Genomic DNA, 57,268 nt, shown 5'->3' with positions numbered 1-57,268 from the left:
CATCTCTTCCCGGCAGGGGCCGGCATCGGGAGTAGCCGGCGCGCTGTCTTCTACCCTGTACCCGCGCGGATACGCGTCTACACCCGGGGTCGATATAGCCAGCTCAGAGGTGTTTTCGGCTGACACGGGGGAACGACAGCCGACCGGGGCTACAAGGCGTGAATTCCGTTGTAGAGCACCATCAAACCGATAACGACCAAGATGACCGCCATCAACGCGGCACTGTTCGTCTCCATCCAGTCTTTGAGCCGGCTCATCGCACTGTCGAGGCGGTGACCGGCGATCGCATAGGCCAAAATCGGGGCGGCGACCGACGAGGCCGCCAGTACCACGAAGAACGCCGCTGCCAACCAGGCGTCCGGGGCGTCCAGCCCGCTCGCGCCGATTGCCAAACCGGCTGGAATGCAGATGAATAGGACATCGGGGCGCACCACCACCAGCGCCGCCGCGGTGATAGCCGCACGCGATGGGGTGATGGTCGTGAATGTCCGCATCCACTTCGGCGACTCGGTGTCGTTATGCCGGGTCAGCCACCGGTAGATACCGAACACGATGAGCGCCGCCCCTAGCGCAACGCGTAACCAGGACGCCCACTCGGGTGGTGATTTGTCCAGTCCGCCGAGCGGTCCAGAGGCCGCGACACACACTGCCGTCAGAACAACCAGGCCCAGCACCCAGCCGGCGAGGAACGCAAGTCCGGTCGGTCGGGGCCGCGGCGCATGGAGAACGAGCACGGCCGGAACCACCGTGATCGGCGAGAGTGCAACAACCAGTCCCAGCGGGATGAGCCCAGTCAGGACCGAACCCCAACTTGTTGTCATGGGGGCAATCTACATTTCGGATTGTCGAGCGGGGAACCAACTTGCGGCCAAATGATGCCCCACTGAATCCAGCGTTGAAGTGGCCGAAAGACCTGCCCGAACAAATCGGGTCTGGAGTCGTCATCTTTCGTTGACCGTCAACGAAAGATGACGACTCCAAATCATAAGTGCCACAACGCAGGACGACCGAGTCGTCGACGGATCACCCTGCAGTTGCCGCGACCGTCGGCTTAGCTGCCGTTGTGCTTGGCTGCCGAGGCTCCCGCGCCGCCGGTGGCCTTGGCGGCCGGCTTACGGAGCTTCGATGCGGCGGCGTTCCCACTCTTGGCGGGCTTCGTCGACGAGCCTGTCGCGGTCGACGTGCCGGCCGGCGCGGCGGCTGCGCTGGTCGACTTTGTCTTGGCTTCCGAGCCCGTCGTGGTTGTGCTTGAGGTTGTGGTTGTGGTGCCAGCTATCGCGCTGGACGTACTCGCGGCAGCCGTCGTGGTGGTGGCCTCCTTCGTGGACGGGTTAGACGGGTTAGCAGCAGTGGCCGGGGCCGGCGTCGTGCCGGCGGTTGTGGTCGTACCGGCGGTTGTGGACGTACCGGCGGTTGTGGAAGTACCGGTAGGACTGGTCGCCGTCGCCGCTGTGCTGGTTTGCGCGGTCGGCGTGAGAGCCAAAGTCAGCGCCTTGGCGGCCACAGACGGCAACGTAGTCGCCGTCTTGGTCGCTGCGGTACTTGTTGCCGAGGGAGCCAACTCCGCGGCGATGGTGTCGCGGATGGACAGCAGTTGTGCGATGGCGCCGGTGGGCCCGAGGATACCGACGTTGCCGTCAGGGGTCCCGTTGAGCAGAGCCCCGGTGATGGTGGCCGGGGCGTTGATGAGTGTGCTCAGCGCCGTGGTCGTATCGCCGGCTTTGACCGCGTCCACGAATGTCTGGCCGGTAGTGCCCATGACTGTCACCACGGTGTACAGCGGCGAAAGGACACTCAGGCCGGCCAGCAGTACGTCAGTGGGCAGACCTTTGACGACGTTGGCGACATTCTGTGCCATCTGGCCGGGGATGGTCAGGACCGATTGCAATGGCGTAACCGCGACGAACGCGGTGAACAGGAACGCCTGCCACAAGCTCTGAGTGCCGTCGTTGATCTGTCCGGCGGCGAATTGGCTTGCGGCCTGCTGCAGCAAGGCGGGTGTGCCGAACGGGTTGGTTGGGTCGAACTGGCTGGCGATCCCCTGTCCCAGCTCCTGCAGAGCGCCGACAGTGGTTGTTGCGTAGCCGGCCTGGTTGGCGACGATCTGCGTCAAGATGGGTGCCGGATCGGCCAGCACCTGCTGACCAAGTTCACCCAAGTTGGTGAATGCCGCGGTGGCGACGTCGACCCAGGCCTGGATCGGATTGGCGAAGGCCGTCAGGTTCGTCGCCACCGACGAACTACGGATGGATGGAACCGGGACATCGTGTAGCGCAGGTGTGATCGGAGTGAGCGCAATAGCTCCCGCTCCCGCCAACGCAACCCCGGTAGTGAGATAAGACCGAACAGCGATGTACAAGGCAACCCCTTAGCTAGATTTACCAACGCTTCGGAAGTTACCTGGCAGTAAGTTGGAGTATCATAGGAATGAAAATATATTTATATTGTTGAAAATATATTCATGGAGCAATCCCGCCGGCGTTGCGCGACATACGGATTGAGCACGGCGGGATTCAGTCCTGCGTATTTTTCTTCCGATCGGTGTCTCGGCTCGGTTGCACCCGCTTGGGTTCGCCCGGCATCTTCGGATAGTTCGGTGGGTAGGGCAGGTCACCCAATCCCCGGTCCTCGTCGGTCTGCACCATCGTCAGCAGCGGCTCCAGGGAATGCGCCACCGAGTCGATCTCTGCCCACGAATCACCTCGCTGCGCAAGCAAATCCGGCACGGTGGCCATGGTGTAGTCGTCGGGATCGGCGTCCGCGAGTTCGTCCCAGGTCAGCGGAGTCGACACGGTGGCGATCGGCGTTTTGCGTACCGAATACGCCGATGCGAAGGTGCGGTCCCGGGCGTTCTGGTTGTAGTCGATGAACATCCGTGCGCCCCGCTCCTCCTTCCACCACGACGTGGTGACGGCATCCGGTGCCCTGCGTTCCACTTCACGCGCCAGCGCGATACCTGCGCGCCGCACTGCGATGAAATCCCACTCCGGCTTGATACGGATGAACACGTGTACACCGCGGCCGCCTGAGGTCTTGGGGAAACCCGTGATGCCGAGTTCGTCGAGTACCGGTTTGAGCACCTGCGTAGCGATCTCGCGAGCCTCTTTGAATCCGGTTCCCGGCTGCGGGTCCAGGTCGATACGCAGTTCGTCGGGGTGCTCAGTGTCGGGGCAGCGCACCTGCCACGGGTGCAGCGTAATGGTGCCCATCTGCGCGGCCCAGATGATCGAGGACGGATGCGTCACCTTGAGCGCGTCGGCCGTGCGGCCCGACGGGAATGTCACCAAGCAGGTCTGCAAATAGTCGGGATGCTTTGCCGGAATTCGCTTTTGGTAGATCTCCTCGCCGTCGATGCCATCCGGAAAGCGCTGCAGATGGGTGGGACGGTCCCGCAGCAGCCGAACCATCGGATCGGCCACTGCCCGGTAGTAGTTCACCAATGTGCGTTTCGTTCCGCCGCTGCCGAGCGCCGGAAAATAGATCTTGTCCGGATTGGTCAGCCGGACCATTACACCATCAACATCGAGTTCCTCTGCGGCACTTGCCATCAACTGTCCTCCTTGGGCGTCTCCAATACGTCAGACAGGTCATAGTTCAACGGCACGTCCAGCTGATCGAAGGTACAGCTGGCCGGGTCCCGGTCGGGCCGCCAACGGCGGAACTTCACAGTGTGTCGGAACCGCTTGCCGTGAACAGTATTCCCTTCCATCTGGTCGTAGGCCACCTCGCACACCATCTCGGGGCGGATCGGCACCCAGGTCTTGTCGGCGGCCGAGTTCCATCTACTCGGCTCACCGTCGCGGGCATCGCCCTCGCGAAGGGGCTCCAGCTCGGCGAGCAGCGCAATCCGGTCTTTGACGCTGAAAGATGCTGCGCCACCGACCATCTGTAGATTGCCATCGCGGTACAGCCCCAGCAGAATCGAGCCGATACCCTCACCACTCTTATGGATGCGGTAGCCGATGGCCACGCAATCGGCATCGCGGGCGTGTTTGACCTTCACCATCTCGCGTTTACCCGGCAGGTACATGCCGTCCAGCCGTTTGGCGACCACGCCGTCCAGCCCGGCGCCCTCGAAAGTAGTCAGCCAGTGCGCGCCCTGCACCGGGTCGTCTGTGGCCCGGGTGACGTGGCACCACTGCTTCTCACGCACCAAGTCCTGCAGTGCGGCGCGCCGCACGCTGAAGGGCTCGTCCATCACGGAGCGGTCGCCGGTGGCCAATGCATCGAATCCGATGAAATGCGCCGGGGTCTGCTCGGCCAGCATCTTGACGCGGGATTCCGCCGGGTGAATGCGCTGGCTCAGTGATTCCCAGTCCAGCCGGATGCGCGCCGGCTCATTGCTCCTCGCGTCCGCGGCGATCTCGCGCGGCACCACCACCTCACCGTCCAAGACGCAGCGCGGGGCGATCTCGTCGCGCAGCGCGGCGAGCAACTCCGGGAAGTAGCGCCCCAACTCCTTGCCGTTGCGGGACTGCAGCACCACCTCGTCGCCGTCCCGGAACACCAGCGCCCGGAAGCCGTCCCATTTCGGCTCGTACGACCACCGCCCCGGTTCATCGGGCACTTTGGTCGCTGCCTTGGCCAGCATCGGATCGATCGGAGGCTGCACGGGTAGGTCCACGCTCCCCATTGTCCAGTCGGTTCAACATTGTTGGTCAGAAACTCTCAGTCCCTTCAAGATCCGCCGACCGCGGCCTAGGCTCATATGCATGACCAGCAATGAAACCGAGCAAGCCACCGGATGCACCAACCCCAACTGCACGTGCGAAGACTGTCAATGCGGCCCGGAGTGCACCTGCGGAACCGACGCCGACTAGCCCACTCCTCTTTTCGCCCAAACGGACATACGGGCCGAAAAGTACCAATAAACCCAGCCAAAACGTCGAACTCGGTACCGGCCGCGCTACATTGCCGTCGTGGCACTGACCCCTGCCGGCCGCTTCGCGCCGAGCCCTTCGGCCGATCTGCACATCGGCAATGTGCGCACCGCGGTACTGGCCTGGCTGTTCGCCCGCTCGACTGACCGGCGGTTTCTGCTACGGGTTGAGGACCTGGACGACCGGACTTTCTCCGATGTGGCCGAGCGCCAATTGGCAGACCTTGCCGCGGTCGGCCTGACCTGGGACGAACCGCCGGAGTACCAGACCGCGCACGAAAGCCGCTATCTCCTGGTGGTCGACGAACTGACCGCTCGCGGCCTCACCTTCGAATGTTATTGCAGCCGAAAGGACATCCTGCAGGCACCGCGGGCACCCCACGCACCTGAGGGGGCCTACCCCGGCACCTGCCGCAACCTCACCGACCACGAGCGCGGAGAGCGACGCGCGAGCAAGCCACCCGCAATCCGGTTGCGGTCGGATACAACTGAGTTCACCGTCACCGACCTGTTGCACGGCCAATACACCGGCGTGGTAGATGATTTCGTGTTGTGCCGCGGCGACGGTGTGCCCGCGTACAACCTGGCCGTGGTGGTAGACGACGCCGCGCAGGGCATCGATCAGGTTGTGCGTGGCGACGACCTGCTCTCGTCGTCGCCCCGTCAGGCGTATCTTGCTGCGCTGCTCGGATATTCGCAACCCATCTATGCGCACGTCCCGCTGGTGCTCAACGCCGACGGCAAGCGACTGGCCAAACGTGATGGTGCGGTGACGGTTTCGGAGATCGGCGCGGAGCGTGCGATGGCGCAGATCGCCGGGTCACTGGGGATGATGGCCGACACACTCGATGAGATGGTGGCTCAGTTCGATCCGACCCGACTTCCACGCGAGCCGTGGATCTTTCGCCCTTAGCCGACCCAGCGGAATGGTCAGACCCGGCGCGGCACGCCGAAGGCCTTGGCCAACAAACCATCTCGCAGCGATGCCGGCAGAATTCCCATCAGAGCGACCTGCGCCTTGGGACCGATCCCGACGATGTACCGAGCCCTGGGCCGACGCGCAGTGAGCGCTTCTTCCACCACCGCAACGACTTTCGCCGGCGCCACCGCGATCTTCTGCGACAGCGGAATCATTTTCTTCATCCCGGCGATGTGTTTGTCATACAGCGCATGGTGGTCCGGTGAGGTTGCGTCCTCCAACTCGGCGACCATGTCGTCGGCCTTACGCCACATGTCGGTGTCGGTCTGCGCAGGCTCGATGACCACCACCGGAATACGCCAGGGCCGCAACTCCATTCGCAGCGCCTCGGCACCGGCCTCCAGGGCAAACTTCGACGCCGAATAAGCACCCAGCATCGGCGTGGACAATTGGCCGTTCACACTCGAAATGAACACCACCCGACCGCAAGACTCCCGCAACTTGGGTAACACCGCAGCCGTGACAGCGAACTGCCCGACCACATTGACGTCGAACTGTTTGCGCCAGTCCGCGGAAGTCAGCGTCTCGACCGGGCCGGCCACCACAATGCCGGCATTGTTCACCACCGCGTCCAACCGCGCCGGCAAGTTCGCGGCCAGCGCCTCGACTTGGCCGGTATCGGTGACGTCAAGGATCACCGCAGAGATGTGCTGCGGATTGAGTGCCACCACATCAGCAGCATCGGCTTCCGTCCGCACCCCGGCGATGACATCCCACCCGGTCAAAGCCAGATGTTCGGCGATTGCACGGCCGATGCCGCGGCCGGCACCGGTGACCAGAACTGAAGGCATACCGCCGAGCGTACTGAACCTCGCGCGACCGTAGCGCCCTAAATCGCCACCGACAACGACGCAAGCCCCCGCAAGGTCAGATTCGGTTTGTAGACCGCCTCACCTGTCAATCGGGCATTCGGGAACCGCTTGGCCAGTGCAGATAGCGCCACCGAAGCCTCCAGTCGGGCCAACGGTGCGCCCAGGCAGAAGTGCGGCCCCTTACCGAATGACAGGTGCTTGATCACCCCACGACCCGGGTCGAACTCGTCGGGCCGTTCGTAGACACTCGGATCACGTTGTGCTGCAGCAAGTAACAACATCATGATGTCGCCCTTGGGCACGTCGACATCACCAACCCGCATGTCCTCCGTGGCCACCCGGCTGGTCAATTGCACCGGCGGATCAAAGCGAAGGGTCTCCTCGACGATGGCCGCTGCGCTGCCCTCATCCTGGCTCAGCGCGGCCCAGAGCCGCGGATTGCGCAGCATGGCCAGCACGGCATTGGAGATCAGGTTGACCGTGGTCTCGTGTCCGGCGATCAGCAGCAGATTGCAGGTCGCCACGATCTCCTCAGAGGTCAGCTGGTCACCGTCCTCTTCAGCCGCGATCAGCGCCGAGATCAGATCTTCGCCCGGGTCGCTGCGCCGTTCCTCGATCAACTTGCGCAGGTAGCCGCGCAGCCAGAGGCCCGATTCCAGCATTGCCTGGGTGTCCCGCATCTCACCGGCGAACGAGATGAACGGGTCCAGACTCTGCGCCAACAGTGCCGACGCCCGACTGAACTGCGGCTCGTCCTCCATCGGCACCCCGAGCAGCCGACAGATCACCCCGACCGGCAGCGGGTAGGCGAGATCAGCCACCACGTCCATGTTGCCCGCGGACTCGATCCCGTCCAACAGTCCGTCGACCATGGCCTCGATGTCGGGCTCGAGAGCCTTGATCACCTTGGGCGCGAAGGCTTTTTGCGCCAACATCCGCAGCCGGGTGTGATCAGGCGGATCGAGAAACAAAAAGCCCGGCTCACCCAGCGGCCGCGGTTGCCGCTGTCCTTCGGCCAGCTGTCGTTGCGCCACAGTGGATTTCAACCGGTCATTGGCCGACAGCGGGCTTCGCAACACCTCATCGCACTCGGTGTAGCCGGAGAACACCACCAGATTGGAGTCCGACAGCACCACCGGTCCGGCTTCCCGGAACTTCGAGTACAGCGGGTATGGATCGATGCGGAACTCAGGATCCATCAGTCCGTGAAGCAATGCCTGCGTGTCCACCACGCCGGATGCGGCAACCATGCGACCCATTGTGCACGCGCACGTAACGTCGCAGGTGGCTACCTATTTGGCCCCGTAATACCGCCCGAGCACGTGCTCTCGCAACTCGTCGAACTCCCCCGCCAAAATGGCGGCACGAATCTGGTCGACCAGCCGAATGATGAACCGCTCGTTATGGATGGTGCCCAGCGTGGACGCCAGAATCTCCTTGGCTTTGAACAGGTGGTGCAGGTAAGCCCGGGTGTAGTTGGCGCAGGTGTAGCAATCGCACTCGGCGTCAATGGGATTGAAGTCGCGCTTGAACCGGGCGTTGGTGACGTTGAACCGCCCGGTAGCCGAATACATGGCAGCATTGCGGGCGACACGCGACGGCGACACGCAGTCGAAAGTGTCAGCGCCGGCCTCGATAGCGGCGAACAGATCGTCAGGTTCGCTGATCCCGAGCAGATGCCGCGGCTTGTTGTCGGGCAATTCATCGGTGACCCAGCCGATGATGGTGGCCAGATTCTGTTTCTCCAGCGCACCGCCTATGCCGTACCCGTCGAAGCCCGCGCCGTCGTCGTCCACCAGGCTCACAAGTCCACGGGTGGCCTCCCGACGCAGATCCTCGTACTGGGCCCCCTGCACCACGCCGAACAACGCCTGGGCGGGCTTGCCGGCGCGCTCGATGGACAGGCGCCGGTGTTCGGCCAGGCACCGCGCGGCCCACCGATGCGTGCGCTCGACCGATCGCTCCTGATAGCCGCGGGTATTGACCAGCGTGGTCAGCTCATCGAACGCGAAGATGATGTCGGCACCCAGCTGGTGCTGAATGCCGATGGATACCTCTGGGGTGAAGCGGTGCTTAGAGCCGTCCAGGTGCGACCGGAAAGTAACGCCGTCCTCGTCGACGTGTGCCAGCCGCTCCTTGCCCTCGGCGATGATGTCGTCGGCCTGCAACCGGGCGGTATCCATCGCCAGTACCTTCTTGAACCCGACACCCAGCGACATCACCTGGAAACCACCGCTGTCGGTGAAGGTCGGACCGGGCCAGTTCATGAACGCGCCCAGCCCGCCCGCCTCGTCCACAACATCGGGCCCGGGCTGCAGATACAGGTGGTACGCATTGGCCAGAACAGCTTGCGCACCAAGTTCTTTCATGGTCTCCGGCAATACGCCCTTGACATTCGCCGCGGTACCGACGGCGATGAATGCCGGGGTCTCGATAGCGCCGTGCGGGGTCTTGATGACCCCCGCCCGGCCCTTCTGCCCCGACAACTGGGCCGTGACCTCATAAAAGTCCGAGGTTGACTCACTCATCGGTGTATTCAATCAACCAACCTGACGACTTCCGCGCGGGCACACAAATGGACGTCGCCCCCGTGTACAGCGGGCAAACTTCCCAATTCACCCGACCACTCTTCCGAAAATATATTCGCAAAACGCAGCAAACGCCCATACTTCACCTGACGGACCCGTCAACATCGATGGTTCGCATGCACAAAGGAGCACACTTATGAAGCGTGGTTTGGCTATCGCCGCGGGTGGTGCGGCAATTCTGATCGCCGGTCTGACCGGCTGTTCACACGAGAAGTCGTCGTCCGGTTCTTCGGGCGCGACGGGCGGCGCCACGGCCACGGCATCGGTGGCGACCAGCCTGCCGAATGGCGGCAATGCGGCAGCCGGCTCCGGGACCGCAAAGGTCACCGTGGACGGTCAGCCACAGGATGTCGCTGGCTCAATCGGGTGCACCACATCGGGCGGGAACGTCGTCATTGGCATTGGTAATGCCTCGGGCGGCCTGGGCGCCACGTTGACCGACGCAGATCCGCCAGTGGTCAAAGCCGTCGGATTGGGCAATGTCGGCGGGACGGCCCTGGCTTACGCCGAAGGCGTACCCGGCAACGAGGCGACGGCAACCAGGGACGGCAAGACCTACAAGATCACCGGAACCATCTCGGCGGTGGACATGTCCAACCCTACGGCGGGGCCGGCCAAGAAGTCCTTCGAAATGGAGGTCACGTGTCCTTAGTGGGCTGACTTTCCCGATGACGGGCGGCACTCCTGACAGGGTGCCGCCCGTCGCATTTTGCCGACGATGCGCAGCAAACCTTGCAGATTCCTGACCAAGGCCCTAGGACGGGAGTAATCTGCGGTGCGCAGCTACCGACAAGCTACGCCCAGGGGACCCAATGTCGCACCGGCATGTTTCAACTCTCCGCGCAGTTTCGCAATTGTTTTTACTTGTCATCACGTGTTGCGTCCTAATTGTCGGGCACGCTGCCGGCATCAGTGCAGCCAATTTCATGGTCGGATTGGTAAACACCGTCATCGGTATCGGCGGACGCGGCGATGCGCTGTCAGCGAACGTCCCCAGCAAGCTAGGTGGCACGGTCGTCCCGCCAGGGTATGACTACTACCCGATCTACTACCCGGCGACCATCCAATTGACGGCCAGTACCAACGTCTCAGCGCCGCTGGTCACCAGCGCCATCACCAGTCGGCCCGGTCAGCAGTTGATCGTCGCCGGCTATTCGGAGGGCACCCTGGGCGCCGAAGCCGCCAAACGTCAGCTGGTCAGCAACAATTCAGGGCCCGCCCCGTCACAGCTGTCGTTCCTGATGATCGCCTCACCGTTCGCCGGTAACGGTGGCATCTTCGCCCGCTTCCCCGGCATCAGCGTGCCGTTCATCGTCGACAACATGGGGGCGGCCCAGGCGTCACCGTACAACAGCGAGTACGTGGTCAACGAGTACGACCCGTACGGCGATTTCCCTGCCTACTTCAACCCGCTCTCGCTGGCGAACACCCTGCTGGCCGTGGAGTATGCGCACCCCGATCAGTACTACAACTCGATCGTGCCCGGCACCACCCCGGCCATCACCACGACGGTGACCAACAGCGCCGGCGGCAAGGACAGCTACGTGCTCGTCTACAACAACGACCTGCCACTGCTGGCGCCGATCCGCCAGGCCTCAGCAGCCCTCGGACTGACGGCGTTGACCAAGCCGGTCCTCGATGCCATCGAGCCGACGCTTCGGGTACTGATCGACATGGGCTACACCGACCGCCAGAACCTGAATCCGGCCACACCCACGCCCTTTTCGTTGTTCACCCCGGCGGCCAAAGTCAACGAGGCCATCAACGAACTACCCGGCGCCATCAATCAGGGTGTCGCCAACTTCACCCACGACATTCAGTCACTGTCCAGCATCACGCCCGCTCCAGCCACGAATCCCGAGTCCACAGCCGCCAAGAAGCCTGCCCTGACCGTTGCACCAAAACAGGGGCTGACGCAGAAACCAACACCGAAAGCTGTTGCGCTACAGCCAATAAAGACCGATGATCCGAAGCAGAAGCCTCTCGGCCGTCACCTCATCACAAACAAGCCCGCTATCAGCAAGGCCAAGCCTGCAGCCTGAGCCGAGAAGTCATGCGCCACCGAGGTAGCTGACGATGGCGTTGGTCAGCCCGCGCCGAGCTTCATCCAGATCCGAATAGCTGCCCAACTGCCGTTCGGAGGTGATGCCGCGCATGGCGCCGGGGATGAATGACGCGACCTCTCGCACCCGGTGCGGATCCACCTTCAAGTCCGCGAAGGCCTTCTGGCAGGTCTCCTGCCAACTCTGCCCCCAGGAATAGAACTCCGCGGCGGTGCGCGGGTAAAGCCGTTCCAGCTCAACGTAATCGCGCGGCAACGCAGCTCGCAGGCTCTCGATCGCCCGCGAATCGGTGGCGGTCAGTCCGTCATACAGAGTGTCGATGATGCCGGCCACGCGGTCGCGTAGCGACAGGCCGGTGTCGGTCTCGCGGAACAGGTTGGCGCGGCGCTCGGCGGTGAAATGCAAGACCGCGGCCCAGAATCCGTCGGTGTCGCCGAACTGGTACTGGACCGTCCCCCAGGTCACCCCTATCTGTTTGGCAATCCGATTGGCCGACACCGCGCCCGGGTCACCTGAGGCCAGCGCTTTCACCGCGGCCGCCAACAGTGTCTCCCGAGTGGCCAGGCCTCGGCGGTTGGCCCGCCGCCCCGCGCTATCCGGTTCCACCATTTCTGCATCGTAACCCAGCAAGCCAACTTTTCATTGACAGGACTATGAATCTTTTCTAGAGTCCGAATCATGGCCAAACCGCCACTGTCGATGAAGCCCACCGGGTGGTTCCAGGTCGCCTGGTCTGATGAGATCGGCGTCGGCAACGTGCACCGGATGAAGTACTTCGACCGCGAAATGATTGCCTGGAGAACGCAATCCGGCGTGCTGACGGTCATGGACGCTTACTGCGAGCATCTCGGCGCGCACCTGGGCCACGGCGGCCATGTCGAGGGCGAAGTGATCCAGTGCGCCTTCCACGGCTGGCAGTGGAACACCGACGGCCGCAATGTCTGCATCCCTTATCAGGACCGCCCCAACCGCGGCCGACGCATCCGCACCTACCCCGTCGTCGAGCGCAACGCCTCGGTCTACATCTGGCATGACACCGAAGGCCGTGAACCTTACTTTGAAGCCCCGGACATCTTCGCCAACTTCAATGGTGAGACGCCCCCAAAAACCTCAGCCGACTACTACCCGCAGCAGCGGCTGTACCGCACCGCCCTGGAGATACACCCGCAGTACGTGCTCGAAAACGGCGTGGATTTCGCACATTTCAAGTACGTGCACCAGACCCCGATCGTGCCGAAGTTCACCCGGCATGACTTCGACGAGCCTTGGTCGTACGTCGATTTCACCATCACCTTCGAGGGTGACGACGGGCAGAGCATCGAGGACGTCAACAGCGGCGTCGAGGCCATCAACGGCGGTCTGGGCATTGCCGTGACCAAGAGCTGGGGCATGATCGACAACCGCACCATCTCGGCGGTCACCCCAGTGGACGAGTCCACCTCGGACGTGCGGTTCATGGTGTACATCGGGCGCACTCCCGGCCGAGATGATCAGCGCACCGCGGACAAGGCGCAGATGTTCGGCGAAGAAGTGATCCGGCAGTTCGCCCAGGACATCGATATCTGGCGCTACCAGCGCTATTCGGATCCACCGGCGCTGGCCACCGCCGAATACGAGGGCTTCACTGCTATTCGCAAGTGGGCCAAGCAATTCTACCCAGATGGCAAAGGCGGCAGTGCCGCAGAACTCGCAGCACAACGAAAGGCAGACAACCAATGAGCGACAAGATCCGCGTCTTCCAGGTAGCCACCGGCAACGTCGGCACCGAGATGATCAAGCGCATCGCTGATCGCCCGGACCTGGAACTCATTGGGCTGCACTGCTACACGCCGGAGAAGGTCGGTCGGGATGCCGGTGAGATCGCCGGGCTGGCACCCAACGGGGTGATCGCCACCGGATCGGTCGACGACATCATCGCTGCGAAACCAGATGTGATGACCTTCCACGGGGTGTTCCCCGACGAGGACCTCTACGTGAAGGTTCTTGAGGCCGGCATCAACATCGTCACCACCGCGGACTGGATCACCGGCTGGCACCGCGACACCAACCACCCGCACCCGTCCGGAAAGTCTGTATCGCAACTACTTTCGGAGGCCTGCGCGAAGGGTGGCTCGACGTTCTACGGCACGGGTATGAACCCTGGTCTGAATCAGATTCTGGGGGTGGTGTGTTCGGCCGACGTTGCCGAGATCGAGAACGTCACCACCATCGAGTCGGTCGACGTGTCCTGCCACCACTCCAAGGACACCTGGATCGAGGTGGGTTACGGCCTGCCCGTTGATGATCCGTCGATCCCGGCCAAGCTGGAGAAGTACACCCGGGTGTTCGCCGACAGCGTACTGATGATGGCCGACTGCTTCGGACTGGAACTCGACGAGGTCAAGTTCAGCTACGAATTAGGCTCCTGCACAAAGGATGTCGACCTGGGCTGGTACACCTTGCCGAAGGGATCACTCGGCGGCAACTACATCAAGTATCAGGGCATGGTGAACGGGGTACCTCGAGTCGAGACCCATCTGGAATGGCAAATGACCCCGCACACCGACCCGAGCTGGAAGGTCCAGGGCTGCTACATCACCCAGATCAAGGGTGACCCGTGCGTCTACAACAAGCACATGATCTTCCCCAAGCCTGGAGTTGACCTGTCCAACCCGGACAACTTCGCCTCCATCGGCATGACGGTGACGGGCATGCCCGCGTTGAGCGCCATCGCGTCTGTAGTGGCGGCACCGCCCGGCTTGTTGACAAGCGCCGATCTACCACTGCGCGGCTTTGCCGGCCGATTCAAGCTGGACTGACCAGCGATTGATCTTCCGGCCGCGCTCGCCCATAATTGCTGACAATATGCTGTGAGCGCCATCGCGGAGGGTGCAGATCGATGTATGAGGCTGGGTGCCGAGAGATCCGGGCATGGTTAGTGTCGATGAGTTCTCGCGCATAGTCTCGTCGATCTACGACGCAGCGATCCATCCCGAGGACTGGATCGTGGCACTGACGGACATCAGTCGTACGTTCGGAGCCGAAGGCGCCGGCCTCGTGGTGGCCGACAGTGTGAGCCGGGCCCCGCAGAGCGCGAGCATCCCGATGGAAGCCCGGCAGGACTACGAGGGGTACTACCGCCACATCGACTACGTCCTCGAAGCTGTCGAAACCGGACCGGTGGGGTTGATCCGTGGCGGACAGGCCCTGGCCGCGCTGCAACCGGACTCGGAGTTCTACCACGACTGGATGCATCGGTTCAATCTCGACGATGGCCTGTTTGTACGGCTGACCAGCGACGACACCCCGGTGTGTTTTCTGGTCGCGGCGAAGATGGGAGACGAACCGTTTGATACCCGAGAACGCATCGACCTCACAAATGCACTGATTCCCCACTTGCAACGGGCGTTGCGAATTCACCGGGACATGCATGATGTCACGCACCAGGCGAATGACATCTCGGTCGCCATGGACGACGTCACCCGCATCGGCATGGCAGTCGTCGGAGATGGACTGACCGTGCGGTACCTCAACACCGCGGCCGAACGGATCGTCAACTGTCAGGACGGGCTGAGCATCCCGCACGGGATGTTCGAGGCCGCCCAGCCGCGCGCCGACACCGAGCTTCATCGAGCCATCTACTGCGTTTTGGAGCCGAACTATTCGGGCCCATACACGGAAACCTCCGTGCTGTGCCCCAGGCCATCCGGGCGCCGCCCTTACGTCATTCACGTGCTGCCATTCCGGTCCGCCGCCCGCACGCTCGGCGCTCCCCGCGCGCTGGTCCTGATCATCGATCCCGAGGTTCAACCAGAGCCGCCGACCGAGCTACTGCGGCGCCTGTACGGGATGACCAAGGCCGAAGCCGCTGTCGCGATCCGCCTGCTGCGCGGCGACGGGATCAAGCCGATCGCCGACAGCATGTGCCTGTCGGCGGGGACCGTGAAGACCCACGTCCAGCACATTTTCAACAAGACCAACACCCATCGGCAGGCCGAACTCGTACGGCTCTTGCTGACCATTGCGTTGTAGGTCACAGCGGATCTACGCCGATCGGCTGATGTTCCGGTGCCCACGCAGGTCGATCCTCTTTTCAACGGGAGGAGCGATCAATGCTTATTGCAGGCTTCGACACCGATGTCCCGGTTGGGCACGACACCCCCACACTGGAGATCATCGACGCCGGCATCGAAACCCAAACTCATTCTGTACCAATGCTTTTCGTCCATGATGCCTCACATGCCGCGTGGTGCTGGCGGGAGCACTTCCTCGAATACTTCGCCAACCGCGGCTATCACGCCGTCGCCTTCAGCCTCGGCGGACATGGCGCCAGTCCTGCCTACAAACCGCTCCGGACGTATTCCGTCGACGACTACGTCGACGACGTGGCCGCGGTGGCCAGCACCTTACCGACGCCGCCGGTGCTGATCGGACACTCGATGGGCAGCTTCATCGTGGAGAAATACCTCGACACGCACCGGGCACCGGCCAGCGTGCTGCTGGCTCCGATACCGCCTCGGCTTTCCTGGGGGCGCTTCCTTCGGATGTTCCGCCGCCATCCGTGGCGGATGGCCAAGAGCGTGGTAACTGCGCGGCAGAGCGCAATGGTGAACGATCCGAACTGGGTGCGCGAATCTTTCTTTTCCGCCCACACGCCGGCCGAGGACATCGCCCGATGGTCTGGTCTGCTAGGTGAGGAAAGCCGCCGGGTGCAACTGGACATGCTGATGCTGAGCACCCCGATGCCCGAGCGTATGGGTGATCCGGTGCTGGTACTCGGCGCGGATGAGGACACCTGCTGCCCGCCACCAGCAGTCCGGGCCACCGCGCGCGCGTACCGCACCGCCGCCGAGGTCTTCCACGGCATGGGGCACGACATGATGCTCGAGCCCGGTTGGGAGGCCGTTGCCGGGCGGATCGACGAATGGCTGACAGGTCTAGGACTGTGAGCTGGGGCGCCGGACCGCGCTAGATTGCGGCCCGGAATTCGACTCCGTTTTGCAGTGCTCCCGCCGCTTCGGCGATGTCGACGACCGGGAAGACCTGGTAATCGGCAATAAACCCGAACTTGCCGGTGACATCCGCGATATCCATCGGATCATCGGTCTCCACCAGCGCGAACCCGCCGCCGCCGTCGATTCGGCCGACAAACACGTGATACGTCGCGCTGGCTGGCGGCGTCCACTGGGCGAACACGGCCAGGCCGCGCTTACCAGATTCCTCGTTCTCCGCGGCAGTGCCGTTGAACCGGTAATCCCAGGAAACCAAGTACTTCATTTCGTCCTCCTCGACGTCGCGTCAGCGAAATTTGACGCATACGACAAGAGTCGGCCGGATGCCGTCCGGAGTCCTCCCCCGTTTGGCTGATTTTGCAGGAGAAACCGCTAAAAGCCCCTCGCCGCGGCGATCACCGCTTCAGTCTTCGCGACCAGCCAGCGTCGCGTTGCCCCCGTCATGACGCTCGAGCACACTCGCCAAGTGGTCGCCGAGCCGCAGTCCCAGCGCTGCTACGGTGAGGCTCGGGCCGACTCCTGCAGATGACGGGAAGACCGATGCATCACCTACGTACAACCCCGGATGTTCCCAGACCTGCCCGCGTGGATCGACCACCGAGTGCGCCGGGTCGGAGCCCATCCGGCAGGTGCCCATCGGATGCCCCAGGTTCGGCGTCCCAGCGGGCAACAGAAACCGAACGCGATTGGGCGCGAAGGCAGCGGTCAACAGCCGGCGTCTCCCGCGACTGCGCGCACGCAGTTGCCGGGGAACCGAATAGGTGAAGGCGATGCGCGCCCTTCCGGTCGCCTCGGCGGACGTATCTTCCGGCCCGACTTCCTCCCAGACGCGGTTCTCGGCGAAGGGCCGATCCGGCGAAATCGTTGCGAAAACCACGCCCGACTTCCACACACGCGCGGCCAACGCGGCGAGGGGAAATGCCAGCGCGACAATGCGGTTGAACTGTTCGAGCCCGGCGTCGTACAGCAGCGTGCGCAGCCCGTTCATGATCAGCCGGGCGGTCAGGCCCGGCCCGTAGGACTGCACCTCGCCGACCCCGTCCGAGCTGCCGTACAGATCACGGAACGCGATCGTCTTGGACGGCCCGGCAGCATCTTCTGGCGGAGACTTGCGCCGCAGCGACACCAGGATAATGTCCGAGAAGTGGAAGAGCAGCCCGCGACCCAGCACCGCGGGTCGGGCCACATCGCGCCAGAGTTGGTCCGACCGGTTCAACAGCAACGGCGTGTTCAGCGCCCCTGCCGCAACGATCACGCTGCGGCCGCGGTGCTCCCGCATGGTGCCGTCCTCGCCGCGGCCGGTGACCGCCCACAGGTCGCCCGCGGGGAGGATCTCCGAGACGACGACTCCGAGATCGAGTCGAATCCGCCCGGTTTCGAGCGCGGGCAGCAGCGCCCGGCTGTAGCCGTCGGCCTTGCACAGACGCGGGCAGCGCCGGTCCTGGCACTCTTCGCAGCCCGGCATATAGTCGATGCCCACTCGAAGGCGATAGGGATGCATGCCCGCGCACTTGAGATCACCCACGATCGCCGCATCCCGATTCGACAAAGGGGGCGGTGCTGCAGGTTCGGAGTCGTCGTCTTCGTCGAGCGGATCGCGTTCACCGACAACACGCATGCGCGCCTCGGCGGACCGGTAATAGCCGCGCAGCTCGTCAAAGTCGATCGGCCAGTCGTCGGGCAGCGACGCGACCCCGTCAAGTTGATCGCCCACCTTGGAGTACAAATCCTCGCGGCGAAAGCGCCCAAGGGCCCCGCTGTAGAGCACCGAGGCCCCCCAGGACCCCACCCGAGTATCGGCCAGACGCGGGCGTGCTTGGCGCGGTCGAAATCGTATCGCGTTGCGCTGTCGGGCCACTCGGCTCCGACCGGCGCAGTTCCCCGGACTTTGCGCGCGATTCGTCGCAGCAGTCCGGGCTTGAGTTTCGGCGGATCGGTCACATCGCCGAGCTCCAGCACCAAGACCTTGAGCCCACGCTCGGCAAGACGCGATGCGGCAAAGCAGCCACCTAAGCCGGCGCCGACAACGATCACATCCCACTCATCTGCCACGGCGTCAGCGAGTCCTTTCCGGATGGCCGGATTCATGCCGGATACGCGGCTGTGAGGTGACCGAGAAATCGGCAATTGCTCAGCACAATATCCTCGCCTGCCGCAGCCAAATGAGGATTCCGACACCTTGACGAGAATCATCGTGAGACGCGGTGTCGAGAATCTCTGGGGTCACTGAATAAAAATAACCTCCCACCTGCGTTAACAAGTGAGAGGCTATGGCGGTGGCGGAGGGATTTGAACCCTCGGTGGGGGGTTACCCCACACACGCTTTCGAGGCGTGCTCCTTAGGCCGCTCGGACACGCCACCGTGTGGCAGCTTACCGGTACCACGGCAGTAGCCCTAATCGCCTAGTGCGCTGCACCGAAGACCAACCGCAACAGCCCGAAGCCGCCGAATCTGCACTCCGCCGGCCCGCTATGACACGCGTCGCCGGGATACCTCACCCGGCCATTCTCCCGCGGCCGGTCAGTCAGCGCTGACCTGCGAAAAATCCCTCCATAAGCGCCGCGCACTCGCTTTCCAACACGCCGCCACGTACCTCGGGCCGATGCGTCAGCCGCCGGTCCCGAACTACGTCCCACAGTGAGCCGACGGCCCCGGTCTTGGGCTCCCATGCCCCGAACACGACGCGCGCCACCCGCGCCATCACCAGCGCGCCGGCGCACATGGTGCATGGTTCGACGGTTACCGCCACGGTCGCACCTTCCAAGCGCCAGCCGTCGCCATGCACGGCAGCCGCGGCCCGCAGGGCGAGGATTTCGGCGTGCGCAGTAGGGTCACCCAGCGACTCCCGGGCGTTGGCCGCCCGGGCCAGCTCGACACCGTCGGCGGAAAAGACCACTGCGCCGATCGGCACATCATCGACCCCAGCCGAACCAGCAGCCTGCAGCGCCAGCCGGATCAACTGCTCATCGGAAGGGCTCACCGCCCGATCTTGTCCAGCACCGCAACCAGTTCGTCGTTGAAGCCCATCTCCTGGGCGATGCGGCTCAATTGTTCGTCGGCGTACTCGTCATCAGCCAGGATCACGCCCAGCACCGCTTCGGGCAGCCCCAGATCCGCCAGCAACCCGAGATCGCCTTCCTCGAAAGGGTCCTCGTCTTCCAGGTCGTCCAGGCTCACCACGCCGTCGAGCTTCTCCAGCACATCCGCGGCGATGTCATAGTCCAGCGCCGCGGTGGCGTCCGACAGCAACAGACGAGTTCCGGACGGTGCCGGACGCACGATCACGAAGAACTCGTCATCGACGTTCAGCAGCCCGAAAACCGCTCCGGCACTGCGTAATTCGCACAGTTCGGTCTCCACCGCGGACAGGTCGCCCAGAGCTGCCCGGGTCAGCGGCGCGCAGCGCCACATGCCGTCCTCCCGGACGACGGCCACGCCGAAACCGTCGGGCAGGTCGGCAGCCTGCTGTTGTGTCTGTGCGCGCTGTGCTGCCATGGCGCTAACGCTAGTCCGCGGCTAGCCACTTGACCAGCGGTCCTGCCTACGGCCCCGGCTGAGCCATATGCCAACCTTTAAGCGTGACAACTCCGGTGTGCGTGCTGGGATTGGGGCTCATTGGCGGCTCGCTCATGCGCGCCGCGCAGGCGTCGGGCCGCGAGGTATTCGGCTACAACCGGTCCATCGACGGCGCTGCGGCCGCCCGCTTCGATGGATTCGACGCGAGCGAGGACCTCATCGCGACGTTGCAGCGTGCCGCAGCCAGCGACGCACTGATTGTGCTGGCCGTGCCGGTGCCCGCCCTGCCGATCATGCTGGAGCACATTCGCAGTACCGCCCCAGACTGCCCGCTCACCGATGTCGTGAGCGTGAAAGGCAATGTGCTGCAGCAGGTTCAAGACTACGGCTTGCTCCGACGATTCGTCGGTGGGCACCCGATGGCCGGTACCGCGCATTCCGGGTGGGCCGCCGGCACCGCGGACCTGTTCGCCGGGGCACCGTGGGTGCTCAGCGTGGACGACCACGTCGACCCTCAGGTGTGGGCACAGGTGATGCACCTGGCACTGGACTGCCGGGCGGTGATCGTCCCGGCCCGCTCTGTCGAGCACGACGCGGCCGCCGCAGCCATCTCGCATCTGCCGCACCTGCTGGCCGAGGCATTGGCCGCCACCGCGGGCGAGGTCCCGCTGGCCTTCGCGCTTGCCGCCGGATCGTTCCGGGACGGCACGCGCGTCGCGGCCAGCGCGCCGGACCTGGTGCGGGCCATGTGCGAGGCGAACGCCGCCGAGTTGACCGTCATGCTGGACCGCGCCCTGGAACTGCTGACCAAAGCCCGGGCGTCCCTGGTCAGCACCGGTTCGGTGGCTGAGCTGGTCGAAAGCGGTCATGCTGCCCGCGCCCGATATGACAGCTTCAGCCGGCCGCAGATCATGACGACGACGATTGGTGCCGACAACTGGCGCGACGAACTGGCCGCCGAGGGCCGCGCCGGCGGAGTGATCAGATCCGCTCTGCCAGTCCTGGATAGCCGAGGATGAATCCCGAATCGTCGACGGTGATCGAGGTGTCGGCGACCGGCGAGTTCAACTTGATCGGCTTGCCTGGTCCACGGCTGGCGTAGCCGATGGTCTCGGGCTCGACCGTCAGCTCGGGCACCCTCACGTACACCACCGGCAGCGATACCGAGCCGGTCCGCTGGTGCAATCCGGTCCGGCGGATCGGCAGGGCGTTGAAGAACGGGCTGAAGATCACGTCGACGTCCAGCGCGCCGTCGTACGCGGCCCGGCGGGCCTGATTCTGATGGTCCTGCACCAGCCACATGTTCTCTTCGTCGCGGGCGATCGACAGCTGTCGCTCCCGCTCGGCAAGGGTGACAGTCAGGGACAGCCGTTTGGTGGCTCCGCTCTCGTCGGTCACCAGGTCATACGACGCGCTGAACGCCGGGTGCGACGACGTCGCGGCAGCGACGATCCGGCCGTATGCCTTGATCCGGTTGCCCGAAAGTTGCACCCGCACCGACTCCATCCGCGGCTCGTCCTGCGCACTCCAGGTCAGGATGGCCGGCCATGCGACGTCACTGCTGGCATCAGGCTGGGCTGCACTCACGGTGTCTACCGTAGGCGACGAGCGTCCACCTTCGTACCCCGCTCGGTAAGTCCCGACGGTCCGGACCGAGGCGCCCGGACCGGACCCCCGACGCCGGGCCGGGAAGCCCGGACGGCCATGGCTAACAGGCCGTCCAGCACCAGCGCCAACGCCGCGACCAACAGTGCACCGACCAGCGCCAGGTAGAACTGGCGAACCTTGATGCCGTCGATCAGGTACCGGCCGAGGCCGCCGAGGCTGGCGTAGGCGGCGATGGTCGCGGTGGCCACCACCTGCAGTGTCGCCGTGCGCAACCCGCCGACGATCAACGGCATCGCGTTGGGTACCTCGGCTCGCAGCAATACCTGCCGCTCAGTCATTCCCATGGCGCGCGCGGCGTCCACCACTGTCGGGTCGACATTCGCGATCCCGGCATAAGTGCCGGCCAACAGCGGCGGGATTCCCAGGAGCATCAGCGCGACCGTCGGCGGAATCAGACCCAGGCCCCACAACAGCACCCCCAGCAGCAGCACTCCGAGGGTCGGCAGCGCCCGCAGTGCATTGACGCCGCCGACCACCAGGGTGGTGCCACGGCCGGTGTGGCCGATGTACATGCCCACCGGAACCGCGATGAGCGCACTGGCCAGCACCGCGATGCCGGTGTACTCCAGGTGTTCGAGCGTGCGAGCACCCAGTCCGGCCGGTCCGGCCCAGTTCGCGCCGGTGCAGATGTAATCCACCGCCTGCTGCAGGAAATTCATGCTCATGCCGCCACCTTGGCTCGGGTCCACGGAGTGGCCAGCCATCCGGCGGCCAGGATCAGCAGGTCGATGACGATGGCCAGGACGAAGACCGCGATGATGCCGGCGATGATCTGCTCGCTCTTGTCGGCCTGATATCCCTCGGTGAACCAGGTCCCCAGGCCCCCAATGCCGATCACCGAGCCGACCGCCACCATGGAGATGTTGGTGACGGCGACTACCCGCAGGTTCGCAGTAAGCACCGGAATAGCCAGGGGCAGTTCCACTTTCAGCATTCTGGTGCGCGGCCGGTAGCCGACAGCGGTGGCGGATTCAAGTACCTCCGCGGGGACCGCGTCAAGGGCTTCAGGCACGGCCCTGACCAACAGCGCGACGGTGTAGAGCGTCAGCGCCACGACCACGTTGGCCTCGTCGAGAATCCGGGTCGGGATGATCAGCGGTAGCACCACGAACAGTGCCAGCGACGGAATGGTGAAAATTATGCTGGCGACCACCGCGGTGGGGCGGCGCAGCCGGGGCCGACGGTGGATGAATGCGCCCACGGGCACAGCGATCAGCACGCCCAAGAACAACGGCACTAACGCCAGGCGCAGGTGAATCTGCGTCAACAGCCACGCGGTGTCCAGGTGGGTCAGCAGATATCGCACTCAGGTGCCTTTGCGACTCTTGATCATCGCCATCACATCGGCGATGGCTACCCCGCCGATCACCTGGTCGTGTTCATCGACGGCAACGCCCAACCCGGCCGGCGAGGACAGTGCCGAATCCAGCGCCAGTCGCAGCGTTCCTGGCGGTCTGAACAACGACCCTCCAGCGATACTGCTGTCGTACAACGATTTTCCAGCGCGGTGCAACCCGACGCCGTCGTCGTTGATCCAGGCGTAGGGGGTCCCGTCGTCGCTCAGTACCAAAGCCCATTGCCCGTCAGCGAGATCCAGTGCATTGATCGCGGCTTCGTTGACCGTGCGAATATCTCGCAGCACCAACCCGCGGGCGTCCAGGAACTGCAGCCCGCGATAGCCGCGGTCGGCGCCGATGAAGCCGGCGACGAATTCATTTGCCGGGTTGGACAACAGCCGCTGCGGCGCAGCGTACTGCTGCAGAACACCGCCGCGGCCAAATACCGCAACCTTGTCCCCCAGCTTGACCGCCTCATCGATGTCATGGGTGACGAATACGATGGTCTTGCGCAGATCCGCTTGCAGGCGCAGGATTTCGGCCTGCAGTTCCTCGCGTACCACGGGGTCGACCGCGCTGAATGGTTCGTCCATCAGCAGGATCGGCGGGTCGGCGGCCAGTGCCCGCGCCACGCCCACTCGCTGTTGCTGCCCGCCGGACAGTTGCGCCGGGTACCTGTTGGCCAGCTTCACGTCCAGCCCGACGCGCTCCAGCATTCCGAGTGCAATTTTCCTTGCGTTGCGGCGTGATTCGCCCTTGAGCACCGGGACAGTGGCGACGTTGTCCACCACTTTCAGATGTGGCATCAGTCCCGCACTCTGCAGCACGTAACCGATGCCCAGGCGCAGCTTGACCGGGTCGACGGTGGCCACATCAGATCCGTTGACCGTCAGTGTGCCCGAGGTGGGTTCGATCATCCGGTTGATCATGCGCATGGACGTGGTCTTGCCACACCCCGATGGCCCGACGAACACCGACAGTGCACCTTCGGAGATCTCCAGACTCAGGCCGTCCACTGCGACCGTACCGTCTTCATAACGCTTGCTGACGTTGTCGAAGCTGATCATCGGCCCCCCAACGCTTTATCGAATCCGTTTTCCTGCACCCATTTCCGGGCCGCCTGATCGACATCGAGACCACCGTTTCCGGACACCGCGATGTTCATGTCAATCAACGCCGCGGTGGTTAGCTTCGCATTGACCGCGTCGAGCACCGTTTTGAGCTGATCAGATTTTTTCTGCGACGAAACAAGCGGCACCACATTCGCGGCCAGGAAGTTGTGCTTCGGATCCTCGAGCACCACCAGGTGATTCTGTGGGATAGCCGGAGAGGTACTGAAAATATTTGCGGCGGTGACAGTTCCATCAACCAGCGCACGCACTGTCGCCGGTCCCCCGCCGTCACTGATGGCGATGAAGTTGGCCGGCGGGATATCGAGACCGTAGTTCGTCTTAAGTCCCGGTAGCCCCTCAGTACGCTTCAGGAACTCTGACGGCCCGCCGAATTTCACCTCTGACGAATGGCGCGCCAGATCACCAATTGTCTTCAGGTTCCACTTGCGGGCCGTCTGCTCCGACACCGCGACAGTGTCGGCGTCCTCGGCCGGCGACGGGGTCAGGATCGACAAATCGCCGGGAAGGGCGCGGTGCAAAGCCAATTCGACCTCGGCAGGGACGGTGGCCTTGGTCTTCGGGTCGAAATATTGCAGCAGGTTGCCGGTGTACTCGGGGATCAGGTCAATCGAATGGTCTTTGACCGCAGGTACATACGTCTCACGACTGCCGATGCCGAACTGCCGCCCGACAGTAAAACCGTTGGCCTCCAACACCTGTGCATAGATTTCGGCGATGATCTTGGATTCCGGGAAATCCGCCGAGCCCACCACGATCGACTTGAGATCGCCATTGGCCGCACCGCCACCAAGCGGGTTGGCGCTGCCGCATCCGGCCAGTAACAGGACCACTGCGAGCCCCAGAATCCAACGGCACAGGGGTTTCATGCCAACGTCCTTTCGACGTCTCGGCTTTCCAGACCCTAACGCGCTTCTGAATTTGTTGGCGCAGTTCGTGACATCCGGTAGCTGTTGCCGTCAAGATAGTCACTATGAGCAGCGACCCCACAACAGCACCCGACCCGTCGGGGTCGGCGCCCGGCGATAGCAAATCGGACAGCAAGCCGGCCGGCAAGCCGGACAGCAAGGCTGCGGCCAAGCCTCCCGCTGAGACAGCCAAACACTCACGCGAGACACCGGAATCGGCGGTCAAGTTCACCCGAACTGCGGCGCTGTGGACAGCGCTGATCGTGGGATTCCTCGTGCTCGTCCTGCTGCTGGTGTTCATCATCCAGAACGGCGACGAAGTGCCGATTCGGTTGTTCACCTGGCAGTGGCGTACGCAACTGGGAGTCGCCATCCTCCTCGGCGCGGTCGCCGGTGGTCTGCTGACCTTCGGCGTCGCCAGCGTCCGACTCCTGCAGTTGCGTCTGGCAGCCCGCAAGAATCTCAAAGCCGGCCGGTAGTTTTCCGGCCGCGCTAGGGGGCGCTCTCCCCTGGACGTTAGGACAGGACGGCGAGACCCTCGGCAATCAATGGCGCGACGGCCTTACCGACCGGGTCGTCATGGCTCTGCGAGCCGGCCGCCATCCGGGCCCGGAAGTCGATACCGGCCGCAATGATCGCCAGCTTGAAGTACGCCAGCGCCAGATAGAACTGCCAATGATCCAGCGGTTGCCCAGCGGCTGCCGAATACTTCTGGGCCAGTTCGTCCATCGGCGGGATCTTGTCGGAGGCCCAGGCGGCGTCGGCGTGCACCATGCCGAACATCGGATGCCGGTATACGCACATCAGCGCGGCGTCGGACAGCGGGTCGCCGAGCGTCGACATCTCCCAGTCCAGTACCGCCCGGACTTTGGTGGCATCCACGGCGTCGAGCATGGTGTTGTCGATCCGATAGTCACCATGCACGATCGCGCTACGACTCTGCGGCGGCAGCTTTTCCGTCAATAGGCCGTGCAAACGCCGCACGTCGGCATCGCGCGCGTCATCCTCCAACCGCACCAAATCCCACTGCGAGCCCCAGCGCCGCACCTGCCGCTCCAGATACCCGTTCGCCTTGCCGAAGTCACCCAGCCCAACCGCCTCCGGGTCCAACGCATGCAGGTCGGCCAAGACCTTGATCAGCGCATCCACACAGGCGTCGATGGTCTGCTGATCACCCAGCGCGTCTAGCTCCGACGAGTACCGGACCACCCGGCCGGGCACGAAATCGACCATCTGAAACGGCGCACCGAGTACCGAATCGTCATTGCGCATGGTTACCGGGTGCGCCACCGGAACGGCCGTACCTTCAAGGGCCGCAACGACTTTGTACTCCCGGGCCATGTCATGCGCTGACGGTGTCAGGCCGTGTAGCGGCGGCCGTCGCAGCACCCACTTGGAGGCGTCGTCGAACACCAGGAATGTCAGGTTCGAGCGGCCGCCGGCCACCAGTTCGGCACGCAACTCACCCAAGCGCGCCACCCCGATCTCGCGCAGGTGCGCGTCAAGGGCAGTCAGGTCCAGGCCATCGAGGTTGCTCATTTGTATGTCTCCCGTCGCTTCGCTCGCCAAGGCAAATCTCCCGTCGCTTCGCTCGCCAAAGCAAATCTCCCGTCGCTTCGCTCGCCTGGCCCAGTCTGTCTACCAGCGCTGATTTCTGGGCAGTAGGTCCCATACGTGTTCGACGCAGTTGACGCTTGCCACGGCCAGCCTGCCGGTGCGGGCCGACGACAGCAGCCGGGTGATGCCGGCGTAGTCAACCTGGAACGACAGCAAGCGCTGGGTGGGCAGGATGTCGTGTAGCAGGCCGTTGATCACGCCGCCATGGCTGAAGATTGCGACGGTGGAATCGTTGTCGCCTTCGCCGGCCAGGTCGGTGATCGCCTCGGTGATGCGGGCCAGGAACGCTGCCTCGTCGACGCCACTGGGCAGGTGGCCCTCCATCAGCCGGGCCAGCTCCTCGGGCTTCTCCGCGGCGACCTGCTCGATCGGGATGTACTGCGCCATGTCGCGGTCGTACTCGGCCAGCCGGTCATCGATCTCGATCGGCAGACCGAGTGTGTCAGCGACCGGCTGGGCGGTCTGCACGGCGCGTCTCTGCGGGCTGGAGACCAACCGGCTGATCGGAAACCGCTTGAGCGCATCTGGCAGGCGCTTGGCCTGCTCGACGCCCTCCTCGGACAGATTGGGGTCAGAACCCTCACCGGGCTCGCTGCGCAGTGGGAGGGCGTGGCGGATCAAGAGCAGTTGCACCGTGCCACCATAGGGCCCTGAGCACTTGCTAGCGCCAAAGGAGTCGCCAATGGGTTACGCCGACGAACTGTTCGACCTCACCGACCGCGTTGTTCTGATCACTGGAGGCAGCCGCGGACTGGGTCGGGAGATGGCCTTCGCCGCCGCGCGGTGCGGTGCCGACGTCATCATCGCCAGCCGCAACCTGGAGTCCTGCGAGGCCACCGCTGCTGAGATCGTGCAGGCGACCGGGCGGGCGGTGTTGGCGCACCAAGTGCACGTCGGGCGCTGGGATCAGTTGGATCCGCTGGTGGGCGCTGCGTACGACCGGTTCGGCAAGGTCGACGTGTTGGTGAACAACGCGGGAATGTCGCCGCTGTACGACGGGCTGGGCAACGTCTCGGAGAAATTGTTCGACTCGGTGGTGAACCTGAACTTCAAAGGCCCCTTCCGGTTATCGGCGTTGGTCGGTGAGCGCATGGTGGCCGACGGCGGCGGATCGATCATCAATGTCAGTTCGTCGGGGTCGCTGCGTCCGGACGAACACATGCTGCCCTATGCCGCGGCCAAGGCCGGATTGAATGTGCTGACAGAAGGTTTCGCCAAAGCGTTCGGGCCGACAGTGCGGGTCAACACCCTGATGGCCGGGCCGTATCTGACCGACATCAGCAAGGCCTGGGACTTCGGAACGGGGAATCCGTTCAGCTCGCTGCCCTTGCAACGGGCCGGTGAGCCTCACGAAATCATCGGCGCTGCACTGTTTTTGATGTCTGACGCGTCCAGCTTCACCACCGGCTCGATCCTGCGAGCCGACGGCGGATTCGCCTAGCCGAACGTACTGAGCACGGCTGCCATCGACTGATCGGCCCGCTCCCGGGAGTCACCCATCCCCACGAGCACATCGACCGTCAGCGGACCGAGTATCTCCAGCATTCCATGTCCTTGGTGGCCGAAAAATCCTGCCATTTCAAGCATTACTGCACCGTGGCTGATGCTCCACAGCCGCCCTGCTATGGCCGCCTCGTCGTCGGCGCGGATGCGTTCCGCCTCGACCATTCGCCGCACCGCGCCGCGCAGAACGTCGAATGAGTGACCCCAGGCGTCGTTGGAGGTGGGTCGTCCGGTCACCGTCAGATCGGCTCGGCGACTGAGTAACAATGCGGGAGCTGCTGTCCCAAACATCAGTTGATACCGATGGGGATTGGCCATTGCGAACCGATGATATGCAAGGCCCATCGAGATGAAGTCGGCCACCGGATCATCGGTGATCGGCACGCCGGCCAGGGCTTCGCCGAAATGAGCGAAAATCTCACTCGCAAGGGCGTCGACTACGCCGTTCATCGAGCCGAAGTGGGTGTAGACCACCATGGTCGAGGTGCCGACTTCGGCGGCGAGCTTGCGCACGCTGAGCGCCTGAAGACCGTCGCGTTCCAGGATCCCCATCCCGGCCTCGATTAACTGCCGGCGAATTTCGTCGCCCACTATTGCACACCTGCCATAACAGTGTTATACCAATAACCGCGGCCAATAACACTGTTATGGAGAGGTTCTGCAATGACCAACCGCTATCTCGAAGGCGCATTCGCGCCGATTCACGAGGAATACACCCTGACCGACCTGAGCGTCACGGGCACCATCCCGGACTATCTCGACGGTCGATATCTGCGCAACGGGCCGAACCCGGTCGGCGAGGTCGACCCCGAGCTGTACCACTGGTTCTTCGGCGATGGCATGGTGCACGGCATCCGTATCCGCGACGGCAAGGCCGAGTGGTACCGAAATCGCTGGGTGCGCGGGCCTTACGCCGCCGCCGCACTCGGAGAGACTCCCCCGTCAGGACATTTCAGCGGCTTCGGCATCGGCGCCAACACCAATGTGCTCGGGCACGCCGGCAAGACGCTGGCGCTGGTCGAGGGCGGCGGGACCAACTACGAACTGACCGAGGAGCTCGACACGGTCGGCGTCTGCGATTTCGACGGTACGTTGTCAGGCGGCTACACCGCCCACCCCAAGCGCGACCCGGAAACCGGTGAGCTGCATGCGGTTTCGTACAGCTTCACGCGCGGCAACACCGTGCAGTACTCGGTGATCGGCACCGACGGCAGGGCGCGCCGGACCGTCGACATCGAGGTGCACGGCAGCCCGATGATGCACGACTTCTCGCTGACCGAGCGACACGTGATCTTCTACGACCTGCCCGTGAGCTTCGATGCGGGCATAATCACCGAGATGGCGGTACCCCGCGCGTTGCGGTTACCCGCTCGACTTCTGTTGTCCTCGTTGATCGGCCGGGTCAAGATTCCCGACCCCATCATGGCCCGCCAACCGAGCTTCAATCCGAGAGACCGCCGCTTTCCGTACTCGTGGAACCCCAAGTACCCGGCCCGAATCGGCGTCATGCCGCGCGACGGCGGCAACTCCGACGTGCGCTGGTTCGACGTCGAGCCCTGCTACGTATTCCACCCGATGAACGCCTACGACGCCGACGACGACAGCATCGTCCTGGACGTGGTGCGGCACCCCAAGATGTTCGACACCGACTACTCGGGCCCGAACGAGGGGCCGCCCACCCTGGAACGTTGGACCGTCGACCTGTCCGCCGGCAAGGTCCGCGAGGAACGATTCGACGACCACCCCCAGGAGTTCCCCCGAGTCGACGAGCGACTGACCGGCAAGCGGCATCGCTACGGCTACGCAGCTTCGGTCGGCGAAGGCCTCGGCGGTAGCAGCACGCTGCTCAAGCACGATCTGATCGGCGGCGGCACCGAGACACGCTCGTTCGGCACCGGAAAGAAATTGGGCGAGTTCGTGTTCCACCCGTCATCGCCGAGCGCGGCCGAAGACGACGGGGTGCTGATGGGCTACGTGTACGACGAAACGACCGACCGCAGCGACCTGGCGATTATCGATGCCCACACCCTGCAAGACGTCGCGAGCATCAAGATTCCGCACCGGATACCCACGGGTTTCCACGGCAACTGGGTACCGACTACGGCGTGAGGTCGCGGCGGTGCTCCCGGGGCTAGGGCGTAATGATGTTGAAGGCCGGGTCTGGCCTGTCGATCACGCCCAGCAGCGCCGGGAGCGCTGTTGCGTCGCCGGTAACCTCCACTCCGGGCGAGGTGGTGTCGCCGGCCGCAAAGGCCAACAGCCGCAACTTGTTCGCCAGCGTGACGGTGGCCTGTGCGGTCTGCGAGTCGGCCGGCACCTTACGGTGCACCAGGACCCCGTTGCGCAGGCTCACCCGGTAATTGGTGGCGACATCGGCAAACATCACGTCGATGGCAAGGTTCAGATCCCAGGCCCGCGGTCCATTGACGTTGATGGCAAGGGCGTCGAACATCTGGTCCGGGGTGAGCTGCGCCAGCATGGTCGGCGCGGCCTTGGTCGGCGTGCCGAAGTTGCCATCCCGAAGCTCGGCAGCGCCGGAGAGGAAGAAGTTGCGCCACACCGCGTTCTCGGCTCCATAGGCCAATTGTTCCAGCGTGTCTGCGTAGAGATCGCGGGCCGCGCCGTGGTGCTCATCGGTGAAGATCACATGGTCCAACAAGGTTGCCGCCCAGCGGAAGTCACCCTCATCGAATGCGGACCGTGCCAACTCGACGACCCGGTCAATACCACCCATCGCCGCGACATAGCGGGGCGACGCGGCTTCCGGCGGATGCTGCCAGAGCCGGGCCGGGTTGCCGTCGAACCAGCCCATGTAGCGCTGGTAGACCGCCTTGACGTTGTGGCTGACCGACCCGTAGTAGCCGTGGGTGTGCCAGGCCTTCTCCAGCGCAGGCGGCATCTGGAAGGTCTCGGCGATCTCGATGCCGGTGTAGCCCTGATTGAGTTGACGCAGCGTCTGGTCGTGCAGGTAGGCGTACAGATCTCGTTGCAGGGAAAGGTATTCGACAATGTTGTCGTGTCCCCAGTTGGGCCAGTGGTGGGACGCGAAGACCACGTCGGCGCGGTCGGCGAAGGTGTCGATCGCCTCGGTCAGGTAACCCGCCCAGCCGTGCGGGTCGCGGACCAACGCACCGCGCAGGGTCAGGAGATTGTGCAGGTTGTGGGTGGCGTTCTCGGCCATGCACAGCGCGCGGAATTGCGGGAAATAGAAGTGCATTTCGGCCGGCGCCTCGGTGCCGGGCGCCATCTGGAACTCGATCTCGATCCCGTCGATGGTGTGCTTTTCACCGGTGGTCGTGATGTCGACGGTCGGCACGATCAGCGCTACCTCGCCAGTGGACCCGACCTGCCCCAGACCGCAGCCGACCTGGCCCTGCGGACTGCGCGGCAACGCAGCCCCGTACATGTATCCGGCTCGGCGGGCCATCGCGGTTCCGGCATAGACGTTCTCCTGCACCGCGTGCTCGGTGAAGCCCTCGGGCGCGATGACCGCGACCTTGCCGGCATCGACCTCGTCCTGTGATGTCACCCCGAGCACGCCACCGAAATGGTCGACGTGGCTGTGGGTGTAAATGACCGCCCTGACCTCGCGATCACCCCGGTGCGCACGGTAGAGCGCCAGCGCGGCAGCGGCGGTCTCGGTGGAGATCAGTGGATCGATGACGATGATGCCGGTGTCGCCTTCGACGAAGCTGATGTTGGACAGGTCCAGGCCACGCACCTGGTAGATGCCCTCGACCACCTCGTACAGGCCCTGCTTGGTGCACAGTTGCGACTGTCGCCACAGGCTGGGGTGCACGCTGTCTGGCGCTTCGCCGTTCAGGAAGCTGTAAGAATCGTTGTCCCACACGACTCTTCCGTCGGCAGCGGTGATGACGCAGGGCTCCAGGGCTCCGATGAATCCCCGATCGGCATCGGCGAAATCTCGAGTGTCACCGAACGGCAGCGTTTCGGTGTGACTACGGTTGGCAGCGGCGATGCGGGCGGTGGGCGGCTTCTGCTCCATGCCAACCAAAGTAGTCAGTTCAGGTGGCTGGGCGCATCGGCTCAGGTCCAACGTACCGCGCCCTGGGCCGGATGATCTTGCGGCCGCGGGCCTGCTCCAGGATGTGCGCCGACCACCCCACCACGCGACTGACCGCGAAGGTCGGGGTGAACATGCTGCGCGGGACTCCACACAGTTCCATCACGACGCCGGCGTAGAACTCCACGTTGGCGCGCAGTTCGCGGTCATGTCGCCGCTGCGCAAGCACCGCGGTCACGTCTCGCTCGACCCGCACTGCGCGGTCGGCCAACCCGCCACCGAGCCCGACCGCGATGGACTTGAGCAGCTCGGCCCGCGGGTCGGCAGTGCGGTAAACCGCGTGGCCGAAGCCCATGATCCGTTCCCCACGATCCAGTGCAGCATTCGCCCAGTCCGACGCATGGGCCGGATCACCGATAGCGTCCAACGCATCGAGGGCACGGTCGGGCGCACCGCCGTGCAGGGGCCCGGAGAACGAGCCCAGCGCAGCGCAGATGGCTGAAGCCACATCCGCACCGGTCGACGCGACCACTCGGGCGGTGAACGTCGATGCGTTGAATCCGTGGTCGATGGTGCTGATCAGGTACTGCTCGATCGCTCGGGCGTGCTCGGCTGCGGGTCGACGTCCGGTCAGCAGGTACAACCAGTTGGCCGCGGCGGGCATCTTAGGATCAGGTTCGACCGGGTCCAGCCCTTCTCGGATGCGGTGCAGCGCAGCCAGGATGGTCGGCGTCATGGCCGCCAGGCGTAACGCGTCACGACGCCGGGCGTCCTCATCGGTATCCCAGACCGGCCGCAGGTCAGTGGCCGCAGCCACCGCCGACAACACCGTGCGCAGGCCGGCCAACGGGTGCTCCTCAGCGCCGGCCAGTGCGACCATACGCAGCATCGCGGTGACATCAGCCGGGATATCGCGCAGGCTGGCGGCGTGCGCGGCGAATTCGGCGGCCTCAGCGGCCGACGGCAGCCGGCCGTACAGGAAAAGGAACCACACCTCCTCGAAGCTGCGGCTGGTGGCCAGCTCGACGGCCGAATAGGGCCCGTAGTGGTAGAAGCCCTCGTCTCCACGGACGTCACCGATCGCAGTGTCGGCGGCCACGATGTTGGCCAGTCCCGGTGCGGCTTCTATCAGTGTGTCAGCCATTGACCTCAGCTCCTATCTTTCAGCAGTACAACCACATTCGGCCGAACATTGACTATCGTCAATGTTGATTCGATCAATATGCAACCGAGGCTGCCATGACACCACCCGGACGTCACACCCGCCGATGGCCGACGGCCATCGAACACGACGGGCACGACTACCTGACCACCGCCCAAGTGGCGAAGGTGCTTGGAGTCAAACCCGAGTCGGTGTACGCCTACGTCAGCCGCGGCCGGTTGACCAGCGTCCGGATCGCGGGAGTTCGCGGCAGCCTGTTCTCGGTCAACGAGGTGGAATCCTTGACCCGAGAGGGCGTTCGGTCGCGCCCACCGGCCGGCGTGGTGGAACGGATCCGAACCCAGATCACCTCACTGTCCGGCGACGAATTGCGTTACCGCGGACAGCTGGCCACCGAGCTGGTGTCAACCGACTTCCTGGACGTAGCTCGATTGTTGTGGGATCACGATGCCCCACAACAGCCTTCGCCTATCGGGGCTGACACCGCCGCGCGACTGAATGCCATGCTGCCGGCCAATGCCACCCTCCTGGACACAGTCCGCATCGCAGTCGACCTGGCCGGGGCAGCAGACCGGTTGCGGTACCAACAAACGCGGCCGGAGGTAGCCATCAAGGCCATGCAGATCCTGCAAGCCGTTGCCACCGCCTTGCCGCCGGCGGCGAAAACCGTTGCACCGGAAGAGGGATCGTACGCAAAGCAGCTGTGGCCCAAGCTTTCTCCACTTGCCCCAACACACCGTCGCGTGGCAGCCCTCAATGCCGCACTGGTCCTGCTGGCCGATCATGACCTGGCGGCCAGCACCGTCGCAGTACGTGTTGCCGCCAGCGCTCGAGCCGGCGTCTACTCAGTTGTCGCCGCGGGCCTGGCCGCCCTCGACGGCCCACTGCACGGTGGCGCGGCCACTGCCGCCTATCGTTATCTCCTAGGTGCCCTTGATGATCCGGAGCGCGCAGTGGCCGAGAGCCTCCGCGCTGGAGAGCGTATTCCAGGTGCCGGGCATCGGGTCTACCGCGATCACGACCCACGCGCAGTGGCGCTACTTGGACTGCTGGAAACCGCCGGCGGTGGTGATCGCGTCCGGGCCGCCGTAGACATCATCGGGGCGACGATCACCGGCACCAAGGCCAGACTCATCAACTCCGATATGGCGCTGGCCGCCATGGCGTTGCAGTTCCGGATGCCGGCCGACGCACCCGAGGCCATCTTCGGCATCGCACGCATCGCCGGCTGGGTCGCGCACGCCCTCGAGGAGTACGAAGAGCCGATGCTTCGCTTCCGACCCGAGGGCGTCTACGTCGGCAAGCGTTCGGGCTAGCCGAAGTCAGAGCTCGTGCAACACCACGTCAGAAAGCACTCCACCGTCAACCGTCGCCATCATGTAAGTACAGTTCGGTTGACGTCGACGGTCGGTGGGCGAGCCTGGATTGAGTAACCGCAGGCCGCTCGCTGCGGTGCTGTCCCACGGAATGTGACTGTGCCCGAACACCAGAACGTCGGTGTCGTGGTACAACTGCGCCATCCGAGCGTCGCGGCCGGCCGCAGCACCGGTCTCATGGGTAACGGTGAATCGCACCCCACCGAGCGTGACGTCGGCCCGCTCGGGCAACCTGGCCCGCAGGTCCGCTCCGTCGTTGTTGCCCCAGCAGGCGACCAGCCGCTCGGCCCGCCGTTCCAGTTCGTCGAGCAGTGCAACATCCACCCAGTCACCGGCATGTAGCACCACGTCGGCGTGCGCCACGGCATTCCAAACCTGGGCCGGCAGGTCGCGCGCTCGTTTGGGTACGTGGGTGTCAGAGATCAGCAGCACCTTCACCTGAGTTCTCCGGAGAAGTACCGCCGCGGGTTGTCCACCAGCATGGTGGTGATCTGCTCATCGGTGACACCACATTCGCGTAGTGCAGGCAACACGTCGTCGCTGATGTGGGTGAAGTTCCAGTTGGGCATACCAACCAGCTTGCCCTCATGCGAGAACCAGTCGATGAAACACGATGCGTCATGGGACAACACCATCTTCTCCGCGTAGCCCCGTCGCGCCAGCTCGGCCACGGTGTCGACTCGTTGCTCGAACGGCAACAACACATCCAGTCCGAACCGATCCATGCCCAGATAGGAACCAGCATCGGCAAGTGCGCACAGATACTCGAGATCGGTGCTGTCTCCGGAGTGCCCGATCACCACCTTGGTCAAATCCACGCCTTCCTCGCCGAGCACCCGCTGCGCGACCAGCCCGGACTTGCTGTGCACGTCGGTGTGTACCGTGATCGGTGCGCCGGTGTCGACATGTGTTTGTCCCACCGCCCGCATCACCCGCTCCACGCCGGGCGTCAGACCCTGGTGCTCAATGGCGCACTTGAGGAAGGCGGCCTTGACCCCGGTGTCGGCAATGCCCTCACGGATATCACGCGTGAACAGTTCAACCATGGGTTCGGGATAGTCGAACCGCAGACCGGGCCCAGTGCGGTGAAACTGGAAAGGCACGTCGTTGTACGTGTAGATCCCAGTGGCGACAACGATGTTGATGTCGACCTGCTGATTGATCCGTTGGATGCGAGGCAGATAGCGGCCCAGCCCGATCACCGTGGGGTCGACGATGGTGTCGATTCCGCGCGACTTACATTGGCGCAGTTGGGCTATCGCGTCGGCGACCCGGGTCTCCTCGTCCCACGGAGACGGATAGTCGGGGTAATTCTGCCGAATCTCGTCGCCTAGGACGAAGACGTGCTCGTGCATGAGAGTGGCACCGAGGTCGGCAACGGAAACCGGGCCCTTGACGGTATGAACGAGCTGATCTCGTGGCATCTCGAACGCCTCCTCAATGCAAGTGTTACCTAGATCACTGTGCGATAGGCTAATTCAGCTCGATTCTCCGTCGGGTATCAACTGGATTGACACAGGGGTCTGGAAGCCAGTTAGCTAGTTGGCGTCTCGAGAAGCACTCGGCACGGACGCTAGCGCGAAGGAGCGACGCATGGGGTGGAATTTTCTCGGCACCGACTGGCACCTGTTCGGCGACCTGGCAGACCTCGCCGTCATCGCGTTGTTGGTGTTCGGCGCCGTCGTGTTCTTCTACCTTCGGCGCCTTCGGAATCAGCCGCAGCTGCCCGTCGCCGAAGGCATCCGAGCGAAGCAGACGGTGCTGGGGAAGGTCCGCAAAGGCGAACCGATGACCGAGGAAGAGCTGGCCTTCGCCACCCAAACGATCAACAACCAGCGGACGCTCATGGCGTTCAGCATGCCGGCAGCGATCTTTTCCCTCGGCTGCTTCTACGTCCTCGGCAGCCTGGAACAACTACACGGCTCCACCCCGTCGGAGCGCACGTTCCTGGGGGTCATCGCCATGCTGTCGTCCATCAATGTCATGGCCCAGATTTTCCGGACGGTCAAACTCAAAAAACGGCTGTCGCAGGTTTCCCTAGTGAAACCTGCGAGTTAGCTGAGTGTATTTACCTCACCCTTTACCGCACCTCGTTGCCTCAAACCGCGGCAGCGCGGGATGGCTGATAGTGTTTACGCCGCACCATCTCAACCTAGTTGATATACAGGGTCCGCATATCGAAAGGTGATCGAGTGAGCTCTCCCTCTACTGGCAGAAAAATCCTGGCACGAGCCTGGATGCCAGTGGTCGCGCTCATTGCGATCGGCGTCGGTGTGCTGTGCATGTGGAAAGTTCACGAGTTCTCCGAACCGGGACCGGTCCTATCCGTCAACCCGCCACAGGCCCCGCCAGAGTTCACCCCCAAAACGCTCACCTACGAGGTGTTCGGCACTGTCGGTTCTGGAGGCATCCTGTCCTACGTCGATATCAGCGGCCACCCGCACTCGGTCGATCTGAGCGAACTGCCGTGGTCGCACACCGAAACCACCACCCTCACCGTGGTCTCCGGCAGCATCTCAGTGCAGGTGCACGGCGGTAGTGTCGGTTGCCGGATGAAGGTCAATGACGTTGTGCGCGACGAACAGTCAGACGAGCACGGCGATGCCGACGTCACCTGCCGGGTGAAGTCCGCATGAGTGAGCCCACTACCGCCCCGATCGTTCGCCCCGCTCACGGCACGACCAAGCGCCCCTTCTTCGCCAGAACCGTTCGCTACCTGGCTGTCCCGATCATTATCGTCTGGGCCTTGCTGGCGGTGGTCACCAATACCTTTGTGCCGAAGATCGAAGACGTCGCCGAGGAACTCGCCGGTCCGATGGTTCCGACGTATGCGCCGTCCCAGGTAGCGATGCTGACCATCGGCCATGTGTTCCACGAGTCCACTTCGACCAGCCTGACCATGCTGGTATTGGAAGCCGACCGGGGCCTCTCCGAACAGGATCGCGATTATTACAACGGCCTGGTGCGCACGCTCAAGGCCGATACCGAACACGTGCAGTACGTCATGGACACCTGGGGCAAGCCGATCACCGCGGCTGGCGCGCAGAGTCTGGACGGCAAGGCCTCGTACGTGCTCCTGCGACTAGCCGGTGACATCGGCCAGATGCAGGCCAACGATTCGGTCAACGCGGTTCGGCACATCGTCGACACCTCCAATCCCCCTGCAGGACTGAAGGTTTACGTCAGCGGAGCAGCCCCATTGGCCGCTGACACTCTGCTGGTGGCGAACTCCAGCCTGAACAACATCACCATCGCCACCATCTTCCTGATCATCTTCATGCTGCTGATGGTGTATCGCTCCGTCACCAACATGCTGGTGCCACTGTTCGACGTGCTGATCCTGATGCTGGCCGCCAAGGGAGTCATCGCGGCCCTCGGACACTACGGAGTGATCCCGTTGTCGTCCTTCGCAGCCAACATGGTCATCTCACTGACCCTAGGCGCCGGCACCGACTACGGCATATTCCTGATCGGCCGATATCACGAGGCCCGGTTGAACGGCGAGAGTCGTGAGGACGCGTATTACACCGCGTACAAAGGTGTTTCGCATGTCATCATCGGCTCCGGTCTGACCATCGCCGGTGCCTGCGCATGCCTGACCTTCGCCCGACTGAACTACTTCCACACCATGGGACCGGCCGTGGCGGTCAGCATGCTGCTGACAATCTGCGGCGCACTGACCATCGGTCCGGCACTGCTCAGCGCCGGCAGCCTGTTCGGGTTGTTCGACCCGAAGCAAGCGGTCAGGGCCACTCTGTACCGACGCATCGGCACCGCCGTCGTACGCTGGCCGGTGCCGATTCTGGTGGCCAGTGTCGCCATTGTGTCGGTCGGTGCGGTGTTCGTGCCGACCTACCAGGTCAGCTACGACGACCGTACGTATCAGCCACCGAATGCCCCAGCCAACCTGGGTTTCCAAGCTGCCGACCGGCATTTCCCGCGGAGCAAGCTGTTCAGCGAAATGCTGATGGTCGAGTCCGATCACGACATGCGTAACTCGGCGGACTTCATCTCACTGGACCGCGTGGCCAAGGCATTGATCCGACTGCCCGGCGTGGCCATGGTGCAGAACATCACCCGACCTATGGGCCGGGCCCTCGAACACGCTTCCGTCCCTTACCTTTTCACCACCCAAGGTGGCGGAAACGGTCAACAGCTTCCCTTCAGTGAGCACAACAACGCCAACACCGAGAAGCAGGCCAAGATCACTGCGCACAGCATCCAGGTGCTGGAGAAGACGGCCGACCTGACCCAGAAGTTGGCCGACGAGTTGCACTCCACGGTGCTGACCTTGGAAGACATGCAGCAGGTCACCGAAGACATGCGCGACGCCGTCGCCAATCTCGATGACTTCATGCGCCCGCTCCGTGCGTACTTCTATTGGGAACCACACTGCTACGACATCCCCGTGTGCTGGTCATTCCGGTCCCTGTTCGAAGTGATCGACAAGGTCGATGACCTAGCCGCCGACATCAAGAACGCGGTCGGCTCCCTGCAGGTGGTGGACAGTCTGATGCCACAGATGGTGGCCTTGCTCAGACAAACCGTGGCCGACAATCAGAGCCTGCTGGCTTTGATCGTGAACAACTACGGCCCCACGGACATTCAGAACAAGAACACCGACCAGACGTTCGACGACATGATCAACGTCGGTAATGACTTCGATGCGTCGCGCAGTGATGACTTCTTCTACATCCCGCGTGAGGCCTTCGACAACGACGACATCAAAACCGGTATGGCACTGATGATGTCGCCAGACGGCCATGCCGCGCGGTTCATCGTCACCCACGAAGGCAACGCCATGGGGCCCGAAGGCATCGAGCACGTCAAGCAGTTCCCAGACGCCATCAAGATTGCGCTGAAGGAAACCTCGCTGGCCGGATCGAAGATCTACATCGGTGGGTCAGGGTCCAACAATCGGGACATCCAGACCTACGCCAAGAACGACCTGATGATCGCCGCGATCGCGGCCTTCGTGCTGATCTTCCTGATCATGATGGTGATCACGCGTTCTCTGGTGGCGGCCTTGGTGATTCCAGGGACGGTGGCATTCTCGTACGCCGGGGCGTTCGGCTTGTCGGTACTCATCTGGCAGCACCTGATCGGTCTGCACCTGCACTGGTTGATTTTGCCGCTGACCTTCATTGTGTTGGTGGCCGTCGGCTCGGACTACAACCTGCTGCTGGTGGCCCGCCTCAAAGAAGAGTTGGACGCCGGCCTGAACACCGGGCTGATCCGCGCGCTGGGCAGTACCGGTGGCGTGGTGACGTCAGCCGGGTTGGTGTTCGCGTTCACCATGTTGGCCATGCTCTCCAGCGATCTGAGGACCATCGGCCAGATGGGTTCGACGGTGTGCATCGGCCTGCTGCTCGACACCCTGGTGGTGCGCTCGTTCATCGTGCCATGCCTGGTCCGCCTGCTGGGTCCGTGGTTCTGGTGGCCGACGTTCGTGCGGCAGCGCCCGCTGCAGCCGTACAAGCCGGGAGTGATGGTCTAGTCGTAGGGAGGGGGCCATTCACAGCCGTCGCCGCAAAACCTTGGCGTAGCAACCGTTGTCCTACTTGATGTTGTAGAACGACTCAACATTTTCGTGCAGCTTCTCATACATCGGCGGCGCCTCGTCGGCACCGGTGATGACCTCGACATAGGCAGCGCCATCGGCCTTCGCGGCTGACTTCAGTGCGTCGTCGAGTTCACCGCAGGTGGCCGCACGCGCGGTGAACCACCCCTGACAGCCCATGGCGTGCGGAAGCGCGGCGTAGTTCCATGCTGCGATGTCGTTGTAGGCCAACTCCATGTCCTTGCACAGCATCCGCTCACTGAGGTAGCCGGAGTTGTTGAGCACGAAGATGATTGGGCGTAGCCCGCGGCGACCGAACTGGCCAAGCTCCTGGGCGGTCATCTGGTGTGAGCCCTCACCGGTGATCAGGATCAGCCGACGATCCGGCGCACCGACCGCAGCGCCGAAAGCCGCCGGCGTGGCCCAGCCGATCGATGCCCACAGGGTCTGATTGTGGAACTGCGCACCCTTGGGCAAGCGCGCGAAAGTCAAACCCAGCGAGGCGGTTCCGGTGTCAGTGATGATCACGTCATCAGGACGGAAGAAGTTCGCCCAACGCGGGTAGAGCGCGTCGGCAGTGATCAGGTCGTCTGCTTCGCCGACGATTGGCCCGAGTGTCTCGGGCGTAATAGCCGGCCGCTCAGCATGTTTGGTGACGCGCTCGGACAGTTGCGCAAGGATGTCGGACATCTCGACATTGCGGTACGTCGTGCCGCCGACCGTGGTCCGGTGGTGACCGATGGTGATCACCTTGCTCGGGTCCAACCGAACGGTGTGTCCGGCGGTGTTGCCATCGGTCAGCATCGCGCCGAGCATCACCACCGCATCGCACGATTCGACGAACGCGCGCACCGGTTCACCCATCAGCCGACCGGTGTACATGCCGATGTAGTTGGGATGGTCCTCACCGAGCACCGACTTATCCGCAAACATCGTCGCGAAGGGCAGGCCCGACGCGTCGACGAATCCTACTGCGGCCGCCTGCAGGCCTAGACGCCTCAACAGCACTCCGGGCAGCACACATGCCTGACCGGCATCGGCCAGCACGGCCAGCACCGCCTCGGTCGCCGCAGTCAACGACGTGGGATCACTTACCGGCGGACTCGCCGATGACGCCGCCGCCAGCACCGGCATGTCCGCTACGTCGCTCGGGATCGCCATGTAGACGGGGCGTCGGTGGTAGAGCGCGGCAGCGATCAGCCGTTCGGTCTCGGCGGCCACGTTCTGCGCAGTGATGGTCGCGCTCGCGCACACGACGGGCTCGGCCATCCGGTGGAACAGGTCGAATTCGCCGTTGCCCAGCGTGTGGTGCACCAGCGCCCGGCCCTCCTGCGTCGGCAGGTTGGGCGCGCCCACCAGATGGACTACCGCGAGATGCTCGGCATATGAACCGGCGATCCCACTCATTGCGGCCAGTTCACCCACCCCGTAGGTGGTACACAGTGTCGCCACGCCACGCGTGCGGGCATAACCGTCAGCGGCGTAGGCGGCATTGAGCTCGTTGCAACATCCGATCCAATTGATCGCCGGATGCTCGGCTATCGCGTCATTGACCGGAAACGCATAGTCCCCGGCCACTCCGAAGACGTCGTCGACGCCAATCTCGTTGAGCCGCTTCAAGATGTACTTAATGACGGTTTCCGCCATAACGTCACCTGCATTCGGGTTAGCCAAAGCCCAGTGAGACGAGGACTACACGTAGTATCGCCCCGTTATGCGGCGTCAACCATCCTGCGTTGGCAATTCACAGGCTGTTTTCAGCGATCGGTTGACGCGGGTTCCCGGCATCGGGCTAGAACCAATCGGGGTGTGCGTCGACTGTGGTGCGATCCAGGCTGGCCAGTAGATCCAACTGGGTCGTCACCTTTGGCAACTCGTAGCGGTAAAAGTACTGGGCGGCAGCACGTTTGCCGTCATAGAAGTTTCCGGTGTGGGGACCGACTGCGATCAGTTGTTCGAGCCAAATCCAGGCCATGACGATGTGGCCGGCCGCCTCCAGGTAGGCAGTCGAATTAGCCAGCGTGGTGGCGGCATCACCGGCTGCCCAGACAGCGGAGGTGACCTCGACCAGCCGCTCCATCTGGCTCTGCAGATCACGCGCGTAGGCGGCGGTGGCCTCGGATTGCAGTGCAGTCTGGACGGTTTCGCCGATTCGGCGGTGCAGCAGTTTCAATCCGGCGCCGTCCTGCATGACGACCTTGCGCCCGAGCAGATCCAGGCCATGGATGCCGTGGGTGCCTTCGTGAATGGCGTTGAGCCGGTTGTCCCGGTAGAACTGCTCGACGTCGAATTCCTTGGTGTATCCGTAACCACCGTGGATCTGGATTGCGAGATTGTTGGCTTCCAGGCACCACTGCGACGGCCAACTCTTGGCGATCGGAGTGAGGACCTCCAACATCAGCTCTGCTTCGTCGCGGTCCGCGCCCGTGTTGATCCGGGCCTCATCGACCAGCCGTGCACAGTACAGTCCCAGCGCCAATGCACCTTCCACATAAGACTTTTGGGCCAGCAGCATGCGCTTGACGTCGGCGTGTTCGATGATCGCAACCTGCGAACGTGACGGGTTCTTATCACCGACAGGACGCCCCTGGGTGCGCACCTTGGCGTATTCCAACGACGCCAGGTAGCCGGCGTAACCGGTTGCGGTGGCTGCGAACCCGACGGCCACCCGGGCCTCGTTCATCATGTGGAACATGTAGGCAAGGCCGCGGTGTTCTTCCCCTACCAGGTATCCGACCGCGCCCGGTTCATCGGTGGGCTGGTGCGAACCGTCACCGAAGTTGAGTAGAGCGTTGGTGGTGCCGTGGTTGCCCATCTTGTGGTTGAGGCTGACCAGCGCGACGTCGTTGCGGGTGCCGTCGGGCAGGAACTTCGGCACGATGAACAGCGAGATGCCTTTGACGCCGGTGCCGCCGCCGGGCACCTTGGCCAGGACCAGGTGCACGATGTTCTCCGAGATTTCGTGGTCCCCGCCGGTGATCCACATCTTGGTGCCGGTGATGCGGTAGGTCCCGTCGGCGGCCTGCGATGCCTTGGTGGTGATGTCGGCGAGGGATGAGCCGGCTTCCGGCTCGGACAGGCACATGGTGCCGAAGTACCGGCCTTCGAGCATGGGGCGGACCCAGGAGTCGATCTGTTCGTCGGTGCCGTACTCGGTGAGCAGGTTGGCGTTGCCGACCGTGAGGAACGCGTATGCGATGGTGGCAGGGTTGGCGGCGCGGAAGAACGCCATCGAGGCCTGCGACACGACGGTGGGCAGTTGCATGCCTCCGACTCGCTCGTCGAACGAGCTGGCGGTCAGTCCCGCCGCATTGAAATCGTCCAGCGCCTGCTTGATCTCGTTGATCAGCACAACCCGGCCCTGCTCGTCTAGGGTCGGCTCGTTCTGGTCGGCCTTCTTACGGTGTGGGGCAAAGCGTTTCGTGGCAATCTCGTCGCTCAGATCCAGCACCGCGTCGAACGTATCGCGGGAGTGCTCCGAGAAATGCTCGTGCTTGGTGAGCTTGTCGACGTCGAGCCACTCGTACAGCAAGAAGTCCACATCGCGTCGAGACATGAAATCAGCCACTTCGGGGCCCGCCCTTCCGGTCGACAAAAATTAGCAATCGCTAATTTTGTTAGCGATTGCTAATATCGCTTATCGGCAGCATTCTGTCAACCCGCGTGTACGATCCCGTTGACATGGGAACCGACCGGACTACCGATTCGGCCGCAGCCGAACGCATCCGGCGGGCGGCCATCGAGGCGTTCGCGGAGTCCGGCTACGGCGGTACCTCGACCCGCCAAATCGCCAAACGCCTGGACATGAGTGCGACGGCGATGTACCCGCACTACCGCTCCAAAGAAGAGTTGCTCTACGCCATCGCCCTGGAAGGGCATGGCAGCCTGCTGGCAACGCTGCGCACAACCGACGACGCCTCCGCACCGTGCACCGAGCGTTTTCACAATGTCGTGGCGGCCTTCGCCACCTGGCACGCAGAGAACAGCAAGCAAGCTCGAGTGGTGCAATACGAATTACACGGCCTGACATCCGCCCACTACCGCATCATCGCCCCACTACGGCACCAGGTGACCGCCGTCATCGCCGGCATCGTCGAAAGCGGTATGGAGACTGGGGAATTCGTCGTTGATAACCTCGACGATACTGTGATGGCGATTTCCTCGCTGTGTGTGGACGTATGCCGATGGTTCCCGTCACGTACCCATCGCGACCCGCACAAGCTCGGGGAAATCTACGCACGGGTGGCTGAGCGACTGGTGCGCATCTCCACCTAAATGCCGGCCAAATGCCCGCCAAATCGTTCCGTCCACGCGAACCCGGCGGTAACGTCAGCCTGGAGATGACCGGACCATCGATCGCAGCGCGCATCGTGAGCGCCATTGGCCTGACCATGTGCACACTCCACGCTGCACCGGCTGTCCGAGCAGACGTCCCGACATTCCCGGACTTCAGCGCTTACACACCGGTCGACATCAAGGACTACGCAGTCGAGGAAACCAGCCCAGGACACACCAACATATTCACCCGGTTCCGCACCCCCGACGACCTCGCCTGCGGCTTCAACAGCGGCGGTACGACGGCCGGTTGCAACTTCACCAAATACCATGGCATTCCGCCGATTCCGATGCAGTGGAGCGAAGGCACCGGCTTCAAACAACGCGACGGCCTGTACAGCATCGATACCAACAGCCGGCTACGGGCCCTCAACGAATCCCCGCCTGACGCAAGCGCATTGAAGACCCTGCCTCCCATGCACTCCATCACCGTGAACTCCACCACCTGCGGAGTTGACGATTCGGGCACGACGGCCTGTGTCGATGGCCAAGGGCAGGCATTCATGCTGTCGCCGCAGTGGTCCGGTTGGCTGCCACATGTGACGCCGGCTCAACCGCTCACCGCGCCCCCGATCAAGTGCACTGCGTCCGGCGACCTCACGACCTGTCGCGATGGCGACCACGGATTCACATTCTCCGCGACCAAACCCGGTACGTACCACCAGTTCTGAGAATCAGCGTGGGTGGCCCGTGCCATCACTTTGGTTCGGCTCAGCGGACCGCTGCGATCGTCATATGTTCGGATGAATCCCGTCCGAACCGACAGCAGCCAGAATGCGCCGGTCCTACGCTGGCGCGGCACTAGCCGTGCCCTCGGTTCCTTGCGCATCCTCCTTACCGATACCGCACCCAGGTTGGACCCGCCGCGAGGTGCGTGCCGAGGTGGAAAGAGGGGAATTTCAATGGGCGTACTTATCGGCGTCGCGTTCTGGGCAGGGATCGGCTACCTCTTCTACCGGCGCTTCAAGCGACAGTGGAACCGCAACCGGACGCCCGGCCAGAAATTCGAGTTGGCTCCGGCGAGTGCGGTGGCGATCTTGGGTGTAATCGCCATTATCCCCGGACTGTGGATCTTGCGGGTCGAGGGGTGGACGGAGACGTGGTCAACCAACCTCCGGACCGGGCAGACGACCACCACCAGCACAGCCGGATCGCAATTCGCAAAGGCCGCAATATACTTCGCGATCGGCTTTGGTCTTATGTTTGCAGCCAAGATGCTGGCGCAGAGGCAGGTACCGTGGCCCCCGGCCATACTGGAGCAGTTCGAACGACTCGGACTGATCTCACCCAAACCTGCGAATCCGACTCCGACGGCGAGTGGCCCCTCCGCGGCTGGAGCCCAGGGTCTACCGCAGTTCAACACACCCCCTGGATGGCCGACACAGCCACACGGCTGGACGCCACCGCAGGGTTGGGCTCCCGACCCCGCATGGCCGCCTGCCCCCGAAGGCTGGCAGTTCTGGTCGGCCGAGCGAGGACGGGCAAATTGACTGTTTCGCAGTCATTGCAGATCGCGCATCTGTCTGTCGTGTTACCTCGGCTGGCAGCCTCCGCCGACACCTTCACCACACATTTGCCACACCCGCCCATCAATTACCCAGCAGTTTCACAGAGCGTTCACCGTTAGCACTGTTTCAGCGGCTCCGGCACGGTACCGTTTCGCGACGAAACAATGATGCCGAACTTTGTAACGCTCACTAGAGGTTGCCAGAGGGATGATAGTGACTGCTGAGAATGCGTCGCCGTCCGCAATTCGGGCGGCGATCATCGATGACCACGATGTTGTTCATGCCGGGGTCCAGGCGTGGTGCGCCCACGCCGACCCAGCCATCGAGTTCGTGGGGAACTACCTTGACCCAGCCGAATTCGTCCAGCACCATCCTTCATCAGCCCACGACGTCGACGTAGTCCTATTCGACCTGCAGATCGACGGCAACAAGCCAGAGTTCGAGGCATTGAAGGACCTCTGTGCGGCCGGATACCGAGTCATCATTTTTTCCCACATCAACTCCGACGAGGTGATTCTGCACTGCCTTGATCTCGGTGCGATCACTTATCTCGTCAAATCCGAGGGACGTGCGCATCTGATAGAAGCCATCCAATCCGCATCCTCCGCTACGCCTTACCTGGGCCCGCGCATGGCCCGCGCGCTGCTCAATGACGACGACACCCGGCGACCTAACCTCTCCGTGCGCGAAAAGGAAGTGCTGGTCGCCTGGTTCCAAACGGAGAGCAAAGATTTGGTCGGCAAGCGTCTATTCATTGCGCCCAGCACTGTGCGTACCCACTTGCAGCGGGCACGTGCGAAGTACGCCGCGGTCGGTCGCTCAGCACCGACGAAATCCGCGCTACTTGCGCGGGCGATCGAGGACGGCATCCTCAGCCTGTCTGACCTGTAGCCGCCATCGGTTGCTCACCGGGACGCAATCGCACAAAGCAGCCAGCATCCGCCGATCGGGCGACAGACCCGGCGGCACAAACCGCGTAGCCTGCTAATCAGTCACCACAGGAGCCGCGGACATTCCCATCGACGACCGGAGGGCTGGATGCAGGAGCCTTCCGCTGTGCGCGCGACGCTTCGGGCGCACACATGCATTGAGCCTGACCGGATCGCGCATCTGGCACGCGATGTAAGCCATACGATCATCAAAGGCCTGCGGGTTAAGTTCATCCAGTTCGATGGCGCCATCCCCGGCCAGCTTCTGTTTTCGGTGCGGACGCGGCTCCCGCGCACCGAACTCATGTCGTTCACCGTTGAAATCACCCGCACCGAAAGCGGTTTCACGCTCATCAACGCGCACATCTGCAGTCCTGCGGTGAACCGGCCAGCGCTGTCCGACGCCGAGGAGACCGGCCAGAGCCCAGGTTATGCGGTGTACAAGCACTACACGCAGGAACTGGCTGCCGCGCTGGCCAGGTTCGATCCGCTGAGCACCGCGATCCTCGTCGAGACGAATGGCTTGTGAACCTCGAAACCATGGTGTGGATTGCCGTTGCGCTTGGCATTGCGACCCTGACGATTTGGGGCAATGTCGAGTTCTGGAGACTAACCCATCGGCGGAGTCCGCATCGAAACGATATGTCTGCCTTCAGCGACACCATCGATCACTACGAGTCACGGCCGCTGATCCATCCGGACGGGTTGGCAGCCTGCCGCCATGCCCCAGACGGCGCATCGAAGATTAGGGATTGCTGACGACCTTGTCGTAGTCCGATTGATGCTCGACTATCAGCCAGACGGTCTCATCCATGGTGACCAATTCCGCCCTTGTGCCACAAAAGATCTGGTCAACAACGGCATCTGTGTCCGCGATCCCCCGGCACACCACACTCAAACTCACTACATCACCTGTAGCACTGACCACCACATGCGCGGCGGCCATCGGTACGCGCATGAGCCGTTGCAACGGACCCACCAGGTCGTTGACTGCCACCTCGTCGATGTCCGGCAGTTCACCGCTGACGTCCACCGTCACATCAATGCCACAAGCCTCGGCATCATCGACCGTCGAGCGGACGCACCGCAGCAGCGGGTGTGCGAAAGTCTTGCTCTGATCGAAAAGCGCTCGCAGCCGGCGTGATTCGATTCGCGCTCGGCGCTGCAGCACAGAACTGACCGGGCCACCGAGGCAGAGCTCTCTCAACAACGGGATTACGTTGTCCACCAAGCTGGCGTACCGCCGTTGGTAGTCGTCGGCAACCGCGCGGGCTACCCGAGCATCCACCACCAGCTTCTTGTTCGCTTCCACCACGGCATGGACTTCGCGGCCTGCTTCGCGCATCAAACCGTCGAACGCCAACGCAAACAGTTGAACACCCAGAATGCTGGCGGTACCGAGACCGACGTTCGCCACCGAAGCGGTCACTGGGTTAACCACCACCTCTATGAACCCACCGACCACCCAGAACCAGATCAAGACCCCCGCCGCCCGGCGGACCGACATCGTCAGCGCCAAAGGGAAGACGCACCAACCGATTCCGGCCTGCACCCAGTCCACCTGGGTTCCCAGCTTCTGTTCACCCAGCAATGTTGGCTGCACAAGCACCACCGCGAGTGCGGCGGCCAGAAGAAACCACACCGGTATCCGCGCACCCGTCCAGAGTGCCGGAACTGCCACCAGCGGACACACCGCGGCCACCAAGGCCAGCGCTATCTGCACACCCGGGGCGCCCGTGCTGCCGACCGCATACGGCACTGTGGTGAGCAGGTTGACAACCGCGTACGCGGCGATCACGGACGCGTAGATTAAACGGACCCGTTCTATGAACCGGTCCGGATCAATGTGTGCAGGCGCGTCTGGCTCAGGCACCCTGTCAAACCAGCACAATTCGACGCGGGTCCCCGCCCCCGGCGCCGACACGACGACCGCCCCACCGCCGAAGCGTTCCATCCTTTCGGTCATGGAGTTGGCGATGCCGTGGCCGGTGCGTGCCACAGTGGTGTCGAAACCAGTCCCGTCATCGCTGACGATCACGCGATCGGCTGCTACCTCGATGCACGCTGTGGTGGCATTGGCATGGCGGTCGACATTGTTCAGCGCCTCTCGGGCCGAGGCGACCACGGCCTGACCGATCTCACCCGGTACCCACACTCGGTCACGTCCGCCGAACCGCACCGGAGTACGCACATGCGCCACCGCATCGCGCAGCACGGACACCAACTCTGTGCGTTGCGGTGCGGGCTGCCAAGGCTTCTCGTCCAGCAAGGTCAGATCTCTGCGGGCCTGCGCGGCCAGACGCTGCGGCGACACCATGACACCCTGACCCACCATCAACAGGGTCGAGGCCGCGGTGTCGTGCAGTAGCGCAAGCTGCTCCCGTTCGAACGCCCTCACTGCCGCGTCAATCTGCCGATCTGCCTCTGCGGCCTCACGCACTTCCCGGGCCCGATCGGCGGCCGCTGCGATCCGTAACAACATGAAGCGGATCAGGGACGAGGTCAGCCACTGCAGACCGAAGTAATACACCGCCAGCACCGACCCGACGTGGGCCCACCCGATCACTCCCGACAGACCCACCGCATACGAGGCAGCGATCGCGGCTGTCACCGGCAAGCTGATCCGCATCGGCAGTGAAACTGCGAACCCGATCACCGCCGTACCCGCGACCGCCTGCGGAACACTGTTGGTCCAATAGAAGCCCGGATCCGATGTCAGCAGCGGGATGCCCAAACAGATCGCCAGCGTGCCACAGACATCGATGGCGGTCGGCACTGGCGACTGCGACCGGCGCACCAGTCGGTGCAGCGACCATCCGATGGTTGCGAACATCAAAGCCGCCCCACCCGGTCGCATCCCAGTGGACAACTGGGTCAAAGCGATCGCGGCGACACCGACGTTCACCGTATGCCGCATCAGGAGCCCGACCGTACCTGCACGACGTAGCAGGTGCCGTTGGGATGCTGCGTCGACGTAGGACTCGAATATGGCAACGCCCGCTGACTGGTCCGGCTTCTCGATACCGAGCAGGTCTCGCGGCGGGTGCGCCGTGGTCGCAGGGCGCGATCGCACGGCCTTCACCCTCGTCGTCATGCCTGCCTTCGACATCGGAACACACTGCCGGGTAGCCACCACGGTGTGTGGTCGACGCCGTCCGCTTTTGCTCTGTACCGCGGATTTTATGGCGCCGCCCTCGGTGATCCAATAGCCGCGTTGTCCGTCGAACGGATGACTCTGGAGCTGGCCCATCGCGGCTATACTGCGCCATCATCTGGCCGAATATATTCATTCGGTCGGCCTACGTCGTACGTCCTACGCTGGCGATACCTTCGAGGCTCCTGGCGCAGGCACCGCCGTCCGCATCGCGAGATTGACAGCATGAGGAGTGATGGACAGAGGTACCGTCGGCAACGACACCGCACCTAGCGGAGCTCACGTCCTCAGCATCGGTGAAGGTGTTTCACGGCATCAGCTTGAGCGGCATGTCGGTCTGGCCAGTTTGGCGGTGCGTCACACCACCAGCTTGGTGGTCGCACTCGTCTGCTTCTTCGACAACGGGCTGGTCTGGCCCTCCGCCGGCCAAATGCTGCTCGCCGCACTCGGCATGTGGTCCCTATACCGGCTAGCAACACGGTCATTGCTGTGGCAGTTCACCGCCGCCGATGTCTGCTGGGTGTTCGGCGTCGCCGGCGGCACGTGGCTGCTGATCGGCAACGCCGCGTCGTACATGAGTCCGAGCGCCCCCGCCGTGATCACGTCGGTGGCGGTGGCCACGCTCGGGGTGCAGTTGCGTCCGCTGGCGGCATTTCCGACTGCGGCCGGCATCGTCATCGCCTACATCTGCAGCTCCGCTCACGTGATCGGGTGGCACCGGATCGGGCACGTCTTCGACCTCGCCAACGTAATCGCCAGTGCCGTGGTGGCCATTCTCGTCCGGATCATGATCACCCGCATCGCCGACACCGTCGACCAGGTGCGCGCCGAACGTCAAGCCGCCGAGGTGGCACGCAGCGTCACGGCGGCAAGGCGCGACTTTGATCGTGAACAGCTCGCCCTCCTTCATGACACCGCGGCAGCCACGTTGCTGATGGTCGGCCAGAATGCCGCCATACCGGCGGAACGACTCGCCGCGCAGGCGGCACGGGACCTGGAAATACTGCGACGCCCGCAGTCAGCCTCATCGACGATCCCTATCAATATCGTCGATGTGCTGCGCGCCGAAACGGCACACCTTACGACCAAGGTTCGATTCACTGGGGCCAATGCCGTCTACTTGCGCGGACCGCTGGCCACAGCGGTGGTGGCGGCCGCACGCGAAGTCACCAACAACGTGGACCGCCACGCCGACGCGACCCTCATCAGTATCGATGTCCAGCCCGACCGAGTGGTGATCGCCGACAACGGGATCGGCTTCACGCCGGGCGCCGGATTGGGTGGGCACGGCATCCGGGCGTCCGTGAAGGGCCGCATGACCCGTGCTGGCGGCACGGGATCGGTACGCTCCGCCCCCGCCGAAGGCACCGTCGCTGAACTGTCTTGGCCGGTGCCGGATCATGGCACCACGGTCGAGAGCTTCGAGCCTGGCCGAATGATCTGGAAGCTCCGCGGAATCTTCAAAATCGCGCTGATGACCTACGCAATCCTGAATCTGGTCGCCGCAGTGCCGCCTCTGGCGTCCTATGCGCAGTACTCGGTAACGCAGGGTGTACTCGCCGGACTCAGCGCGCTGTGTGCCCTGACAGCGGTGCCCGCCGCGATTTGGGGTGAACGGCGCGCAGCACGGGTTGCCGCGCTTGTCCTGGCCGTCATCGCGGTACTCCAGCCAACGTTGTTGACCGCATCCGAGTTGACCATGGACACGAACTGGTCGCAGGGCACCATCGGCTTCTGTCTCTTGCCCTTGCTCCTTCAAGCGCGAACAACCCGGGCCGCCTCAGCTTTGTGTATGTATTGGGCGGTGCCGGCTGCGCTCTTGCTGATTCGCGATTCCTCGGCAGCGATGCTGCTCTTTCTGGGGCTCAGCTTGGCCGGCGGCTTATTACCACAGCTGTTCGCTTCATTGCTCAGCACCTGGGCCTTCCGTGCGGCGCGCATGGCCCGCGTTGAGAACCACGCATGCATGGAAGTCCTGACCGCCGAACGAGTAGCTGACGCGATCCAGACTGATTACGTCAGGCGCTATGCCCAGCTCATGACTACCGTCGAACCACTCTTGGTCATGATCAGCCGCAAGGAGCCAGTCACCCCGGAGATCCGCCGGCAGGCACGCGCCGAATCCCGAAGGTTGCGAACTCTTTTCGACAAGTTACAGGCCGATCATCCGCTTCTATTCGAAATCCGCACGGTCGTGGAATCGGCCGAAGATCGGGGCGTGGAGGTCGAACTGCACTTCAGTAAAGCGCTCCCCGACCTTGACCCTGCCGAAGTCGATCACATCACCTGCGCGGTCGCAGACCTCGTCGCGGCGGCGACCATGACGGCGCGAGTTGTCATTGAGAGCTACGGCGACGAGATCAGTATCAGTGTGGTGTGCGAGGTTTCACCCGAAGACGCCGGCCGCGAGTTCCACTCCGGCGACGACGTCGCCGTGGTCTGGTCGGGACTGACCGCGTGGATGACCATGCGTCACCGGGTGACCAGCGCCGATCAGGACCACACCAGGTCCGGTGCGATGGCTCAGACCTGAGCTCACAACAAACACTCGTTTGTCAGTGACATAACCAGTGCGAGATCGTCTGTATCGCAACGAAACTCACCACAGCCGACCGCATGCGAGTGGCCGGCCATGTGGCGTCCTCAGCGCAGCTGGGACTTGGCCGGGAGAACCGGCGCGGTAGCGGGACCGCTAGTGCTTCGGACACAGGATCGCAATCACACACGTCGAATTCGGCTTCGGTGCGAGAGCGGGTGCCTGGGCGGGCGAAGGATCCTCTGCCGGAGCCTGCTTGAACAACCGCGGCACTTTAATGATCGGCAGCTTAACTGGCGGGGGCGGCGGCGCCTCCACCGGCGGAGCCTCCACCGGGCGCCTGCTTGACCACGGGCGGAGCCTTGACAATCGGGTGTTCGAAGGGTGCCGGACTTATGCGTGGCCCACACCGGCAATGCGATTCAATCCACCGCCGGGATGGAAGGTGCCCTCGGCTGACTGGACGCCGAAAGCGAATTGGCGACCGGACCCGAGCTGGCCACCCCCACCACCCGGTTGGCAGTTCTGGATCACCGCATCGGCGCCCACGTCTGCATCCTCCTTCCGCACCCCCACCGGCTGCGACGAGTACAGCGCGCCGGTTTTCCGCAGGCACCACCTACACCGAGTCCGGACCCAGCCAAGCGAAATGACTGTTGGCGTTGCCGTGCCACCTACGTGTAAAAGCACGTTTGTTGGCGGCTGACTGTTGGGCTAAAGCTGCTGGAAAAATTTGCTGGTAGCAAAATGACAGCAAAGTGGAAGACTTTCGACCCGGATACGATTTCAGGCCAGAAGCTTTTAGCCTCTGGCCTGCAATTATGGTGCGCCCGAAGGGATTCGAACCCCTAACCTTCTGATCCGTAGTCAGATGCTCTATCCGTTGAGCTACGGGCGCCAGCACGTACAGCTATTAAGTTATGTGGCGGAGGCGAGAGGATTTGAACCTCCGGTCCCCGGTAAGGGGGACAACTCATTAGCAGTGAGTCCCATTCGGCCGCTCTGGCACGCCTCCTGAACGATCCGAGGGTACCGGATTCTAGAACCCCGGAACCGCCGAGGGGATACGGTACACAAGCAACACCGTCAAAGGCAAAGCGCGACGCCAGGGCATATGCGGCCGACCCCTAAACTGTCCCGGGTGACCGCCCGTCTGCGCCCCGAAATGGCCGATCTGCCCGCCTACACCCCGGGCCGCACCGTCCCCGGTGCGATCAAGATCGCCAGCAACGAGACCGTCGACGGTCCGCTACCCAGCGTGCGCGAGGCAATCGTCAAGGCCACCGATACCATCAACCGCTACCCCGACAACGGCTACCGCGCCCTGCGTGAGCGCCTGGCCGCCTACGTCGGCTTCACCCCTGAACAAATTTCGGTCGGCTGCGGGTCGGTGAGCCTGTGCCAACAGCTAATCCAGATCACCTCTTCGGTCGGCGACGAAGTGATGTTCGGCTGGCGCAGCTTCGAGGTCTACCCGCTGCAGGTCCGTACCGCGGGCGCAACACCAGTGCCGGTCCCATTAAAGGACCACACCCACGACCCCGATGCCATGGCGGACGCGATCACCGATCGCACCCGGCTGATCTTCGTCTGCAACCCCAACAACCCGACCTCGACGGTGGTGGACCCGGCCAAGCTCGCCGAGTTCGTCGCCAAGGTGCCGCCGCACATTCTGGTGGTGCTGGACGAAGCCTACGTCGAATACATCCGCGACGGCCTGCTGCCGGACAGCCTGGCCCTGGTCCGGGCGTACCCGAACGTGGTCGTGCTGCGCACGTTCTCCAAGGCCTACGGGCTGGCCGGCCTGCGGATCGGGTACGCCGTCGCGCACGAGGACATCGTCACGGCACTTGGCAAGGTGTACGTGCCGTTCACCGCGACCAGCGTCAGCCAGGCCGCGGCGATCGCCTGCCTGGACGCCGCCGACGAACTGCTGGCCCGCACCGACGCCGTTGCCGCCGAGCGTGCCCGGGTCAGCCGGGCCCTGCGCGACGCCGGCTACGAGCTGCCCGACTCGCAAGCCAACTTTGTCTGGCTGCCGCTCGGCCCGGACGGCACCGACGACTTCGTCGACGCGGCCGCGGACAACAAGCTGCTGGTGCGCCCCTACGGGCAGGACGGGGTACGGGTCACCGTCACCGTGCCTGCTGAGAACGACGTATTCCTGGAGTTCGCCAGGGGCTGGATCGCGACCCGGACCGGCTAGACCAGAGCCTGTCGGCCGGTGAATGCGATCAGCTGCTCCATGGGGCTCGCGCCGATCAGAATCTCGAGGGGCTCATCGAACCCGACCGCCGGCCTGACTTCCGGTGTCACTATGACTCGGCACCGCTCGAGCGAGTAGTCGGCCAGGTCGTCGGGCACCTGCAGTTGCAGCCCGAGCGCTGACGCGTAGTCCCACGCGTGCACCAGCAATTCCAGCGACAAGATGCCCGCGACGATATTGGCGGGCAGTTCGGTCGGCCCCATCGTGATGGTCCCCTCCAGACCACGCCGCTTCCAGGCGGCTAGGGTCGGCAATGAAGCATCCGAAATCTGTTGTGCAACAGGTGCATTGACATCACGTTTGGGACTTTCGGCACCGGCAGCCCCGCCGAGCATGGAGATCGAGTTCAGCAGGTGATCGGTCAGCCCTGCGACATCGAACTTGGTACATGGGGTCTGCCGGGACAGGTCTTCCGGCCCGACCTGCTTCAGCACGCCGAGCAGCACGGCAAGGCTCTGCTCAGCGCTTTCTATCTCGTCGGCTGGCGTCGTCATGGTGGTCACGCTACGCCGAAGGTCACCGGCTAATCTTGCGGTTCATGGGCGAATCCTCCGAATCCCACGGAACCTATGAATCCCTCACCGTCGAGGTCGACGGACACGTTGCACAAGTCACGCTGACCGGCCCCGGCAAGGGCAACGCCATGGGCCCAGCGTTCTGGGCTGAGCTTCCGGTGGCCTTCGAGGCGCTGGACGCCGACCCGAATGTTCGTGCCATCGTGCTGGCCGGCTCGGGCAAGAACTTCAGCTACGGCCTGGACCTGGCGGCCATGGGCGGCACCCTGACGCCGATGATGGCCGACGGCGCGCTGGCCAAGGAACGCACCGACTTCCACACCAAGCTGCGGACCATGCAGCAGTCGATCACGGCGGTCGCCGACTGCCGCACCCCCGTCATCGCATCGGTCGCCGGCTGGTGCATCGGCGGCGGCGTCGACCTGATCTCCGCGGTCGACATCCGCTACGCCAGCGCCGACGCCAAGTTCTCGGTGCGCGAGGTCAAGCTGGCCATCGTCGCCGACGTGGGCTCGCTGGCACGGCTGCCGCTGATCCTGTCCGACGGGCACCTCCGCGAATTGGCATTGACGGGCAAGGATATTGATGCAGCGCGAGCCGAGAAGATCGGTCTGGTGAACGACGTCTTCGCCGACGCCGACGCCGCGTTGGCCGCCGCTCATGAGACCGCACGCGAGATCGCCGCCAATCCGCCGCTGGTGGTGCGCGGTGTCAAGGACGTGCTCGACGAGCAGCGCACCGCCGGGGTATCGGCGAGCCTGCGTTACGTCGCAGCCTGGAACTCAGCATTCATTGCATCGAAGGACCTGACCGAGGGCATCACCGCGATGTTCGCCAAGCGCCCGCCCGAATTCAAGGGCGAGTAGGAGCCGAATCACCTTGAGCCTCAACTACATTGAAGCTGTCGTCGTCGGCGCTTTTCAGGGCGTCACAGAGCTGTTCCCGGTGTCCAGCCTGGGCCACTCCATCCTGATCCCGGCACTCGTCGGCGGGCGGTGGGCCACCGATCTGGACATGACGGCCGATAAGTCCCCGTACCTGGCGTTCCTGGTCGCGGTGCACGTCGCGACCGCCCTTGCGCTGCTGGCATTCTTCTGGCGGGACTGGGTCGCGGTGATTGGCGGACTGTTCACCTCGATCAAGAACCGGCGGATCAGCACCTCGAGCGAACGCCTGGCCTGGCTGCTGGTCCTGTCCACCATCCCGGTCGGCATCGCCGGCCTGTTGCTGGACCACGCGCTGCGAACGACGCTGGGTAAGCCGGTTCCGGCGGCGGCGTTCCTGGCCATCAACGGCGTGATTCTCTATGTGGGCGAACGACTTCGGCGTCGCTCGGCCTCAGCGGTACCGGCTTCGGCGCCGTCGGAGGGGCTCAACGAATCCGACGAACGACTGGCCCGCCTGCCATTCCTCGAAGGCATGGGAATCGGCGCGGCCCAGATTCTGGCGCTGTTCCCGGGCATCAGCCGCTCCGGCACGACTATGGTGGCCGGCGTGCTGCGCGGCCTGTCGCACGAAGATGCGGCACGATTCTCGTTCCTGTTGGCCACGCCGGTGATCCTGGCCGCTGGGGCCCTGAAGATTCCTGAGTTGTTCGGGCCTGCGGGCCAGGGCATCGGCGGACAGGTCATAGCCGGCAGCGTCGCGGCCTTTATCGCCGCGTACCTGGCGGTGCGATTCCTAGTGAAGTACTTCGAGACCCGCACCCTGACGCCGTTCGCGATCTACTGCGCGCTTGCCGGCCTGGGCAGCCTGGCCTGGTTGACGCTGCACTAAGCAGCTCTCACGAATGTGAGGGTTGCGTACCGAAATCGACGGCGGGTTCAAGGGATCGATGCAACACCCCTTCTGATTGAGGAGTGTTGTGGGTTCTCGACCGGGTTTGCGTGCGCGGATGCGGACGTTTTGGAT

52 protein-coding genes, 3 tRNA genes and 1 pseudogene are annotated in these 57,268 nt (G+C 63.6%); 24 read left to right on the top strand and 32 right to left on the bottom strand.

Annotation, left to right across the window (positions count from 1 at the left end):
• Nucleotides 1–149: 149 nt before the first annotated feature.
• From M2432_RS05790 to M2432_RS05775, 4 genes are all read right to left on the bottom strand, one after another.
• Nucleotides 150–821 carry a GAP family protein gene (locus M2432_RS05790; protein WP_280825821.1) on the bottom strand — a complete coding sequence of 224 codons (672 nt, stop codon included), beginning with the start codon at nt 819–821 and terminating at the stop codon, nt 150–152.
• A 230-nt stretch (nt 822–1,051) separates the two neighbouring features.
• On the bottom strand, nt 1,052–2,359 hold the full coding sequence (locus M2432_RS05785) for a hypothetical protein (RefSeq protein WP_280825820.1): 1,308 nt from the start codon (nt 2,357–2,359) through the stop codon (nt 1,052–1,054).
• A gap of 154 nt (nt 2,360–2,513) precedes the next feature.
• Nucleotides 2,514–3,548: a non-homologous end-joining DNA ligase gene (gene ligD / locus M2432_RS05780; protein WP_280825819.1), complete on the bottom strand. Its 1,035-nt coding sequence runs from the start codon at nt 3,546–3,548 to the stop codon at nt 2,514–2,516.
• Nucleotides 3,548–4,633, bottom strand: coding sequence for an ATP-dependent DNA ligase (locus M2432_RS05775; protein WP_280825818.1), 1,086 nt, complete (start codon nt 4,631–4,633; stop codon nt 3,548–3,550). Before M2432_RS05775 ends, ligD begins: the two co-directional genes overlap by 1 nt.
• A gap of 286 nt (nt 4,634–4,919) precedes the next feature.
• On the opposite strand from M2432_RS05775, the gene gluQRS reads away from it, so the two are divergent.
• A complete protein-coding gene (gene gluQRS, locus M2432_RS05770; RefSeq protein ID WP_280825817.1) occupies nt 4,920–5,792 on the top strand; it encodes a tRNA glutamyl-Q(34) synthetase GluQRS in 873 nt (290 codons plus the stop codon).
• 17 nt (nt 5,793–5,809) lie between these two features.
• On the opposite strand, the gene M2432_RS05765 is transcribed toward gluQRS, so the two are convergent.
• The 3 genes from M2432_RS05765 to tgt are packed head-to-tail and all read right to left on the bottom strand — an operon-like array spanning nt 5,810 to nt 9,198.
• Nucleotides 5,810–6,649 carry an SDR family NAD(P)-dependent oxidoreductase gene (locus M2432_RS05765; RefSeq protein WP_280825816.1) on the bottom strand — a complete coding sequence of 280 codons (840 nt, stop codon included), beginning with the start codon at nt 6,647–6,649 and terminating at the stop codon, nt 5,810–5,812.
• A gap of 38 nt (nt 6,650–6,687) precedes the next feature.
• Entirely contained in the window at nt 6,688–7,920 is a 1,233-nt protein-coding gene (locus tag M2432_RS05760; protein WP_280825815.1) for a cytochrome P450, read from the bottom strand.
• Between the two features lie 42 nt (nt 7,921–7,962).
• A complete protein-coding gene (gene tgt, locus M2432_RS05755; protein WP_280825814.1) occupies nt 7,963–9,198 on the bottom strand; it encodes a tRNA guanosine(34) transglycosylase Tgt in 1,236 nt (411 codons plus the stop codon).
• A gap of 196 nt (nt 9,199–9,394) precedes the next feature.
• On the opposite strand from tgt, the gene M2432_RS05750 reads away from it, so the two are divergent.
• Together M2432_RS05750 and M2432_RS05745 are read left to right on the top strand one after the other, a co-directional pair.
• Nucleotides 9,395–9,910 (top strand): lipoprotein LpqH, encoded by a 516-nt coding sequence (locus tag M2432_RS05750; RefSeq protein WP_280825813.1) that lies wholly within the window; start codon nt 9,395–9,397, stop codon nt 9,908–9,910.
• A 274-nt stretch (nt 9,911–10,184) separates the two neighbouring features.
• The gene (locus M2432_RS05745) at nt 10,185–11,300 is read left to right on the top strand and encodes a PE-PPE domain-containing protein (RefSeq protein ID WP_280825812.1); all 1,116 of its coding nucleotides are present in this window, start codon (nt 10,185–10,187) and stop codon (nt 11,298–11,300) included.
• A gap of 9 nt (nt 11,301–11,309) precedes the next feature.
• Here M2432_RS05745 and M2432_RS05740 read toward each other — a convergent pair whose 3' ends face one another.
• Nucleotides 11,310–11,930 (bottom strand): TetR family transcriptional regulator, encoded by a 621-nt coding sequence (locus M2432_RS05740; RefSeq protein ID WP_280825811.1) that lies wholly within the window; start codon nt 11,928–11,930, stop codon nt 11,310–11,312.
• Nucleotides 11,931–11,999: 69 nt separating this feature from the next.
• Here M2432_RS05740 and M2432_RS05735 point away from each other — a divergent pair, with 69 nt between their 5' ends.
• The 4 genes from M2432_RS05735 to M2432_RS05720 all read left to right on the top strand — a co-directional run bounded on the left by M2432_RS05735 (nt 12,000) and on the right by M2432_RS05720 (nt 16,249).
• Nucleotides 12,000–13,040: a Rieske 2Fe-2S domain-containing protein gene (locus M2432_RS05735; protein ID WP_280825810.1), complete on the top strand. Its 1,041-nt coding sequence runs from the start codon at nt 12,000–12,002 to the stop codon at nt 13,038–13,040.
• Nucleotides 13,037–14,119 carry a dihydrodipicolinate reductase gene (locus tag M2432_RS05730; protein ID WP_280825809.1) on the top strand — a complete coding sequence of 361 codons (1,083 nt, stop codon included), beginning with the start codon at nt 13,037–13,039 and terminating at the stop codon, nt 14,117–14,119. The genes M2432_RS05735 and M2432_RS05730 overlap by 4 nt, the downstream gene beginning before the upstream one ends.
• A 112-nt stretch (nt 14,120–14,231) precedes the next feature.
• Nucleotides 14,232–15,332 carry a helix-turn-helix transcriptional regulator gene (locus M2432_RS05725; RefSeq protein ID WP_280825808.1) on the top strand — a complete coding sequence of 367 codons (1,101 nt, stop codon included), beginning with the start codon at nt 14,232–14,234 and terminating at the stop codon, nt 15,330–15,332.
• A gap of 80 nt (nt 15,333–15,412) precedes the next feature.
• The gene (locus M2432_RS05720; protein WP_280825807.1) at nt 15,413–16,249 is read left to right on the top strand and encodes an alpha/beta fold hydrolase; all 837 of its coding nucleotides are present in this window, start codon (nt 15,413–15,415) and stop codon (nt 16,247–16,249) included.
• Nucleotides 16,250–16,268: 19 nt separating this feature from the next.
• Here the strand turns inward: M2432_RS05720 and M2432_RS05715 are convergent, their stop codons facing one another.
• From M2432_RS05715 to M2432_RS05690, 6 genes and pseudogenes are all read right to left on the bottom strand, one after another.
• A complete protein-coding gene (locus M2432_RS05715) occupies nt 16,269–16,577 on the bottom strand; it encodes a DUF3303 family protein (RefSeq protein WP_280825806.1) in 309 nt (102 codons plus the stop codon).
• Between the two features lie 138 nt (nt 16,578–16,715).
• The gene (locus M2432_RS05710) at nt 16,716–18,170 is read right to left on the bottom strand and encodes a GMC family oxidoreductase (protein WP_280825805.1); all 1,455 of its coding nucleotides are present in this window, start codon (nt 18,168–18,170) and stop codon (nt 16,716–16,718) included.
• A 92-nt stretch (nt 18,171–18,262) separates the two neighbouring features.
• Nucleotides 18,263–18,400: pseudogene (locus tag M2432_RS05705) on the bottom strand (FAD-binding protein); the annotation flags it as partial.
• A 183-nt stretch (nt 18,401–18,583) separates the two neighbouring features.
• A tRNA-Ser gene (locus M2432_RS05700) sits at nt 18,584–18,674 on the bottom strand.
• A 163-nt stretch (nt 18,675–18,837) separates the two neighbouring features.
• Nucleotides 18,838–19,293, bottom strand: a complete 456-nt coding sequence (locus M2432_RS05695; RefSeq protein WP_280825804.1) for a nucleoside deaminase — start codon at nt 19,291–19,293, stop codon at nt 18,838–18,840.
• Nucleotides 19,290–19,808: a tRNA adenosine deaminase-associated protein gene (locus M2432_RS05690; RefSeq protein ID WP_280825803.1), complete on the bottom strand. Its 519-nt coding sequence runs from the start codon at nt 19,806–19,808 to the stop codon at nt 19,290–19,292. The genes M2432_RS05695 and M2432_RS05690 overlap by 4 nt, the downstream gene beginning before the upstream one ends.
• Before the next feature lie 95 nt (nt 19,809–19,903).
• Between M2432_RS05690 and M2432_RS05685 the strand changes: the two genes are divergently transcribed.
• Entirely contained in the window at nt 19,904–20,848 is a 945-nt protein-coding gene (locus M2432_RS05685) for a prephenate dehydrogenase (protein WP_280826156.1), read from the top strand.
• Here the strand turns inward: M2432_RS05685 and M2432_RS05680 are convergent.
• Genes M2432_RS05680 through M2432_RS05660 form a run of 5 tightly spaced genes read right to left on the bottom strand, consistent with a single transcriptional unit; the run spans nt 20,811 to nt 24,833 of the window.
• Nucleotides 20,811–21,416 carry a putative glycolipid-binding domain-containing protein gene (locus tag M2432_RS05680; RefSeq protein WP_280825802.1) on the bottom strand — a complete coding sequence of 202 codons (606 nt, stop codon included), beginning with the start codon at nt 21,414–21,416 and terminating at the stop codon, nt 20,811–20,813. The two genes, M2432_RS05685 and M2432_RS05680, sit on opposite strands and share 38 nt — an antisense overlap.
• 5 nt (nt 21,417–21,421) lie before the next feature.
• Complete coding sequence (locus tag M2432_RS05675) at nt 21,422–22,156, bottom strand: ABC transporter permease (RefSeq protein WP_280826155.1); 735 nt, start codon at nt 22,154–22,156, stop codon at nt 21,422–21,424.
• Nucleotides 22,157–22,158: 2 nt separating this feature from the next.
• A complete protein-coding gene (locus tag M2432_RS05670) occupies nt 22,159–22,803 on the bottom strand; it encodes an ABC transporter permease (protein ID WP_280825801.1) in 645 nt (214 codons plus the stop codon).
• Nucleotides 22,804–23,901: an ATP-binding cassette domain-containing protein gene (locus M2432_RS05665; RefSeq protein WP_280825800.1), complete on the bottom strand. Its 1,098-nt coding sequence runs from the start codon at nt 23,899–23,901 to the stop codon at nt 22,804–22,806.
• Complete coding sequence (locus M2432_RS05660) at nt 23,898–24,833, bottom strand: ABC transporter substrate-binding protein (protein WP_280825799.1); 936 nt, start codon at nt 24,831–24,833, stop codon at nt 23,898–23,900. The genes M2432_RS05665 and M2432_RS05660 overlap by 4 nt, the downstream gene beginning before the upstream one ends.
• Nucleotides 24,834–24,937: 104 nt before the next feature.
• Here M2432_RS05660 and M2432_RS05655 point away from each other — a divergent pair, with 104 nt between their 5' ends.
• A complete protein-coding gene (locus M2432_RS05655) occupies nt 24,938–25,351 on the top strand; it encodes a lipopolysaccharide assembly protein LapA domain-containing protein (RefSeq protein WP_280825798.1) in 414 nt (137 codons plus the stop codon).
• 37 nt (nt 25,352–25,388) lie between these two features.
• On the opposite strand, the gene M2432_RS05650 is transcribed toward M2432_RS05655, so the two are convergent.
• Complete coding sequence (locus tag M2432_RS05650; protein WP_280825797.1) at nt 25,389–26,411, bottom strand: phosphotransferase family protein; 1,023 nt, start codon at nt 26,409–26,411, stop codon at nt 25,389–25,391.
• Nucleotides 26,412–26,510: 99 nt separating this feature from the next.
• Nucleotides 26,511–27,122 (bottom strand): histidine phosphatase family protein, encoded by a 612-nt coding sequence (locus M2432_RS05645; protein ID WP_280825796.1) that lies wholly within the window; start codon nt 27,120–27,122, stop codon nt 26,511–26,513.
• Between the two features lie 49 nt (nt 27,123–27,171).
• On the opposite strand from M2432_RS05645, the gene M2432_RS05640 reads away from it, so the two are divergent.
• Complete coding sequence (locus M2432_RS05640; RefSeq protein WP_280825795.1) at nt 27,172–27,930, top strand: SDR family oxidoreductase; 759 nt, start codon at nt 27,172–27,174, stop codon at nt 27,928–27,930.
• Here the strand turns inward: M2432_RS05640 and M2432_RS05635 are convergent.
• A complete protein-coding gene (locus tag M2432_RS05635; RefSeq protein WP_280825794.1) occupies nt 27,927–28,583 on the bottom strand; it encodes a WHG domain-containing protein in 657 nt (218 codons plus the stop codon). The two genes, M2432_RS05640 and M2432_RS05635, sit on opposite strands and share 4 nt — an antisense overlap.
• Before the next feature lie 72 nt (nt 28,584–28,655).
• On the opposite strand from M2432_RS05635, the gene M2432_RS05630 reads away from it, so the two are divergent.
• The gene (locus M2432_RS05630) at nt 28,656–30,101 is read left to right on the top strand and encodes a carotenoid oxygenase family protein (RefSeq protein ID WP_280825793.1); all 1,446 of its coding nucleotides are present in this window, start codon (nt 28,656–28,658) and stop codon (nt 30,099–30,101) included.
• A 22-nt stretch (nt 30,102–30,123) separates the two neighbouring features.
• Here M2432_RS05630 and M2432_RS05625 read toward each other — a convergent pair whose 3' ends face one another.
• Both M2432_RS05625 and M2432_RS05620 read right to left on the bottom strand, forming a co-directional pair.
• Nucleotides 30,124–31,998 (bottom strand): alkyl sulfatase dimerization domain-containing protein, encoded by a 1,875-nt coding sequence (locus M2432_RS05625; RefSeq protein WP_280825792.1) that lies wholly within the window; start codon nt 31,996–31,998, stop codon nt 30,124–30,126.
• A 19-nt stretch (nt 31,999–32,017) separates the two neighbouring features.
• Nucleotides 32,018–33,160, bottom strand: a complete 1,143-nt coding sequence (locus M2432_RS05620) for a citrate/2-methylcitrate synthase (protein WP_280825791.1) — start codon at nt 33,158–33,160, stop codon at nt 32,018–32,020.
• 95 nt (nt 33,161–33,255) lie between these two features.
• On the opposite strand from M2432_RS05620, the gene M2432_RS05615 reads away from it, so the two are divergent.
• Nucleotides 33,256–34,494: a citrate synthase gene (locus tag M2432_RS05615; RefSeq protein WP_280825790.1), complete on the top strand. Its 1,239-nt coding sequence runs from the start codon at nt 33,256–33,258 to the stop codon at nt 34,492–34,494.
• Between the two features lie 6 nt (nt 34,495–34,500).
• Here M2432_RS05615 and M2432_RS05610 read toward each other — a convergent pair whose 3' ends face one another.
• Complete coding sequence (locus M2432_RS05610; protein ID WP_280825789.1) at nt 34,501–34,992, bottom strand: metallophosphoesterase; 492 nt, start codon at nt 34,990–34,992, stop codon at nt 34,501–34,503.
• Nucleotides 34,989–35,978 carry a phosphotriesterase-related protein gene (locus M2432_RS05605; RefSeq protein WP_280825788.1) on the bottom strand — a complete coding sequence of 330 codons (990 nt, stop codon included), beginning with the start codon at nt 35,976–35,978 and terminating at the stop codon, nt 34,989–34,991. Before M2432_RS05605 ends, M2432_RS05610 begins: the two co-directional genes overlap by 4 nt.
• Before the next feature lie 169 nt (nt 35,979–36,147).
• Here M2432_RS05605 and M2432_RS05600 point away from each other — a divergent pair, with 169 nt between their 5' ends.
• The 3 genes from M2432_RS05600 to M2432_RS05590 all read left to right on the top strand — a co-directional run bounded on the left by M2432_RS05600 (nt 36,148) and on the right by M2432_RS05590 (nt 40,051).
• Nucleotides 36,148–36,612, top strand: coding sequence for a hypothetical protein (locus M2432_RS05600; protein WP_280825787.1), 465 nt, complete (start codon nt 36,148–36,150; stop codon nt 36,610–36,612).
• A gap of 179 nt (nt 36,613–36,791) precedes the next feature.
• Nucleotides 36,792–37,190, top strand: coding sequence for an MmpS family transport accessory protein (locus M2432_RS05595; RefSeq protein WP_280826154.1), 399 nt, complete (start codon nt 36,792–36,794; stop codon nt 37,188–37,190).
• Nucleotides 37,187–40,051, top strand: a complete 2,865-nt coding sequence (locus M2432_RS05590; protein ID WP_280825786.1) for an RND family transporter — start codon at nt 37,187–37,189, stop codon at nt 40,049–40,051. The genes M2432_RS05595 and M2432_RS05590 overlap by 4 nt, the downstream gene beginning before the upstream one ends.
• Before the next feature lie 60 nt (nt 40,052–40,111).
• Here M2432_RS05590 and M2432_RS05585 read toward each other — a convergent pair whose 3' ends face one another.
• Both M2432_RS05585 and M2432_RS05580 read right to left on the bottom strand, forming a co-directional pair.
• A complete protein-coding gene (locus M2432_RS05585) occupies nt 40,112–41,761 on the bottom strand; it encodes a thiamine pyrophosphate-binding protein (RefSeq protein WP_280825785.1) in 1,650 nt (549 codons plus the stop codon).
• 145 nt (nt 41,762–41,906) lie between these two features.
• Nucleotides 41,907–43,682: an acyl-CoA dehydrogenase gene (locus M2432_RS05580; RefSeq protein WP_280825784.1), complete on the bottom strand. Its 1,776-nt coding sequence runs from the start codon at nt 43,680–43,682 to the stop codon at nt 41,907–41,909.
• Between the two features lie 113 nt (nt 43,683–43,795).
• Between M2432_RS05580 and M2432_RS05575 the strand changes: the two genes are divergently transcribed.
• The 5 genes from M2432_RS05575 to M2432_RS05555 all read left to right on the top strand — a co-directional run bounded on the left by M2432_RS05575 (nt 43,796) and on the right by M2432_RS05555 (nt 47,415).
• Nucleotides 43,796–44,389, top strand: coding sequence for a TetR/AcrR family transcriptional regulator (locus M2432_RS05575; protein WP_280825783.1), 594 nt, complete (start codon nt 43,796–43,798; stop codon nt 44,387–44,389).
• 11 nt (nt 44,390–44,400) lie between these two features.
• Entirely contained in the window at nt 44,401–45,120 is a 720-nt protein-coding gene (locus M2432_RS05570) for a hypothetical protein (protein ID WP_280825782.1), read from the top strand.
• Between the two features lie 231 nt (nt 45,121–45,351).
• The gene (locus tag M2432_RS05565; protein WP_280825781.1) at nt 45,352–45,939 is read left to right on the top strand and encodes a hypothetical protein; all 588 of its coding nucleotides are present in this window, start codon (nt 45,352–45,354) and stop codon (nt 45,937–45,939) included.
• Nucleotides 45,940–46,164: 225 nt separating this feature from the next.
• Nucleotides 46,165–46,848 carry a response regulator transcription factor gene (locus M2432_RS05560; protein WP_280825780.1) on the top strand — a complete coding sequence of 228 codons (684 nt, stop codon included), beginning with the start codon at nt 46,165–46,167 and terminating at the stop codon, nt 46,846–46,848.
• A gap of 147 nt (nt 46,849–46,995) precedes the next feature.
• A complete protein-coding gene (locus tag M2432_RS05555) occupies nt 46,996–47,415 on the top strand; it encodes a hypothetical protein (protein ID WP_280825779.1) in 420 nt (139 codons plus the stop codon).
• Nucleotides 47,416–47,631: 216 nt separating this feature from the next.
• Here the strand turns inward: M2432_RS05555 and M2432_RS05550 are convergent, their stop codons facing one another.
• Nucleotides 47,632–49,959 carry an ATP-binding protein gene (locus tag M2432_RS05550; protein ID WP_280825778.1) on the bottom strand — a complete coding sequence of 776 codons (2,328 nt, stop codon included), beginning with the start codon at nt 49,957–49,959 and terminating at the stop codon, nt 47,632–47,634.
• 316 nt (nt 49,960–50,275) lie between these two features.
• Here M2432_RS05550 and M2432_RS05545 point away from each other — a divergent pair, with 316 nt between their 5' ends.
• Nucleotides 50,276–52,573 (top strand): hypothetical protein, encoded by a 2,298-nt coding sequence (locus M2432_RS05545; RefSeq protein ID WP_280825777.1) that lies wholly within the window; start codon nt 50,276–50,278, stop codon nt 52,571–52,573.
• An 825-nt stretch (nt 52,574–53,398) separates the two neighbouring features.
• Here the strand turns inward: M2432_RS05545 and M2432_RS05540 are convergent.
• Nucleotides 53,399–53,474, bottom strand: a tRNA-Arg gene (locus M2432_RS05540).
• Nucleotides 53,475–53,499: 25 nt separating this feature from the next.
• Nucleotides 53,500–53,591: transfer RNA gene (locus M2432_RS05535), tRNA-Ser, on the bottom strand.
• Between the two features lie 126 nt (nt 53,592–53,717).
• Here M2432_RS05535 and M2432_RS05530 point away from each other — a divergent pair.
• Nucleotides 53,718–54,782: a pyridoxal phosphate-dependent aminotransferase gene (locus M2432_RS05530; protein ID WP_280825776.1), complete on the top strand. Its 1,065-nt coding sequence runs from the start codon at nt 53,718–53,720 to the stop codon at nt 54,780–54,782.
• On the opposite strand, the gene M2432_RS05525 is transcribed toward M2432_RS05530, so the two are convergent.
• Nucleotides 54,779–55,336, bottom strand: a complete 558-nt coding sequence (locus M2432_RS05525; protein ID WP_280825775.1) for a TIGR03086 family metal-binding protein — start codon at nt 55,334–55,336, stop codon at nt 54,779–54,781. The two genes, M2432_RS05530 and M2432_RS05525, sit on opposite strands and share 4 nt — an antisense overlap.
• 44 nt (nt 55,337–55,380) lie before the next feature.
• On the opposite strand from M2432_RS05525, the gene M2432_RS05520 reads away from it, so the two are divergent.
• Together M2432_RS05520 and M2432_RS05515 are read left to right on the top strand one after the other, a co-directional pair.
• On the top strand, nt 55,381–56,223 hold the full coding sequence (locus M2432_RS05520) for a crotonase/enoyl-CoA hydratase family protein (RefSeq protein ID WP_280825774.1): 843 nt from the start codon (nt 55,381–55,383) through the stop codon (nt 56,221–56,223).
• A gap of 7 nt (nt 56,224–56,230) precedes the next feature.
• Nucleotides 56,231–57,133, top strand: a complete 903-nt coding sequence (locus tag M2432_RS05515; protein ID WP_280826153.1) for an undecaprenyl-diphosphate phosphatase — start codon at nt 56,231–56,233, stop codon at nt 57,131–57,133.
• The last annotated feature ends 135 nt before the right edge of the window (nt 57,134–57,268 follow it).

Source organism: Mycobacterium sp. OTB74, assembly GCF_029892685.1.
Taxonomy (GTDB): domain Bacteria; phylum Actinomycetota; class Actinomycetes; order Mycobacteriales; family Mycobacteriaceae; genus Mycobacterium.
This window is presented reverse-complemented; position numbering and strand designations above follow the sequence as displayed.

Excerpts from the sequence above, each read along its gene's own strand:
- M2432_RS05790 (WP_280825821.1), bottom strand. The coding sequence starts at position 821 with ATGACAACAAGTTGGGGTTCGGTCCTGACTGGGCTCATCCCGCTGGGA.
- M2432_RS05675 (WP_280826155.1), bottom strand. The coding sequence starts at position 22,156 with ATGAATTTCCTGCAGCAGGCGGTGGATTACATCTGCACCGGCGCGAAC.
- M2432_RS05545 (WP_280825777.1), top strand. The coding sequence starts at position 50,276 with ATGGACAGAGGTACCGTCGGCAACGACACCGCACCTAGCGGAGCTCAC.
- M2432_RS05650 (WP_280825797.1), bottom strand. The coding sequence starts at position 26,411 with ATGAGCAACCTCGATGGCCTGGACCTGACTGCCCTTGACGCGCACCTG.
- M2432_RS05640 (WP_280825795.1), top strand. The coding sequence starts at position 27,172 with ATGGGTTACGCCGACGAACTGTTCGACCTCACCGACCGCGTTGTTCTG.
- M2432_RS05715 (WP_280825806.1), bottom strand. The coding sequence starts at position 16,577 with ATGAAGTACTTGGTTTCCTGGGATTACCGGTTCAACGGCACTGCCGCG.
- M2432_RS05555 (WP_280825779.1), top strand. The coding sequence starts at position 46,996 with ATGCAGGAGCCTTCCGCTGTGCGCGCGACGCTTCGGGCGCACACATGC.
- M2432_RS05570 (WP_280825782.1), top strand. The coding sequence starts at position 44,401 with ATGCCCGCCAAATCGTTCCGTCCACGCGAACCCGGCGGTAACGTCAGC.
- M2432_RS05605 (WP_280825788.1), bottom strand. The coding sequence starts at position 35,978 with ATGCCACGAGATCAGCTCGTTCATACCGTCAAGGGCCCGGTTTCCGTT.
- M2432_RS05595 (WP_280826154.1), top strand. The coding sequence starts at position 36,792 with ATGCCAGTGGTCGCGCTCATTGCGATCGGCGTCGGTGTGCTGTGCATG.
- M2432_RS05525 (WP_280825775.1), bottom strand. The coding sequence starts at position 55,336 with ATGACGACGCCAGCCGACGAGATAGAAAGCGCTGAGCAGAGCCTTGCC.
- M2432_RS05665 (WP_280825800.1), bottom strand. The coding sequence starts at position 23,901 with ATGATCAGCTTCGACAACGTCAGCAAGCGTTATGAAGACGGTACGGTC.
- M2432_RS05655 (WP_280825798.1), top strand. The coding sequence starts at position 24,938 with ATGAGCAGCGACCCCACAACAGCACCCGACCCGTCGGGGTCGGCGCCC.
- M2432_RS05520 (WP_280825774.1), top strand. The coding sequence starts at position 55,381 with ATGGGCGAATCCTCCGAATCCCACGGAACCTATGAATCCCTCACCGTC.
- M2432_RS05775 (WP_280825818.1), bottom strand. The coding sequence starts at position 4,633 with ATGGGGAGCGTGGACCTACCCGTGCAGCCTCCGATCGATCCGATGCTG.
- M2432_RS05760 (WP_280825815.1), bottom strand. The coding sequence starts at position 7,920 with ATGGTTGCCGCATCCGGCGTGGTGGACACGCAGGCATTGCTTCACGGA.
- tgt (WP_280825814.1), bottom strand. The coding sequence starts at position 9,198 with ATGAGTGAGTCAACCTCGGACTTTTATGAGGTCACGGCCCAGTTGTCG.
- M2432_RS05735 (WP_280825810.1), top strand. The coding sequence starts at position 12,000 with ATGGCCAAACCGCCACTGTCGATGAAGCCCACCGGGTGGTTCCAGGTC.
- M2432_RS05575 (WP_280825783.1), top strand. The coding sequence starts at position 43,796 with ATGGGAACCGACCGGACTACCGATTCGGCCGCAGCCGAACGCATCCGG.
- M2432_RS05630 (WP_280825793.1), top strand. The coding sequence starts at position 28,656 with ATGACCAACCGCTATCTCGAAGGCGCATTCGCGCCGATTCACGAGGAA.
- M2432_RS05585 (WP_280825785.1), bottom strand. The coding sequence starts at position 41,761 with ATGGCGGAAACCGTCATTAAGTACATCTTGAAGCGGCTCAACGAGATT.
- M2432_RS05625 (WP_280825792.1), bottom strand. The coding sequence starts at position 31,998 with ATGGAGCAGAAGCCGCCCACCGCCCGCATCGCCGCTGCCAACCGTAGT.
- M2432_RS05725 (WP_280825808.1), top strand. The coding sequence starts at position 14,232 with ATGGTTAGTGTCGATGAGTTCTCGCGCATAGTCTCGTCGATCTACGAC.
- M2432_RS05600 (WP_280825787.1), top strand. The coding sequence starts at position 36,148 with ATGGGGTGGAATTTTCTCGGCACCGACTGGCACCTGTTCGGCGACCTG.
- ligD (WP_280825819.1), bottom strand. The coding sequence starts at position 3,548 with ATGGCAAGTGCCGCAGAGGAACTCGATGTTGATGGTGTAATGGTCCGG.
- M2432_RS05720 (WP_280825807.1), top strand. The coding sequence starts at position 15,413 with ATGCTTATTGCAGGCTTCGACACCGATGTCCCGGTTGGGCACGACACC.
- M2432_RS05730 (WP_280825809.1), top strand. The coding sequence starts at position 13,037 with ATGAGCGACAAGATCCGCGTCTTCCAGGTAGCCACCGGCAACGTCGGC.
- M2432_RS05565 (WP_280825781.1), top strand. The coding sequence starts at position 45,352 with ATGGGCGTACTTATCGGCGTCGCGTTCTGGGCAGGGATCGGCTACCTC.
- M2432_RS05590 (WP_280825786.1), top strand. The coding sequence starts at position 37,187 with ATGAGTGAGCCCACTACCGCCCCGATCGTTCGCCCCGCTCACGGCACG.
- M2432_RS05560 (WP_280825780.1), top strand. The coding sequence starts at position 46,165 with ATGATAGTGACTGCTGAGAATGCGTCGCCGTCCGCAATTCGGGCGGCG.
- M2432_RS05660 (WP_280825799.1), bottom strand. The coding sequence starts at position 24,833 with ATGAAACCCCTGTGCCGTTGGATTCTGGGGCTCGCAGTGGTCCTGTTA.
- M2432_RS05750 (WP_280825813.1), top strand. The coding sequence starts at position 9,395 with ATGAAGCGTGGTTTGGCTATCGCCGCGGGTGGTGCGGCAATTCTGATC.
- M2432_RS05690 (WP_280825803.1), bottom strand. The coding sequence starts at position 19,808 with ATGGCAGCACAGCGCGCACAGACACAACAGCAGGCTGCCGACCTGCCC.
- M2432_RS05620 (WP_280825791.1), bottom strand. The coding sequence starts at position 33,160 with ATGGCTGACACACTGATAGAAGCCGCACCGGGACTGGCCAACATCGTG.
- M2432_RS05765 (WP_280825816.1), bottom strand. The coding sequence starts at position 6,649 with ATGCCTTCAGTTCTGGTCACCGGTGCCGGCCGCGGCATCGGCCGTGCA.
- M2432_RS05740 (WP_280825811.1), bottom strand. The coding sequence starts at position 11,930 with ATGGTGGAACCGGATAGCGCGGGGCGGCGGGCCAACCGCCGAGGCCTG.
- M2432_RS05745 (WP_280825812.1), top strand. The coding sequence starts at position 10,185 with ATGGTCGGATTGGTAAACACCGTCATCGGTATCGGCGGACGCGGCGAT.
- M2432_RS05615 (WP_280825790.1), top strand. The coding sequence starts at position 33,256 with ATGACACCACCCGGACGTCACACCCGCCGATGGCCGACGGCCATCGAA.